The organism is Kitasatospora sp. Xyl93 (genome assembly GCF_055383135.1).
Map to the genome: position 1 here is coordinate 4,584,510 of NZ_AP029185.1, position 55,829 is coordinate 4,640,338.

At 73.9% G+C, this 55,829-nt stretch carries 51 protein-coding genes and 1 pseudogene (2 of these 52 cut by a window edge); 31 read left to right on the forward strand and 21 right to left on the reverse strand.

From position 1 onward, the window contains the following. Positions 1–140, forward strand: the 3' end of a protein-coding gene (locus tag ACZ5GH_RS20600; protein WP_464334966.1) for a hydrogenase maturation protein. 1,573 nt of this gene lie to the left of the window's left edge; the window shows 140 of its 1,713 coding nt (coding positions 1,574–1,713); the start codon falls outside the window, past its left edge; the stop codon is at positions 138–140. Between the two features lie 117 nt (positions 141–257). Here the strand turns inward: ACZ5GH_RS20600 and ACZ5GH_RS20605 are convergent, their stop codons facing one another. Both ACZ5GH_RS20605 and ACZ5GH_RS20610 read right to left on the reverse strand, forming a co-directional pair. Continuing rightward, the gene (locus ACZ5GH_RS20605; RefSeq protein WP_387760406.1) at positions 258–1,133 is read right to left on the reverse strand and encodes an MHYT domain-containing protein; all 876 of its coding nucleotides are present in this window, start codon (positions 1,131–1,133) and stop codon (positions 258–260) included. Between the two features lie 285 nt (positions 1,134–1,418). Next, positions 1,419–1,868, reverse strand: coding sequence for a VOC family protein (locus tag ACZ5GH_RS20610; RefSeq protein ID WP_464334967.1), 450 nt, complete (start codon positions 1,866–1,868; stop codon positions 1,419–1,421). A 125-nt stretch (positions 1,869–1,993) separates the two neighbouring features. On the opposite strand from ACZ5GH_RS20610, the gene ACZ5GH_RS20615 reads away from it, so the two are divergent. Then, a complete protein-coding gene (locus ACZ5GH_RS20615) occupies positions 1,994–2,428 on the forward strand; it encodes a MarR family winged helix-turn-helix transcriptional regulator (protein WP_030235202.1) in 435 nt (144 codons plus the stop codon). 92 nt (positions 2,429–2,520) lie between these two features. Beyond that, positions 2,521–4,065 carry an MFS transporter gene (locus tag ACZ5GH_RS20620; RefSeq protein ID WP_387760404.1) on the forward strand — a complete coding sequence of 515 codons (1,545 nt, stop codon included), beginning with the start codon at positions 2,521–2,523 and terminating at the stop codon, positions 4,063–4,065. 63 nt (positions 4,066–4,128) lie between these two features. Here ACZ5GH_RS20620 and ACZ5GH_RS20625 read toward each other — a convergent pair whose 3' ends face one another. Beyond that, entirely contained in the window at positions 4,129–4,647 is a 519-nt protein-coding gene (locus ACZ5GH_RS20625) for a GNAT family N-acetyltransferase (protein WP_464334968.1), read from the reverse strand. A gap of 46 nt (positions 4,648–4,693) precedes the next feature. Here ACZ5GH_RS20625 and thpR point away from each other — a divergent pair, with 46 nt between their 5' ends. Then, on the forward strand, positions 4,694–5,281 hold the full coding sequence (gene thpR, locus ACZ5GH_RS20630) for an RNA 2',3'-cyclic phosphodiesterase (protein ID WP_387760402.1): 588 nt from the start codon (positions 4,694–4,696) through the stop codon (positions 5,279–5,281). Positions 5,282–5,588: 307 nt separating this feature from the next. Here thpR and serC read toward each other — a convergent pair whose 3' ends face one another. Together serC and ACZ5GH_RS20640 are read right to left on the reverse strand one after the other, a co-directional pair. After that, positions 5,589–6,707 (reverse strand): phosphoserine transaminase, encoded by a 1,119-nt coding sequence (gene serC, locus ACZ5GH_RS20635; RefSeq protein WP_387760401.1) that lies wholly within the window; start codon positions 6,705–6,707, stop codon positions 5,589–5,591. Positions 6,708–6,879: 172 nt separating this feature from the next. Next, a complete protein-coding gene (locus tag ACZ5GH_RS20640; RefSeq protein WP_380447642.1) occupies positions 6,880–7,980 on the reverse strand; it encodes a citrate synthase 2 in 1,101 nt (366 codons plus the stop codon). A gap of 422 nt (positions 7,981–8,402) precedes the next feature. Between ACZ5GH_RS20640 and pdxH the strand changes: the two genes are divergently transcribed. From pdxH to ACZ5GH_RS20685, 9 genes are all read left to right on the forward strand, one after another. After that, complete coding sequence (pdxH, locus tag ACZ5GH_RS20645) at positions 8,403–9,035, forward strand: pyridoxamine 5'-phosphate oxidase (RefSeq protein ID WP_387760452.1); 633 nt, start codon at positions 8,403–8,405, stop codon at positions 9,033–9,035. Between the two features lie 144 nt (positions 9,036–9,179). After that, a complete protein-coding gene (fxsA, locus tag ACZ5GH_RS20650; protein WP_387760400.1) occupies positions 9,180–9,371 on the forward strand; it encodes an FxSxx-COOH cyclophane-containing RiPP peptide in 192 nt (63 codons plus the stop codon). 241 nt (positions 9,372–9,612) lie between these two features. Next, on the forward strand, positions 9,613–11,016 hold the full coding sequence (locus tag ACZ5GH_RS20655; protein ID WP_387760399.1) for a TIR-like protein FxsC: 1,404 nt from the start codon (positions 9,613–9,615) through the stop codon (positions 11,014–11,016). Then, a complete protein-coding gene (gene fxsT / locus ACZ5GH_RS20660; protein WP_464334969.1) occupies positions 11,006–15,019 on the forward strand; it encodes an FxSxx-COOH system tetratricopeptide repeat protein in 4,014 nt (1,337 codons plus the stop codon). The genes ACZ5GH_RS20655 and fxsT (ACZ5GH_RS20660) overlap by 11 nt, the downstream gene beginning before the upstream one ends. Before the next feature lie 45 nt (positions 15,020–15,064). After that, on the forward strand, positions 15,065–16,291 hold the full coding sequence (locus ACZ5GH_RS20665) for an FxsB family cyclophane-forming radical SAM/SPASM peptide maturase (RefSeq protein WP_464334970.1): 1,227 nt from the start codon (positions 15,065–15,067) through the stop codon (positions 16,289–16,291). Positions 16,292–16,686: 395 nt separating this feature from the next. Further along, positions 16,687–17,745 carry an aKG-HExxH-type peptide beta-hydroxylase gene (locus ACZ5GH_RS20670; protein ID WP_464334971.1) on the forward strand — a complete coding sequence of 353 codons (1,059 nt, stop codon included), beginning with the start codon at positions 16,687–16,689 and terminating at the stop codon, positions 17,743–17,745. A 341-nt stretch (positions 17,746–18,086) separates the two neighbouring features. Next, positions 18,087–18,272 carry a hypothetical protein gene (locus tag ACZ5GH_RS20675; RefSeq protein WP_049660424.1) on the forward strand — a complete coding sequence of 62 codons (186 nt, stop codon included), beginning with the start codon at positions 18,087–18,089 and terminating at the stop codon, positions 18,270–18,272. Positions 18,273–18,327: 55 nt separating this feature from the next. Then, the gene (locus ACZ5GH_RS20680; RefSeq protein WP_387759935.1) at positions 18,328–20,733 is read left to right on the forward strand and encodes an FxsB family cyclophane-forming radical SAM/SPASM peptide maturase; all 2,406 of its coding nucleotides are present in this window, start codon (positions 18,328–18,330) and stop codon (positions 20,731–20,733) included. A 146-nt stretch (positions 20,734–20,879) separates the two neighbouring features. Continuing rightward, positions 20,880–21,614, forward strand: a complete 735-nt coding sequence (locus ACZ5GH_RS20685; protein ID WP_387760042.1) for an AAC(3) family N-acetyltransferase — start codon at positions 20,880–20,882, stop codon at positions 21,612–21,614. 307 nt (positions 21,615–21,921) lie between these two features. Here ACZ5GH_RS20685 and ACZ5GH_RS20690 read toward each other — a convergent pair. Continuing rightward, positions 21,922–22,125: pseudogene (locus tag ACZ5GH_RS20690) on the reverse strand (DUF6879 family protein); the annotation flags it as partial. 80 nt (positions 22,126–22,205) lie between these two features. Here ACZ5GH_RS20690 and ACZ5GH_RS20695 point away from each other — a divergent pair. Continuing rightward, positions 22,206–22,709, forward strand: a complete 504-nt coding sequence (locus ACZ5GH_RS20695; RefSeq protein WP_464334972.1) for a GNAT family N-acetyltransferase — start codon at positions 22,206–22,208, stop codon at positions 22,707–22,709. A gap of 41 nt (positions 22,710–22,750) precedes the next feature. On the opposite strand, the gene ACZ5GH_RS20700 is transcribed toward ACZ5GH_RS20695, so the two are convergent. From ACZ5GH_RS20700 to ACZ5GH_RS20710, 3 genes are read right to left on the reverse strand one after another with little or no spacing between them, the layout of a single operon-like run. After that, positions 22,751–22,945 (reverse strand): DUF397 domain-containing protein, encoded by a 195-nt coding sequence (locus ACZ5GH_RS20700; RefSeq protein WP_464334973.1) that lies wholly within the window; start codon positions 22,943–22,945, stop codon positions 22,751–22,753. 48 nt (positions 22,946–22,993) lie between these two features. Then, entirely contained in the window at positions 22,994–23,191 is a 198-nt protein-coding gene (locus ACZ5GH_RS20705; RefSeq protein WP_464334974.1) for a DUF397 domain-containing protein, read from the reverse strand. Positions 23,192–23,193: 2 nt separating this feature from the next. Continuing rightward, positions 23,194–24,063 (reverse strand): helix-turn-helix domain-containing protein, encoded by an 870-nt coding sequence (locus ACZ5GH_RS20710; RefSeq protein WP_387759941.1) that lies wholly within the window; start codon positions 24,061–24,063, stop codon positions 23,194–23,196. A 168-nt stretch (positions 24,064–24,231) separates the two neighbouring features. Between ACZ5GH_RS20710 and ACZ5GH_RS20715 the strand changes: the two genes are divergently transcribed. Together ACZ5GH_RS20715 and ACZ5GH_RS20720 are read left to right on the forward strand one after the other, a co-directional pair. Further along, positions 24,232–24,603: an ATP-binding protein gene (locus tag ACZ5GH_RS20715; RefSeq protein ID WP_464334975.1), complete on the forward strand. Its 372-nt coding sequence runs from the start codon at positions 24,232–24,234 to the stop codon at positions 24,601–24,603. Next, on the forward strand, positions 24,600–24,842 hold the full coding sequence (locus ACZ5GH_RS20720) for a hypothetical protein (RefSeq protein WP_387759944.1): 243 nt from the start codon (positions 24,600–24,602) through the stop codon (positions 24,840–24,842). Before ACZ5GH_RS20715 ends, ACZ5GH_RS20720 begins: the two co-directional genes overlap by 4 nt. Before the next feature lie 48 nt (positions 24,843–24,890). Here ACZ5GH_RS20720 and ACZ5GH_RS20725 read toward each other — a convergent pair whose 3' ends face one another. Continuing rightward, the gene (locus ACZ5GH_RS20725) at positions 24,891–25,049 is read right to left on the reverse strand and encodes a hypothetical protein (RefSeq protein WP_464334976.1); all 159 of its coding nucleotides are present in this window, start codon (positions 25,047–25,049) and stop codon (positions 24,891–24,893) included. 59 nt (positions 25,050–25,108) lie between these two features. Further along, the gene (locus ACZ5GH_RS20730; RefSeq protein ID WP_464334977.1) at positions 25,109–26,581 is read right to left on the reverse strand and encodes an MFS transporter; all 1,473 of its coding nucleotides are present in this window, start codon (positions 26,579–26,581) and stop codon (positions 25,109–25,111) included. Between the two features lie 75 nt (positions 26,582–26,656). Here ACZ5GH_RS20730 and ACZ5GH_RS20735 point away from each other — a divergent pair, with 75 nt between their 5' ends. Beyond that, on the forward strand, positions 26,657–27,052 hold the full coding sequence (locus tag ACZ5GH_RS20735; RefSeq protein ID WP_387759948.1) for a MarR family winged helix-turn-helix transcriptional regulator: 396 nt from the start codon (positions 26,657–26,659) through the stop codon (positions 27,050–27,052). A gap of 107 nt (positions 27,053–27,159) precedes the next feature. On the opposite strand, the gene ACZ5GH_RS20740 is transcribed toward ACZ5GH_RS20735, so the two are convergent. Continuing rightward, entirely contained in the window at positions 27,160–27,354 is a 195-nt protein-coding gene (locus ACZ5GH_RS20740) for a DUF397 domain-containing protein (RefSeq protein ID WP_387759949.1), read from the reverse strand. Between the two features lie 197 nt (positions 27,355–27,551). Here ACZ5GH_RS20740 and ACZ5GH_RS20745 point away from each other — a divergent pair, with 197 nt between their 5' ends. The 3 genes from ACZ5GH_RS20745 (at position 27,552) to ACZ5GH_RS20755 (ending at position 34,141) form a co-directional block, all read left to right on the forward strand. Continuing rightward, complete coding sequence (locus ACZ5GH_RS20745) at positions 27,552–29,087, forward strand: TIR-like protein FxsC (RefSeq protein ID WP_387759951.1); 1,536 nt, start codon at positions 27,552–27,554, stop codon at positions 29,085–29,087. After that, entirely contained in the window at positions 29,084–33,091 is a 4,008-nt protein-coding gene (fxsT, locus tag ACZ5GH_RS20750; RefSeq protein ID WP_387759953.1) for an FxSxx-COOH system tetratricopeptide repeat protein, read from the forward strand. The genes ACZ5GH_RS20745 and fxsT (ACZ5GH_RS20750) overlap by 4 nt, the downstream gene beginning before the upstream one ends. An 81-nt stretch (positions 33,092–33,172) precedes the next feature. Continuing rightward, positions 33,173–34,141 carry a 2-hydroxyacid dehydrogenase gene (locus ACZ5GH_RS20755; RefSeq protein WP_387759955.1) on the forward strand — a complete coding sequence of 323 codons (969 nt, stop codon included), beginning with the start codon at positions 33,173–33,175 and terminating at the stop codon, positions 34,139–34,141. Here the strand turns inward: ACZ5GH_RS20755 and ACZ5GH_RS20760 are convergent. The 3 genes from ACZ5GH_RS20760 to ACZ5GH_RS20770 all read right to left on the reverse strand — a co-directional run bounded on the left by ACZ5GH_RS20760 (position 34,112) and on the right by ACZ5GH_RS20770 (position 36,976). Further along, the gene (locus ACZ5GH_RS20760) at positions 34,112–35,008 is read right to left on the reverse strand and encodes an alpha/beta fold hydrolase (RefSeq protein ID WP_387760043.1); all 897 of its coding nucleotides are present in this window, start codon (positions 35,006–35,008) and stop codon (positions 34,112–34,114) included. The two genes, ACZ5GH_RS20755 and ACZ5GH_RS20760, sit on opposite strands and share 30 nt — an antisense overlap. A 23-nt stretch (positions 35,009–35,031) precedes the next feature. After that, positions 35,032–35,949, reverse strand: coding sequence for a DUF4231 domain-containing protein (locus tag ACZ5GH_RS20765; protein WP_464334978.1), 918 nt, complete (start codon positions 35,947–35,949; stop codon positions 35,032–35,034). Between the two features lie 262 nt (positions 35,950–36,211). Continuing rightward, entirely contained in the window at positions 36,212–36,976 is a 765-nt protein-coding gene (locus tag ACZ5GH_RS20770; protein WP_387759958.1) for an SIS domain-containing protein, read from the reverse strand. Positions 36,977–37,197: 221 nt separating this feature from the next. Between ACZ5GH_RS20770 and ACZ5GH_RS20775 the strand changes: the two genes are divergently transcribed. Continuing rightward, positions 37,198–37,890 (forward strand): metal-dependent transcriptional regulator, encoded by a 693-nt coding sequence (locus ACZ5GH_RS20775; protein ID WP_387759960.1) that lies wholly within the window; start codon positions 37,198–37,200, stop codon positions 37,888–37,890. A 505-nt stretch (positions 37,891–38,395) separates the two neighbouring features. On the opposite strand, the gene ACZ5GH_RS20780 is transcribed toward ACZ5GH_RS20775, so the two are convergent. Continuing rightward, positions 38,396–39,118: a bifunctional DNA primase/polymerase gene (locus ACZ5GH_RS20780; protein ID WP_464334979.1), complete on the reverse strand. Its 723-nt coding sequence runs from the start codon at positions 39,116–39,118 to the stop codon at positions 38,396–38,398. 306 nt (positions 39,119–39,424) lie between these two features. On the opposite strand from ACZ5GH_RS20780, the gene ACZ5GH_RS20785 reads away from it, so the two are divergent. Together ACZ5GH_RS20785 and ACZ5GH_RS20790 are read left to right on the forward strand one after the other, a co-directional pair. After that, a complete protein-coding gene (locus tag ACZ5GH_RS20785) occupies positions 39,425–40,801 on the forward strand; it encodes a tetratricopeptide repeat protein (protein ID WP_355251029.1) in 1,377 nt (458 codons plus the stop codon). Positions 40,802–41,033: 232 nt separating this feature from the next. Further along, on the forward strand, positions 41,034–42,224 hold the full coding sequence (locus ACZ5GH_RS20790) for a hypothetical protein (protein WP_387759963.1): 1,191 nt from the start codon (positions 41,034–41,036) through the stop codon (positions 42,222–42,224). 105 nt (positions 42,225–42,329) lie between these two features. Here the strand turns inward: ACZ5GH_RS20790 and ACZ5GH_RS20795 are convergent, their stop codons facing one another. Then, complete coding sequence (locus ACZ5GH_RS20795; protein WP_464334980.1) at positions 42,330–43,631, reverse strand: ABC transporter substrate-binding protein; 1,302 nt, start codon at positions 43,629–43,631, stop codon at positions 42,330–42,332. A gap of 254 nt (positions 43,632–43,885) precedes the next feature. On the opposite strand from ACZ5GH_RS20795, the gene ACZ5GH_RS20800 reads away from it, so the two are divergent. Both ACZ5GH_RS20800 and purU read left to right on the forward strand, forming a co-directional pair. Continuing rightward, on the forward strand, positions 43,886–44,320 hold the full coding sequence (locus tag ACZ5GH_RS20800; RefSeq protein ID WP_464334981.1) for an SCO4402 family protein: 435 nt from the start codon (positions 43,886–43,888) through the stop codon (positions 44,318–44,320). A gap of 109 nt (positions 44,321–44,429) precedes the next feature. Beyond that, on the forward strand, positions 44,430–45,296 hold the full coding sequence (purU, locus tag ACZ5GH_RS20805; RefSeq protein ID WP_464334982.1) for a formyltetrahydrofolate deformylase: 867 nt from the start codon (positions 44,430–44,432) through the stop codon (positions 45,294–45,296). Positions 45,297–45,306: 10 nt separating this feature from the next. On the opposite strand, the gene ACZ5GH_RS20810 is transcribed toward purU, so the two are convergent. Continuing rightward, positions 45,307–46,524, reverse strand: coding sequence for a zf-HC2 domain-containing protein (locus ACZ5GH_RS20810; protein ID WP_387759970.1), 1,218 nt, complete (start codon positions 46,522–46,524; stop codon positions 45,307–45,309). Beyond that, complete coding sequence (locus ACZ5GH_RS20815; RefSeq protein ID WP_387759972.1) at positions 46,511–47,101, reverse strand: sigma-70 family RNA polymerase sigma factor; 591 nt, start codon at positions 47,099–47,101, stop codon at positions 46,511–46,513. Before ACZ5GH_RS20815 ends, ACZ5GH_RS20810 begins: the two co-directional genes overlap by 14 nt. Before the next feature lie 631 nt (positions 47,102–47,732). On the opposite strand from ACZ5GH_RS20815, the gene ACZ5GH_RS20820 reads away from it, so the two are divergent. Beyond that, the gene (locus tag ACZ5GH_RS20820) at positions 47,733–48,206 is read left to right on the forward strand and encodes an ATP-binding protein (RefSeq protein ID WP_387759973.1); all 474 of its coding nucleotides are present in this window, start codon (positions 47,733–47,735) and stop codon (positions 48,204–48,206) included. 404 nt (positions 48,207–48,610) lie between these two features. On the opposite strand, the gene ACZ5GH_RS20825 is transcribed toward ACZ5GH_RS20820, so the two are convergent. Then, entirely contained in the window at positions 48,611–49,621 is a 1,011-nt protein-coding gene (locus tag ACZ5GH_RS20825) for a GlxA family transcriptional regulator (protein ID WP_387759974.1), read from the reverse strand. A 132-nt stretch (positions 49,622–49,753) separates the two neighbouring features. On the opposite strand from ACZ5GH_RS20825, the gene ACZ5GH_RS20830 reads away from it, so the two are divergent. The 4 genes from ACZ5GH_RS20830 (at position 49,754) to ACZ5GH_RS20845 (ending at position 53,416) form a co-directional block, all read left to right on the forward strand. Beyond that, positions 49,754–51,070, forward strand: a complete 1,317-nt coding sequence (locus ACZ5GH_RS20830; protein WP_464334983.1) for an MFS transporter — start codon at positions 49,754–49,756, stop codon at positions 51,068–51,070. Positions 51,071–51,228: 158 nt separating this feature from the next. Further along, positions 51,229–51,756: an N-acetyltransferase family protein gene (locus ACZ5GH_RS20835; RefSeq protein WP_464334984.1), complete on the forward strand. Its 528-nt coding sequence runs from the start codon at positions 51,229–51,231 to the stop codon at positions 51,754–51,756. Positions 51,757–51,890: 134 nt separating this feature from the next. Then, positions 51,891–52,235: a DUF4229 domain-containing protein gene (locus ACZ5GH_RS20840; protein WP_387759979.1), complete on the forward strand. Its 345-nt coding sequence runs from the start codon at positions 51,891–51,893 to the stop codon at positions 52,233–52,235. Positions 52,236–52,264: 29 nt separating this feature from the next. Next, the gene (locus ACZ5GH_RS20845; protein ID WP_464334985.1) at positions 52,265–53,416 is read left to right on the forward strand and encodes a LacI family DNA-binding transcriptional regulator; all 1,152 of its coding nucleotides are present in this window, start codon (positions 52,265–52,267) and stop codon (positions 53,414–53,416) included. Between the two features lie 253 nt (positions 53,417–53,669). Here the strand turns inward: ACZ5GH_RS20845 and ACZ5GH_RS20850 are convergent, their stop codons facing one another. Next, positions 53,670–54,878 carry an MFS transporter gene (locus tag ACZ5GH_RS20850; RefSeq protein ID WP_387759981.1) on the reverse strand — a complete coding sequence of 403 codons (1,209 nt, stop codon included), beginning with the start codon at positions 54,876–54,878 and terminating at the stop codon, positions 53,670–53,672. Between the two features lie 471 nt (positions 54,879–55,349). Between ACZ5GH_RS20850 and ACZ5GH_RS20855 the strand changes: the two genes are divergently transcribed. Then, positions 55,350–55,829, forward strand: the 5' end (the start) of a protein-coding gene (locus tag ACZ5GH_RS20855; protein ID WP_464334986.1) for a dicarboxylate/amino acid:cation symporter. Its footprint extends 861 nt past the window's final position; 480 of the gene's 1,341 nt are visible here — the first part of the coding sequence; it begins with the start codon at positions 55,350–55,352; its stop codon lies beyond the right edge, outside the window.

A 55,829-nucleotide genomic window follows, 5' to 3' on the forward strand; every position in this document is an offset into this window, starting at 1 on the left:
CGGAGGAACTGCGCCGGATGCACGCCAACTTCTACCGGGCGGGCGAGCCGTACCACGCGCTGCGGCGGGACTTCGTGCACAAGGTCTGCCCGGTGGCCACGCCGGAGCACGTGGCGGGGCTGCTCGGGCGGCCCGAGTAGCCGTACGGCCCAGGCGGTCGTACGGCCCGGGCCGTCGTCAGGGGGAGCGGGCGACGCCCGGCCGGGGTGGGGGGCCCGGCCGGGCGCCCGATCGGGCCCCGCTCCCGACCCGGCGCGTCAGCGCCGGGTCGCCCCGCCCACCGGCCGCCGCCGCTGCTGCGGCGGGACCAGTGGGCTGTCCGGGCCGCCCGGGGTGCGCGCCGCCCGCGCGGCCCCGGGGGCACGCGGGGGCAGCGGGGCGGCCGGACCGGCCAGCAGGGGCTGGGCGTCGGACCGGCTCGGCGAGACGGCGAACGCCAGCGAACCGAAGAACACGTAGCAGCCGAGCCCGACCCCGAGCGGGAAGATGAACTGGAGCGCCATCACCCCGTCCTCGGTGGAGCGCGAGAAGTCCAGGTGGACGGAGAGCGCCGCCATGCCGGTGTAGTGCATCGCGCAGACCGCCACGCCCATCACCGGCGCCGCCGCCAGCACGGCGATGGTGCCCCGGATGTTCAGCGCGGCCCAGAGCGCGGCCGTGGCCGCGACCACGGCGATCACCACCGAGGCCGCCACGGTGAGCCGGTCGTAGCCGAGCCGGCCGGGCAGCACCATCGCGGCCATGCCCAGGTAGTGCATCGCGGCGACCCCGAGACCGGTGGTCAGCCCGCCGACCAGCAGCGCCAGGGCAGGGTGCCGTCGCCAGTACCCGACGGTGAAGAGCCCGACGCCGACCACGGCGACGGCGACCAGCAGGCTGAGCACCGTCAGGCCGGGCCGGTAGCTGATCTCGACGCCGGTCACGGAGAAGCCGAGCATCGCGATGAAGTGCATGGACCAGATCCCGGCCCCGAGCGAGGTCGAGGCGAACAGCAGCCAGACGGCCCGGGTACGGCCCTGGGAGACGAGTGCCCAGCGGGCGCTGCGCAGCGCGACGAAGGCGCCGACGCAGGCGACGAAGTACGAGACCGCCGGGGTCACCCAGCCGTGGTCGGCATGGTGGATCGCACCCAATAGAGCTCCCTGGACGAGGGTTGAGGGCACCAGGGCGTGGGCGGACGCGGCTGGCCGGGGAAGGCGCGCGGCAACGGGCACCGGAACGGGAGCGTGGTCCCGCGGGAAGGAGCCTGTCATGTGGTGCCCCTGACAATCGGGCAGAGTAGCCACTGCCCGGTAGTCGCACAATGTTCGTGTTTTTCGTGAAGTGCCAGGTCAGAAAGGACCTTTACGAGGCCTGCATGATCCCGCCACCAACCCCTGACACCGCCTGCGCACCGCCCCCCAGGGCCCGTTCGGTGCTCACTCCAGGGGGGCTAGTCCGAACGGGTGGCCGGCCGGGTCGATCAGCACCCGCAGCGTGCGGCCGTGCTGGTAGGCGGGCTCGGTGGCGCCGAGCGCGAGGGCCTTCGCGGTGGCCTCGTCCAGGTCGTCGACGTAGAAGTCGAGGTGGAAGTGCTTGCTGCCGTCCGGTTCCGTCCACGGCTCCGGCCGGTACCCGGTCACCCGGCCGAAGCCCAGCGGGCTGCCGCCCTCCGGGTTGTCCAGGATCGCGAAGTGCTCGTCCGCGTGCCTGGTCTCCCACCCCAGCAGCTCGCCGTAGAACGAGGCCAGCGCGACCGGGTCGGCGCAGTCGATGGTGACCATGGCGAGCCGGGCGAAGCCGGTGTCGCCGGGCCCGGTGCGCTCGGACCGCTCGGACGGCCGCGGCCGTTCGGACCGCTCGGACTGCTCGGTGGCGAGGTCGGACATGGCAGGTCGGCCCTTCTGGGAGTCGAGAGCTGGGGCCCAAGACCCAATATGGCACCGGGGTGACCCTCCGGCACGGCGGCGGAATCCCATTTTCCTTAGCGAGAGTAATGACGTAAGCTAAAGAGATGCCCGAGATGTCCGAGCAGGACCTCGCAGCGATCAGTCAGCTGCGATCGTCCACGATGCGCCTCTCCCGACGACTCAAACACCAACGGGTGGAGGAGTCGCTGAGTCCCACCGAGATGGGAGTGCTGGGCACCCTCGCCCGGTGCGGAAAGGCGACGCCGGGTGAGCTCGCCCGGAAGGAGCACGTGCAGCCCCCTTCGATGACCAGGATCGTCGCGATGCTGGAGGAGAAGGGGCTGGTGCGGCGCGAGCCGCACCCCGAGGACCGCCGCCAGGTGGTCGTCAGCAGCACCGAGCAGGCCGAGACGATCCTCGCGGAGAGTCGTCGACGCCGGAACGTCTGGCTCGCCGAGCTCGCCCAGGGGCTCGACGAGGAGGAGTGGGCCGTCCTCAGGGAGGCCGCGCCCGTGCTCTACAAGCTCGCACACCTCTAGGCACACCGAATCCGGCAAGCCGCCGGAAGAACGAGGAGCACCGCATCACCGCAGGACCGACCACCGACACCAGGAGCGCGACGGCCACCGCCATGGCCGTCGCGCCACGAGGGGAGACCACCGTGACACCGCCGGCCGCAGCCAGCGCCGCCGCCATCCGTACCGACGACCCGACCACCGACCCCGCCGCGGCGAGCACCGCGGCCGCCGACGCCCAGGCCCCCGCGGGACTGCCGGGCAACGGCGACGACGACCCCGACGAACGCACCGCGGCGGACTCCGCCGCTCCCGGCCGGACCCACCCGGCCACGTCCCCCACGGGTGCCGAGTTCACCCGGCCCCGGGGGATGTTCTCCTCACTGCGCGTTCGCAACTACCGCTACTACTTCGCCGGCCAGGTGGTGTCCAACACCGGCACCTGGATGCAGCGGATCGCCCAGGACTGGCTGGTGCTGAGCCTCACCGGCAGCCCGCTCGCGGTCGGCATCACCACCGCCATGCAGTTCCTGCCGATGCTGCTGCTCGGCCTGTTCGGCGGCGTGCTCGCGGACCGGATGCCCAAGCGCCGGCTGCTGATCTACACCCAGGGCGCGATGGGCCTGCTGGCCGCCGGCCTCGCGGTGCTGACCGTCGGCGGCGTGGTGACGCCGTACTACGTGTACGTCTTCGCGCTGCTGCTCGGCCTGGTCACGGTCGTGGACAACCCGACCCGGCAGGCCTTCGTCTCCGAGATGGTCGGGCCCAAGGACCTCGCCAACGCCGTCAGCCTGAACGCCGCCAACTTCCAGACCGCCCGGCTGGTCGGCCCCGCCGTCGCGGGCCTGCTGATCGCCGCGGTCGGCAGCGGCTGGGCGTTCGCCGTCAACGCGCTGTCCTTCGCCGCCGTGATCGGCGGGCTGCTCGCGATGCGGGAGGGCGAACTGCGCCCGACCGAGCCGATCGCCCGCGAGAAGGGGCAGCTGCGCGAGGGCCTGCGGTACGTCAGGGAGCGGCCCGAACTGCTCTGGCCGATGGTGCTGGCCGGGTTCATCGGCACCTTCGGCTTCAACTTCCCGACGCTGCTCTCCGGGTTCGCGTACGACACCTTCGAGGTGGGCGCCGGGCAGTACGGCCTGCTGAACACCGCGATGGCGATCGGCTCGCTGACCGGTGCGCTGCTCGCCGCCCGCCGGGGCGCGCCGCGGCTGCGCCGGCTGGTCGGCGCCGCGCTGGCCTTCGGCACGCTGGAGGTGGTCGCCGCGTTCGCGCCCGACTACTGGACCTTCGCGCTGCTGCTGATGCTGATCGGGGTCTTCGGGCTGACCTTCAACACCTCGGTCAACGCCTCGCTGCAGCTGGCCACCGACCCCGAGGTGCGCGGCCGGGTGATGGGCCTGCTGGTGCTGGTCTTCACCGGCGGCACGCCGATCGGCGCCCCGATCGTCGGCTGGGTCACCGCCTCGTACGGGCCCCGGCTCGGCCTGCTGGCCTGTGGGCTGGTGTCCGCGGCGGCGGCCGGCGCGGTCGGCCTGGTGCTGGCCCGCAGCGCGGACCTGCGGGTGCGGTTCGACCTGCACCCGGGCCGCGGCGGCCGGGTGGTGGCCTTCGTGCCGCGCGCCGGCGCGACCGGCAAGGCCGAGCTGGCGCCGGCCTGCTGACGCGGAGTCGGGTTTCCCCGAGGTCCTCGTCGACCTTCGGGGAAACCGGGGTGGGGCCTTCGGTCAGAGGCGGATCTCCAGCACCTGGCCGGGCCAGACGCCGTGCGGCTGGTCGACCTCGAACGCCACGGTCTCGGTGAAGCCGAGCGCCCGGTAGCGGCCGACCAGCTTGCGGTCGGCGCCGCCGTAGCAGTCCACCCGCAGCAGGCCGATGCCGCGCCGGCGGGCCTCCTCGATCGCGTCGGCGATCAGCGCGGCGCCGATGCCGGAGCCCTTGCGCTCGCGGTCGGTGACCAGGTTGCGGACGTACAGCTCGCGCTCGTCCACGGCGGGGATCCACCGGCCGCGGTCCTCGGAGAGCACGCAGCAGCCGACCGTGCGGCCGTCCTCGTCCTCGGCGAGGCGGATCAGGAACGGCTCCTCGGCGTACGAGGAGACCTGGTCGACCCGGGCCTGGTTGGTGCTGAACGGCTGGTCGCCCCACTGGCCGGTGCGGCCCTGGGCGGTCAGCCAGGAGACGGCGCCGTCGAGCAGGGACAGGATGTCGGGGACGTCCGAGGGGCCCCCGTTGCGGATCTTCATGGAAGAACGTTCTACCCCAGACCACCGGGCGCGGGAAGATTGGTCCATGAGGCTGTTCGTGGCGGTACTGCCGCCGGCCGGGGCGTTGCAGGGGCTCTTCGACGCCGTCGGGCCGCTGCGGGAGCTGCCCGGGGCGGAGCGGCTGCGCTGGACCGGCGTCGACGGCTGGCACCTGACCCTGGCCTTCCTGGGCGAGGTGCCGGCCGAGCGGCTGCCGGAGCTGGAGGCGGGCCTGGCCGCCGTCACCGGGGTGCACCCGGTGCACCGGCTGCGGATCGCGGGCGCGGGCCGGTTCGGCGACCGGGTGCTCTGGGCCGGCGTCGAGGGCCAGACCTGGGCGCTGCGCCGGCTGGCCGACGCCGTGACCGAGGCCACCGCCGAGGTCACCGGGGCGACCGACGACTTCGCCTTCCACCCGCACCTCACCCTCGCCCGGGCCGGCTCCTCGCGCGGCCACCGGCGGGCCGTGCAGCGGGTCGCGGCGGCCGAGCTGGACGGCATGGTGGCGGCGCTGGCCGACTACCGGGGCCCGGAGTGGACGGCCGCCGAGCTGCACCTGGTGCGCAGCGGCCTGGGCGGCGGCGCCGCGCACTACGAGACGCTGCGCAGCTGGCCGCTGGCGGACTGGGGCTGAGCTCCGGGGGAGGCCTCGGGGAGGGCCTCGGGGCAGGGCCCGGGAGGAGTCCCGGACGAGCCGGAGGTACGCTCGTTGACCGTGGATCCCAAGACTCGTATGCGCATCGTCTCCGGCACCCTGGTGCTGATGCTGGTCGTCGTGCTGATCAGCTCGCTGGTCGGACGCTAGCCGCGTCGGCCCGCGTCGGCCCGCGGCGACCGCAAGCCGCAGTGTCCGGGGCAGGCCGAAGGGCACCGGCCCCGGAACGGCGAGAGGGCCACCGCCCGTCGGCGGTGGCCCTCGGCCGTGTCCTCGGGGGGCCGGGTCAGAGCTGCTCGACCACGTAGTCGATGCAGTGGGTGAGCGCCTCGACGTCCGCCGGGTCGATCGCCGGGAACATCGCGACGCGCAGCTGGTTGCGGCCCAGCTTGCGGTACGGCTCGGTGTCCACGATGCCGTTGGCACGCAGTGCCTTGGCGACCGCGGCGGCGTCCACCGACTCGTCGAAGTCGATGGTGCCGACCACCTGGGAGCGCTCGGCCGGGTTCGCCACGAAGGGGGTGGCGAAGGAGGACTTCTCGGCCCAGGAGTACAGCCGGGACGAGGAGTCGGCGGTGCGGGCGACCGCCCAGTCCAGGCCGCCGTTGCCGTTCATCCACTCCAGCTGGTCGGCCAGCAGGAAGAGGGTGGCGATCGACGGTGTGTTGTACGTCTGGTCCTTCGACGAGTTGTCGATGGCCGTCGGCAGCGAGAAGAACGGCGGGATGTAGCGCCCGGAGCCGGCGATCTCGGCGGCGCGCTCCAGGGCGGCCGGGGAGAAGGTGGCCAGCCACAGGCCGCCCTCGGAGGCGAAGGACTTCTGCGGGGCGAAGTAGTAGACGTCCGTCTCGGTGATGTCCACCGGCAGACCGCCGGCGCCCGAGGTGGCGTCCACCAGGACCAGCGAGCCCTCGTCCGCGCCGACCGGGCGCTCGATCGGCATCGCGACGCCGGTCGAGGTCTCGTTGTGGGTGAGCCCGTAGACGTCCACGCCGGCCTCGGCGACCGGCAGCGGGTGGGTGCCCGGGGCGGTCTTGATCACGGTCGGCTCGCCGAGCCACGGCGCGGCCTTGACCGAGGAGGCGAACTTCGAGGAGAACTCGCCGAAGTCCAGGTGCTGGGACTTCTCCCGCACCAGGCCGAAGGCGGCGATGTCCCAGAAGGCGGTGGAGCCGCCGTTGCCGAGGACGACCTGGTAGCCGTCCGGCAGCGAGAAGAGGCTGCTCACGCCCTCGCGCACGCGCTTGACCACGTTCTTGACCGGGGCCTGGCGGTGCGAGGTGCCGAGCAGGGAGGTCTGGGTGGCGGCGAGGGCACTCAGGGCCTCGGGGCGCACCTTGGACGGTCCGCAGCCGAAACGGCCGTCTGCGGGCTTGATGTCAGCGGGGATCTGGATCTGAGCCACGCGCGCAGCCTACCGGCCGGGGGTCCCGCGGGGTACGGTCGTCCGCCCGCTGAGACTGTGATCTTGGCTGCTCGCGGGCCGGTCGCGGGCGTGCGACAGCGGGCCCGGCCGGAGCCGGACCCGCTGCTCAGGGGTGCTGACCGGACGCTCGTCCGGTATCCCGCGGGGGCGGTCAGCGGGCGATGGCGTCCCAGCCCTCGATCTCCTCGGGGCGGCGCGGGCCGGGGCCGATGTAGCGCGCGGACGGGCGCACGAGCCGGCCCGTGCGCTTCTGCTCCAGGATGTGCGCCGACCAGCCGGCGGTGCGCGCGCAGGTGAACATCGAGGTGAACATGTGCGCCGGGACCTCGGCGAAGTCCAGCATGATGGCGGCCCAGAACTCGACGTTGGTGGCCAGCACGCGGTCGGGGCGGCGGTTGTGCAGCTCCTCCAGGGCGGCCTTCTCCAGCGCCTCGGCGACCTCGAAGCGCGGCGCGCCGAGCTCCTTGGCGGTGCGGCGCAGCACGCGGGCGCGCGGGTCCTCGGCGCGGTAGACGCGGTGGCCGAAGCCCATCAGGCGCTCGCCCTTGTCCAGGGCGTTCTTGACCCAGGCGGTCGCGTCGCCGGTGCGCTCGATCTCCTCGATCATGCCGAGCACCCGGGACGGCGCGCCGCCGTGCAGCGGGCCGGACATCGCGCCGACCGCGCCGGAGAGGGCGGCCGCGACGTCGGCGCCGGTGGAGGCGATGACCCGGGCGGTGAAGGTGGAGGCGTTCATGCCGTGCTCGGCGGCCGAGGTCCAGTAGGCGTCGACGGCCTTGACGTGCTTCGGGTCCGGCTCGCCGCGCCAGCGGATCATGAACCGCTCGACGACCGTCTCGGCCTTGTCGATCTCGCTCTGCGGGACCATCGGCAGGCCCTGGCCGCGGGCCGACTGGGCGACGTAGGACAGCGCCATCACGGCGGCCCGGGCGAGGTCGTCGCGGGCCTGCTCGGCGTCGATGTCCAGCAGCGGCTTGAGGCCCCAGACCGGGGCGAGCATGGCGAGGGCCGACTGCACGTCGACCCGGATGTCGCCGGAGTGCACGGGGATCGGGAACGGCTCGGCGGCCGGCAGGCCGGGGTTGAACTTGCCGTCCACCAGCAGGCCCCAGACGTGGCCGAAGGAGACGTTGCCCACCAGGTCGTCGATGTCGACACCGCGGTACCGCAGGGCGCCGCCTTCACGGTCGGGTTCGGCGATCTCGCTCTCGAACGCGACGACTCCCTCAAGCCCGGGTACGAAATCGGACATGCGACGGCTCCTTCAGTTCAGTTCCGCGATCGGCGCACCCGCCGTGGTGGGGCGGTGCGCCAGTGACCGAATGGTGTTTGGCACTCGGTGCCAGGGTGACAGGCACGGGGTGCATTGCGCCATACACCACCATGGTGATGTTTCCCGCGGGCCCGCTCGGCCTCCCCGTCGGGGGGTCGGCCGCGCCCCGGAGGCCCGGAACCAAACGGCTCGTTCCGGACAATTCCCCGCATGGCGGGCGGCCAAGCGGTGGCGGGACACCTTATCTCCCACCGAGGTTTGTCCGGAGGAAGCGGTCCCCGTTGCTTGTCGTACGGGATGATGTTGGCGTGCAGACCCCGGATCGCGCCCAGTCGACGCCCCCGAGCCCCGCCTACCGGATCCTGGCCGACGAGGCCCGCCCCGGCCCGGACCTCACCGTGATGCGCAAGCACTACAGCCACGAGGGCCTGGTCGAGGAGCAGCTCGCGCCCGAGCCGATCGGCCAGTTCACCCGCTGGTTCCACGAGGCGGACGACGCCGGGGTGGTGGAACCCAACGCGATGGTGCTCTCCACCGCCGACGCCGAGGGGCGGCCCAGCTCCCGCACCGTCCTGCTCAAGGGCTACGACCTGCGCGGCTTCGTCTTCTTCACCAACTACGGCTCCCGCAAGGGGGCCGAACTGGCCGCCAACCCGTACGCCGGGCTGCTGTTCCCGTGGATCGCGCTGGCCCGTCAGGTGATCGTCCAGGGCCGGGTGGAGAAGGTCGGCCGGGACGAGACCGCCGCCTACTTCCGCACCCGCCCGCACGGCTCCCAGCTGGGCGCCTGGGCCAGCGAGCAGTCCAGCCCGGTCGGCGGCCGGGAGGTCCTCGAACAGCGCTACGCCGAGCTGGAGCGGCGCTACCCGGAGGGCGAGGGCGTGCCCGTCCCGCCGTTCTGGGGCGGCTACCGGGTGGTGCCGCGGAGCGTCGAGTTCTGGCAGGGCCGGGAGAACCGCCTGCACGACCGGCTCCGCTACGTCGCCGACCCGGCCGGCCCGACGGGGTGGCGGGTGGAGCGGCTCTGCCCGTGATCCGTTCGGCCCACGGCCTCCGCGCGGCGTCCGCGCGGAGCTGATGGTCCGTCACGGCCCGGGTGTAGGATGCCCGTCGCGGACCTGGGCCGATGCACTTCCGGCCGGCAGCCCGCTGTGCCGACACGATCGAGTGAGGGACTGATGGGCGTCACCGGTGCGGAAACCGCCGCTGGACTCGGCTCTGACCTGGTCGACGTCGCCGCCCTGCCGCTCGACGAACTCGAAGCCCTGCCCGACACCGTCCTCGGCGACCTGCTGCGCCGGGTGGTCGCGGACGCCCTGACCCCCGGCGCGGAGCCGCTGGCCGCCTTCCAGTCGGCCCTCGACCGGTAGCGCGCCGCCCGGCGCCCGCGCCCCCTCGTCCGGCGCGCTGATCCCCCCGGGCGCCCGTGCCCCCGTGGGCGCGCCCCCGAGCGCCGGAGCGCTCCCGACCGGGGGAGTGCGCCTGACCACCGGCTAAACCCCCGAGGCCGCCGATTCCGCCAACTCGCCAGCGTGGACGGTGGAGTTCACGACATGCTGGGGTATGAAACCAGCGCCGTCGCGGACCGTCGGGCACGGGGGGGAACAGGTGATGGAGCACGAACAACACCGGCCGTACTTCTTCTTCAGCTACGCGCGCCGGGACTTCGAGGCCGAGGACGCCTTCGTCAACCAGTTCTTCAACGACCTGCGGGACGAACTCGGCCGGATGGTCGGCGCCGCCGTGCGCGTCGAGGAACTGGCCTACCGGGACACCGAACAACTGCGCCTGGGCGACGACTGGGCCGAGAAGCTGGCGACGATGCTCGGCCGCAGCCGCACCATGGTCGCGCTCTACTCCCCGGCCTACTTCGCCAGCCTCTACTGCGGCAAGGAGTGGACCGCCTTCCGCGGCCGGGTCCGCCGCCACCACGAGGACACCGGGGAGCTCATCTCGGCGCTCGTCCCGGTGCTCTGGGAGCCCGTCGAGCCGGGCGGCCTGGCCGACGAGGTGAACAAGATCCAGTGGGCCCAGCCGGACATGGGCGAGGCCTACGCCCGGCACGGCCTGCGGGCGCTGCTGCGCACCGCGCAGGCCGGGGCGTACGAGCAGGTCGTCCGGGTGGTCGCGGAGCGGGTCCGGGACGCGGCCGCGCGCCGGCTCGGCGAACTGCCCGAGTTCGACCTCGGCGCCGTGCGCGGCTACTTCCCGCCCCCGGCGGCGCCGCCCGTGGCGTCCGCGCCCGGGATGGTGCGGCTGTTCATCGCGGCCGGGCGCGCCTCGGAGAGCGCCGCCGAGGGCGGCTCCCGCGCGGGCGGCTGGTACGGCGCCAAGCCCTGGCACTGGGCGCCGTACCACCCGCCCACCCAGCCGTCGCTGGCGGCCCGCGCCCAGCAGGTGATCACTGGCGCCGGGCACACCACCACGCTGGAGGAGATCGACGCCGCCCTCGCCGACAAGCTCGACCAGGCCCGCGAGGACAGCCAGGTGAGCATCCTGCTGGTGGACCCGTGGGTGGCCGGCGGCGAGCGCTACCGCAGCGCGCTGCGCGCGTACGACGAGCAGAACCACCCGGTCACCGGCGTGATGGTGCCCGCCGGCAGCGACGACCCGGCCGACGGGCCGGGGCGCGACGCGCTCTGGGCGGGCGTGCGCGACGTGTTCCGGCGCAACTGGCTGCGCCGGAGCGACCTGGAGCACTTGTTCCGGGTCAAAGTGAGCCGGGAGAGCTTCGACAACGAGCTCACCATCATGGTGACGGTCGCCCAGAACAAGCTCATGGACGACAACCTGGATTGGGGGGACGATGGCGGCGACGCCTTCGGCTTCGGCCCCGGCGGCGGCCCGGACACCGGCCCGGCGATGCCCGGGCTGGCCATCCCGGCCGGCCCGCCGGGCCCCCGCCAGGGGGCCGTACGCGTCGACCGGGGCCGCCCGGGATCCACGGACCTGCCGCACCAGAGACGGGGCGAGGACACCGCCCCGCTGAGGGGGGAGAAGCACGATGACCACTGAGCCCGGCGCGGAGCCGGAGCGCGGCGGACCGGGATCGGTCGTCACGTTCTACTCCTTCAAGGGCGGCACCGGCCGCACCATGGCGCTCGCCAACGTCGGCTGGATCCTCGCCAGCCGCGGCCTGCGCGTCCTGGTCGTCGACTGGGACCTGGAGGCGCCCGGCCTCCACCGCTACTACCACCCGCTGCTGGTCGACCCCGAACTGCACTCCACGGACGGCCTGATCGACCTGCTGCGCTCCTACGTCCGCCAGGCGCTGCCCTCCGCCGCCGGGCCGGTCGGCCAGTCCCCGGCCGCCTGGCTGGACGAGCCCGGGCGGCTGGACGACTACGTCTGCGGCCTCGCCCTCGACCTGCCGCCCGGCGGCCGGCTCGACTTCCTGCCCGCCGGCCGGCAGAACGCCGCCTACGCCGCCGCCGTCACCAGCTTCAACTGGCGCAGCTTCTACCACGGCCGGGACATCCGCGGCGGCGAGTTCCTGCGCGAGCTGCGCGACCGCTGGGCCCGGGCGTACGACTACGTCCTCATCGACAGCCGCACCGGCGTCAGCGACACCTCCGGCATCTGCACCGTCCTGATGCCCGACACCGTGGTGGACTGCTTCACCTTCAGCGCCCAGAACATCCGCGGCGGCGTCGACGCCGCCCGCGCCATCGCCGAGGCCGAGGAGCGCGCGATCCGGGTGCTGCCGGTGCCGATGCGGGTCGAGGACGCCGAGCAGGAGCGCCTGGAGGCCGGCCGCGACTACGCCCGCGAGGCCTTCGCCCCCTACCTCGGCCGCTGGCTGGCCGGCGACCGCCGGGCCGGCTACTGGGCCGACGTCGAGGTGCCGTACAAGCCCTTCTACGCCTACGAGGAGGTGCCCGCCACCGTCGCCGACCGGCCGCAGGAGGCCCGCAGCCTGCTCAACGCCTTCGAACGGCTGGCCGGCTGGATCACCGAGGGCCGGGTCCGCACCCTGCGCCCGCTCACCGCCGAGACCCGCCGCCGGCTCTACGGCGCCTACCTGCGCTCCGCCCGCGCGGTGCCGCGCCAGGTGTTCGTCAGCTACGCCCCCGAGGACCGGATGTGGGCCGAGTGGGCCGCCGGGACGCTCACCCGCTTCGGCTACCAGACCTCCCTGCACAGCGCCGCCGAGACCTACGCCGGCTCCCGGCCGCCGGAGGTCGCCGGACCGGTCGACGGCCAGGGCCGGCTGCTCGCGCTGCTCTCGCCCGAGTACACCGCGCTGCCCCGCGCCGCCGAGGTCTGGCAGGGCCTGCAGGGTCGCGAACTGGCCTCCGGTTCACCGGCCCTGGTCTCCTTCCGGCTCCAGGACTCGGACGAACCGGTGCCCCGCCCGTTCGCCGGGCAGCCGGTGCCCGACCTGGTCCGCTCCTCCGCGGTCGGCGCCGAGTCCCAGCTCTACGCCGAGTTCGGCCCGCCGCCCGGCAGCAACCGCCAACCCGACACGGACAGCGGCGAGTTCGTCGCCCCCGCACGGTTCCCCGGCACCGCCCCGCAGGTCCAGGACGCGCCCTCGCGCAACGCCGCCTTCATCGGCCGCGGCAAGCTGCTGGAACTGCTCCGCAACCGCTTCACCGGCGGGCCCACCGCCGTGCTCAGCCAGGTGCTCTACGGCTTCGGCGGCGCCGGCAAGTCCCAGATCGCCGCCGAGTACGCGCACCGCTTCAAGGCCGCGTACGACGTGGTCTGGTGGGTGCCCGCCGAGGAGCCCGCCAACATCCCGCAGAAGCTCGCCGAACTCGCGCCCCGGCTCGGCGTCCCCACCAGCGACGACGTCGCGCACACCGCCGCCGCCGTGCTCGACGCGCTGCGCCGCGGCCAGCCGTACCGCCGCTGGCTGCTCGTCTTCGACAACGCCGGCACCCCCGAGGAGCTCGCCCCCTGGCAGCCGGCCGGCTCCTCCGGCGGGCACGTGCTGATCACCTCCCGCAACCAGGGCTGGGCCCGGCACGCCGGCCTGGTGGAGGTCGACGTCTTCCTCCGCGAGGAGAGCGTCCGGCTGCTGCGCCGCTTCAACGGCGGCCTCTCCTCGGAGGACGCCGACCAGGTCGCGCACCGCCTCGGCGACCTGCCGCTCGCCGTCGGCCAGGCCGCCGTCTGGCTCCAGGAGACGTCGATGCCGATCGCCACCTACCTCGAACTGCTCGACGAAGAGCTCACCGAGATGCTGGAGCGCACCCGGCTGCGCGCCGCCGACTACCCGCACTCGGCCGCCGCGACCTGGCGCATCTCGGTCGAGGAGCTGCGCCGGATGAACGCCCCGGCCGCCCAGATCCTGGAGATCTGCGCCTTCTTCGGCCCGGACGCCATCCCGATGCGGCTGCTCTACAGCCGGGCCGTCACCCGAGCCCTGCGACTGCCCCCGCGCGCGCCCCGCGACAAGCTCGCGATCGGCGAGTTCCTGCGCGCCATCAACCGGTTCGGGCTCGCCCGCACCGACCAGGGCAGCGAGACCATCACCGTGCACCGGCTGGTCCAGGCGGTGCTGCGGGACCAGGTCGAGGAGGAGCGGCGGGCCGAACTGCGCGGCGTCGTCCACGCCGCGCTCGCCACCGCCAACCCCGGCGACCCGGACGTGCCGGTGAACTGGGCCGAGTACGCCGAACTCCTGCCCCACCTCTGGCCGTCCGGGGCGCTCGACAGCGCCGACGAGGACGTCCGGCAGTGGATCATCGACTCGGTCCGCTACCAGTGGAAGCGCAGCCTGCACGAGTCCGGCCGGGAACTGGCGGAACGGACCCTGGAGCACTGGCGCCAGGACGGCTACGGCGGGCCCGGCTTCGACGTCGACAACGACGCCCAGACGCTCATGCTGCGCACCCAGCTGAGCAACATCCGCCGCTCCCAGGGCGCCCTGCAGGAGGCGTACGAGATGGACCGGGACATCCTGGAGCGCTTCACCGCGACCCTGGGCCCGGAGCACTCGCACACCCTCGCCGTCGCCAACAGCCTCGGCGCCGACCTGCGATTCCTCGGCCGCTACGACGAGGCCCGGGCGCTCGACCGCCGCACCCTGGACGCCGCCCGGCGCACCCTGGGGCCGGACCACCCGCGGACCCTGATGATCACCAACAACCTCGCCGTCTCCGACTACCTGGCCGGCGACCGCCGGGCCGCCCTGGAACGGCACCGCAGCAACTACCTCCAGCAGCGCGACGCGCTCGGCGCGCACAGCCTCTACGCGCTCTCCTCGGCCTCCAACTACGCCCGCGACCTGCGCGAGACCGGGCGGCTGCGGGAGGCCCTGGACCTGCTGGAGGAGACCGTCCGGATCTACCAGCAGACCATCGGCGACAGCCACACCGACACCCTGCGCGCCCGCAAGAACCTCGCCGTGGCGCTGCGCCGGGCCGGCCGCTACCACGAGGCGCTGGAGATCGACGAGGACATCTACCAGCGCTACCTGGACATCAACGGCGCCGAGCACCCCGACACCCTGGCCGCCGCCACCAACCTGGCCAGCGACCTCAACGCGCTCGGCGACACCGGGCGGGCGATCCCGCTGGCCGAACGGGCCCTCGCGCGGTACCGCGACTACCTGGGCGAGACCCACCCGGTGACGCTGGCCGGCGCCAACAACCTCTCGGTGTACCTGCGGCTGGCGGGGCGCACGGCGGAGGCGCGCGAGCTGTCCGGCCGTACCCTGGCGCAGTTCCGCACCGTCCTCGGCGCGCACCACCTCTACATCCCGATCGCGATGATGAACCACGCCAACGACCTGTCGCTGGGCGGGGAGCTGCAGGCGGCGCTCGACCTGGAGCTGGAGGCCGCGCCGCTGATGTGCGAGGCCCTCGGGCAGGACCACTACGACTCCATCGGCATCAACTCCAACCTCTCGCTCTCGCTGGCCGCCCTCGGGGAGACCGAGCGGGCCGCGGAGCTGCGGGCGGACTGCATCCGGCGGGCCCGGCTCACCCTGGGGGAGGAGCACCCGACCACGATCGCGGTCCGGGCCGGGACACGGCTGGACTCGGACGTGGAGCCGCCGCACGTGTGACGGCCGGTCGGGTGGTTCGGGTCTCCAGGTCTTAGGCTCACGGGCATGGTGCCGTTCCGGCAGTTCCTGCTGAAGATCCACAGTCGGTGCAACCTGGCCTGCGACTACTGCTACGTGTACGAGGGCGCGGACCAGAGCTGGCGCGGGCGGCCGCGGCGGATGGAGCTCGCGACCGCCCGCCGCACCGCCCGGCGGATCGACGAGCACGCGGCCGAGCACGGGCTGGACGAGGTCTCCGTGGTCCTGCACGGCGGCGAGCCGCTGCTCGTCGGCGCGGCCCATCTGGACGCGCTGCTGGGCGAGTTGTCGGCCGTCCGGCCCCGGGTGCGGTTCACCGTGCAGACCAACGGGCTGCGGCTGCTGGACGAACCGGCGCTGTTCGACGTGCTGCACCGCCACCGGGTCGCGGTCGGGGTCTCGCTGGACGGCGCCCGGGCCGACCACGACCGGCACCGCCGGCTGCCGTCCGGCGTGGGCAGCTGGGCGCGCACCGCCGAGGCGGTGCGGCTGCTCGGCTCGGACCGGCACCGGGAGCTGTTCGCCGGGCTGCTGTGCGTGGTCGACCTGGCGTCGGACCCGGTGGCCACCTACGAGGCGCTGCTGGAGTTCGCACCGCCCCGGCTCGACCTGCTGCTGCCGCACGCGACCTGGTGCGAGCCGCCGCCGGGCGTGCCGTCGCGGGCGGTGCCGGCCGTGCCGCCGTCCGGTGCGGAGCCGGCGTTGTACGGGGAGTGGCTGATCGCCGCCTTCGACCGCTGGTACGGCGCGCCGCGCCGGGAGACCGGGGTGCGGCTGTTCGAGGAGCTGGCGGTGCTGCTGCTCGGCGGGCGGGCGGCCAGCGAGGCGGTGGGGCTGGCGCCCGTCGACCTGGTGGTGGTCGAGGCGGACGGGACGATCGAGCAGGCGGACAGCCTCAAGGTGGCCTACGAGGGCGCCCCGGGGACGGGGCTGGACGTGTGGCGGCACGGCTTCGCGCGGGCGGCCGCGCACCCGGCCTTCCGGGCCCGTCAGCGCGGGCTCGCGGGGCTCGGGCCGGTCTGCGGGGGCTGCCCGTTGGCGCGGGTGTGCGGTGGGGGGTTGTACGCGCACCGGTACGCGGGGGACGGGTTCGGGCATCCGTCGGTGTACTGCGGGGACTTGGACCGGTTGATCCGGCACATTGCGGGGCGGTTGCGGGCGGGGCTTCGGGGGGTTTCTGTTCGGGGTTCGGGCTTTCGGGAGGGTGGGGGGCCGGGGGCGGCTCCGGGGGTGGGTGCTGCGGGGGCTGGATGATTTTCAGACTGCCGGTTCTGGGGGTGGGGGGCTGGGCGGCGTTGGCAGTCTGAAAATCACCCGTCACGCCCCTCTCCGCACCCACCCCCTGCGCCGCCCCCTTCCGCAGCGCGTCCCTCTCGCTGGGGTGGGGGGAGGGGTGCGTGGGTGGGTGGGGGAGGTGGGGGATGCCTGCTGGGGGGTGGAGGTGCGGTGGGTGGGGATGGGTGCTGGGGGTGCTGCTGGGGGTGTGGGGGTGCTGCGGGCGCGCGGGCTTTAGCCCTGCGCGCCCGCTGGGGTGGTGGGGGCGCGGGGGGGCGGTTCGGCCGTTCGGGTCATGGGGCGTCGTCGGGCGGATTGTTCGGGGTGGCGGGGGGAGACTGCGGGGCGGATGGGGCCGGTGCGGAGGAGGAGTGGTGGCGGGTACGGGTGAGGTGGTGGCGGCCTGGGTGCCGGGTGCGCGGGGGGCGGACGGGCTGCCGCGGCACGGTGTGGACCGGGGGACGTTCCGGGCGATCGCGGGGGCGCGCGGTGGGGCGGAGGCGGTCCGGCTGCTGCGGGCCGGGCAGTTGAGCAAGCGGGCGCTGCTGTTGCTGGCGTTGCGGCGGGCGGTTCCGGAGCACGAGGGCTACCGGGAGGCGTACGGCCGGGTGCGGGCGTTGCAGCGGGAGGATCGGGAGCGGTGGGAAGAGGCGTTGCTGCGGCCGGAGTTGGACGCCTGGGCGGCCGACTGCCTGCGCGGTGCGGCGGCGGGGGAGGACGTTCCGCTGGGCGAACTGGGCGAGTTCCTCCGTCCGGGCCCCGGGCCGGTCCTCACGCTGGAGTGCGACGGGCTGCGCTGGGCGCCGTCGGTGGACCACTGCGGGCCGCGCCGGGTGGACTACGGGCGGCCGCCGGCTGGTCCGCTCGACGGTGCCGAACTCGCGCTCTGGAAACGCGGGTTGGCTGAGGCGTGGGACATCCTGGTGCGTCGTCACCGCCGGTACGCCCAGGCGGTCGCGGCCTGCGTGACCACCGTCGTGCCGCTGCGGTCGGCTCCTGGCGGGGAGGCGGTCAGCGCTGCCGCGCGGCGGGCGTACGGCGCGGTGGCGGCCTCGCTTCCGGGCGATCCGGTGCTGCTGGCGCTGGCCCTGGTGCACGAGTTCCTGCACGTCCAACTCGGCGCGCTGCTGGACCTGGTGCCGCTGCACCGGCCCAACGGCCCGGCCGTCCACCACGCCCCCTGGCGGCCGGACCTGCGCCCGGCCGGGGCGCTGCTCCAGGGGGCGTACGCGCACCTGGGAGTGGCGGACTTCTGGCGGGCGGAGGCGGCGGCCGGAGGGAGGGGGGCCGAACGCGCGTACGGGGAGTTCGTCCGGTGGCGGGCGCACACCCTGAGTGCCGGGGAGACGCTCCTGGGCTGCGGTGAACTGACGGTGAGCGGAGTGGAGTTCACCGAGGAGCTGGTGCGGACCGTCCGGGGGCTGGGGGAGTAGGGCGGTTCGGCGGGCCGGGGGAACGAAGCAGGCGCGGCGGGTGTTTCGGCCGGATGGGGCGGTTGTCCGGGGGGTCCGCGGGGCACTCCCGGGGTGTGCCCGGCGGCCGGTCCACATTTTCGCCCCGGCGACACGCTTCGGCGTGCGCCACGGCGAAGTGCGCGACCGCTGAACGGGTGAATTCTGGGGGTGCATCGCGCCGTCGTACGACGTCGGCCGCCTGTGGGGCTCAACTCGGGTCCGCAAGGTGCCGCGCGGAGCCTTCGCGGGCACTACATTGGTCGCAACCGGGTGGGCTTACCCACCCTCGGCAGGTCCTAACCGCGCCTAAGGAAACGAACATGACTCCGGTAACCAGCACCAGGCCGGCCGGCAAGCTCACTGACCCTCAGGAGACGCCGGAACGCCCCTCGCTCGCCGATCTCGCCGCGCTCGGCGCGGAAGAGCTCGCCTCCCGGCTCCAGCGCGCGCTCCCCGGCGCGGACTCCGGCCTCGTGCCGGTCGCTGCCTTCAACTCCTCGATCTGACCGACCCGGAACGCCGAGCGGAACCAGACCGAGCCGAACCGAACAGTCCAGCTCCATGACGACGTCGAATCCGCTGCCGTTGACGCAGTTCGTGGTCAAGATGCACAGCAGGTGCGATCTGGCCTGCGACCACTGCTACGTCTACGAACACGCGGACAGCAGCTGGCGATCCCGGCCGAAGGTCATCGCGGACGGGATCATGGCCAAGGCCGCCGAGCGCATCGGCGAGCACGCGGCCGCCCACCGGCTGCCCGCCGTCCGGGTCGTCCTGCACGGGGGAGAACCCCTGCTCGCCGGCCCGGACCGGTTGCGCCGCGCCGCCGAGGTGCTCCGGGCGGCGCTCCCGCCCGGCTGCGCGCTCGACCTGCGCATCCACACCAACGGCGTGCTGCTGAGCCGCGACTTCTGCGCGCTGTTCGCGGAGCAGGACATCAAGGTCGGCATCTCGCTGGACGGCGACCGGGCCGCCAACGACCGCCACCGGCGCTTCGCCGACGGACGGAGCAGCCACCCCCAGGTGCTGCGGGCGGTCGCCCTGCTGAACGAGCCCGCGCACCGGCACCTGTTCGCCGGGCTGCTGTGCACCATGGACGTCGAGAACGACCCGGCGGCCGTGTACCGGGCGCTGGCCGAACTCCGCCCGCCCGCCGTGGACTTCCTGCTCCCGCACGCCACCTGGGACGAGCCGCCCAAGCGCCCCGCCGCGCTGGGCGCCACCCCCTACGCCGACTGGCTGCTGACCGTCCACCGACTGTGGGAGGCGGACGGCCGGCCCTTCTCGGTCCGGACCTTCGAGTCCGTGCACCGGACCCTGCGGGGGTTCTCCAGCCTCACCGAGTCGCTCGGCCTGGAGCCCTCCGACCTGGCCGTCCTGGAGACGGACGGGACCTTCGAGCAGGCCGACAGCCTGAAGACGGCGTACGACGGCGCACCCGCCACCGGGATGGACGTCTTCGCGCACAGCCTCGACGACCTCGCCCGCCACCCCGGCATCGCCGCCCGCCAGTCCGGCCTGGCCGGGCTCGCCGAGGCCTGCCGCGCCTGCTCCGTGGTCCGCTCCTGCGGTGGCGGGCTGTACGCCCACCGCTATCGGAGCGACGATGGGGGAGGCAGCTTCGACCATCCCTCCGTCTACTGCGGTGATCTCATGACGTTCATCAACGGCGTTGCGGGGAGCGGGAGTCCGGTCGGCGTTCCGGCGCAGGCGGTCGAGGCCGCGCCGCCCGGTGCCGAGCCGCTGCTGCCCGCCGCGCTCACCCCGTCGCAACTCGACGAACTCGCGCGCGGATACGGCGGTGCGGAGACCGTCGCCGCCCTCGGCCGCTCCCAACTCGCCCTCACCCGGGCGCTGCTGGCCGCCGCCTGGGACGCCTCCGGACAGGGGCGGGCCGAGGCGTGGGCCTTGCTGGCGGAACTCGACGCGGCGGCCCCCGCCGCCGTGGACACCGTGCTCGCCCACCCGTACGCCCGTGTCTGGGCGGCCCGCCGGCTCGCCGGGGACCTCGCCGTCGGACTCGGCCCGCTGGCCGCGCTCACCGCGGCGGCCGCGGTACGGGCCGGGCGGGGGGACGCGGTGGCCGTGCCCGTCCGCGGCGGACGGCTGCACCTGCCGACGCTCGGCCGGATCGCCGTACCCGACGGCGAGGCCGTGGTCACCGCACGGGCGGACGGCTTCGAGGTGCGCGCGTCCGACGGCTCGGTGCACACCGTGCCGGACGAACCGCTGCGGCGGATCCGGCTGGCCGACGGCTGGACCGTCGCCCTGGAGGACACCGACCCGCTGCGCGACTGCCACGACCACCCGGTGGCGGAGCGCCTCTCCGCGGGCGAACTGCTCGACTGGACGGGCGCGTTGCGCGAGGCCTGGGAGCTGCTCGGGCGCGACCTGCCCGGGTACGCCGAGGGCATCCGGGCCGGCCTGACGACCGTCACCCCGCTGCGGCCCGGCCCCACCGGCCGGGACGTCAGCTCGGCGGCCCGGCAGGCGTACGGCGCGGTCGGCATCGCCCGGCCGGCCACCGCGCCGACCCTCGCCCTGCTGCTCGCCCACGAGTTCCAGCACGTCAAGCTCGGCGCGGTGCTGGACCTGACCGACCTCTACGACCGCGCCGACCCCACGCTCTACTTCGCCCCCTGGCGGCCCGACCCCCGGCCGCTCGAAGGGCTGCTCCAGGGCACGTACGCCCACCTGGCCGTCACCGAGTACTGGGGCACCCGCACCCTCGCGTACGACGGACTGCCGGGCACGGCCGCCGACCGGGCGCGGGCGCAGTTCGCGCTCTGGCGGCGGTACACCGCCGAGGCCGTGGAGCGGCTGGCGTCGTCCGGATCCCTGACCGGGACCGGCCTGCGCTTCGCCGACGGCATGCGTGCCACCGTGGCACCCTGGCTCGCCCTGCCGCTGCCCGCCGCCGCCGAGCAGGCGGCGGACCGGGTACGGCGGGAACGGGCCGGGGTCTGACCTCCACCCGCCGCCCCGGGACCTCCCCCGCCCGGGGCCCTCAACCCCGGGGAGACGCCATCCTCACCGAATCCCGCGCCGGCGGCGCCGCCGTCCTCTCCGCCGTCGCCTCCCCCGTCCACCCGCTCGTCCGCGACCTCCTCGGCCTGGGGGTCCGCCCGGGCACGGTGCTGCACGTCCAGGCGTCCCTGCGAACCCTCGGACCGGTGCCCGGCGGGGCGGCCGGTGTGGTCGGGGCCCTGCTCGACGTCCTGGGCCCCGACGGCACCCTGGTCGCCTACACCGCCACGCCCGAGAACTCCGCCACGTCACGCATCCACCAGTCCGCCACCGCCGGGCTCTCCCCGGCGGAGCTGGCCGAGTACCAGGCCCGGATGCCCCGCTTCGACCCGGCCACCACCCCGGCCTCGCCCTCCATGGGGGCGCTGTCCGAGGCGGTCCGGTCGTGGCCGGGCGCGCTGCGCAGCCGACACCCGCAGACCTCCTGGGCGGCTGTCGGCCGGCTCGCCCGGGAGGTCACCGCCCACCACCCGCTGACCTCCCACCTCGGCCCGGAGTCGCCGCTCGGGCGGCTCTACGACCTGGACGCCCGGGTGCTGATGCTCGGCGTCCCGATGGGCCGCTTCACCGCCTTCCACCTGGCCGACCTGCGGATGCCCGACGTGGCCGTGCGCGAGTACCGCTGCGTCGGGACGGACGGCTGGACGACCTTCCGGGCCCCCGACCTGGACGACCTCCACTTCGACCGCCTCGGCGCCGAGGTCCTGCGCACCGCCCGCGGCATCACCACCGGCCGCATCGGCGCGGCGGAGTGCCGGCTCGTGCCGGTCCGGGAGGCCGTCGACCTCGCCGAGGGCATCCTGCGCCGCAGCCGCCCCTGAAACCCGCGCGTGGTTCCCGCCTTCCTTCCGACCCCACCGTTTCCCGCCCCCGTCCCCACCCCGCCGCCCCACCCCGCCCGCCGCTCCGGCTCCGCCGGAGCGGCGGGCGCTTCCGTGCGTGGAAAGTCGGCCAGGTCGACTTCCGGCGCACGAAGACCTCCTACCTGAAGTGGGCAGACGCCCCACGGCCGGTGCCCCAGGCCCCTGGGGCACCGGCCGAGAAGCCTTCCCTGCGGGGGAAGTCGGCCCAGCCGACTTCCCCCGTCACGGGTCGTCGCCACGGATTCCCAAGGCCCGGCTCTCTCACGCTTCCGAACCGCTCCCACCACTCGGCGAAGGGCATAGCGTGGCTCAGGGCGAGTTCGCGGTACCCCAACCAGTTCTCGGCAGTCGGCTCCTTGTCGGCGCCGAGGATGAAGAACTCCTCCCCGGCCGTGGCGTTCTTGGTGTAGCCCCAGCCGAGTTCGAACCGGAGGTAGGGGGTCAGCGGCCGCGACAGGATGTCAACGCGGTTGTTCGCGGGCGCTGTGCGGTCGGCAGGGGAAGAAATGCAGAGGAGTCGGCGGCCGGGCGGTGCTACGGTCGGGCGCCATGAGCTGGCTTCCCGATGACTTCGTCCATCCCGTTCTGGTGCCGCTGCTGGGCGGCGCCTATCACCTGCGGCCGGTCCGGGAGGCGGACGCTCCGTTGGACTACCCGGCGGTGATGGGTTCGCGCGAGCGGCTGTTCAGCATCTTCGGGCCGGCTTGGGGGTGGCCCGCCGCCACCATGACCTACGAGGCCAACCAGGCGGACCTGCTGCGGCACGCGAAGGAGATCGCCGCACACCAGTCCTTCAACTACGCGCTGTTCGACGCGGCGGAGACGGCCGTGCTCGGCTGCGTCTACATCGACCCGCCCGAGAGGGCCGGCGCGGACGGCGAGATCTCCTGGTGGGTGGTGGACCGGCTGGTCGGCGGCGAGGTCGAGCAGGCGTTTGACGCACTGGTGCCGCAGTGGATCGCCGCCGACTGGCCGTTCGAGCAGCCGCGCTTCCTCGGCCGCGAGATGTCCTGGGCAGATTGGCTGGCCCTGCCCAAGCACCCCGACGCGTGAGCCGATCCCCGTCCCCCGGGCTATGGCACGGGGGACGGGGATCAGACGGCGAAGTGGTCGAACTCGCCGGCCTTGGCGCCGCGGATCCAGGCGTGGAGTTTGGTGCGGGTGGCGGTGACGATGTGGGTGGGGTCGTCGGACTCGCGGATGCATACCAACTCGCCGGCGGAAGCGATCTCGACACAGTTGGCCTGGTCGCTGCTGAAACTGGACTTCTGCCAGTTGAGCTGCCCCATGCTTGCCTACCTTTGACGAGTGAGCTGACTGGGCCCGGTGCTGCGGGATCAGGCTTCGACGAGGTGGTCGAATTCGCCGGCCTTGGCGCCGCGGATCCAGGCGTGGAGTTTGGTGCGGGTGGTGGTGACGATGTGGGCGGGGTCGTCCGACTCGCGGATATAGATGCGGTCGCCGTCGGAGGCGATCTCTACGCAGTTGGCTTGGTCGCCGCTGAAGCTCGACTTCTGCCAGATGAGCTGCCTCATGGTCACCTTCCTAGGACCTTGTAACGGATGTGCTGGATCAAGCCCATCGAGTCACGATAGGTGGCGGACGGTGCCGGAGCGGAAACTGACAGGGGAGGGAGAGCCAGACCCCTGACCCGGTCGAACTTCTGGTCAAACGCTGCCACGGACTCAGGATCTCCTACGAAGGTGGAGCCATGGGGATGTTCGAGAAGAACCGTGTGCAACCGAGCGTGTGATCCCCGGGCGAGCATGAACGGGGTGTCGGTCGACGTGTAGGTAGTGCAGTCGAACGGGAGGATCTGGATCGTCACGTGGGGCAGCTGGCTCATCTCGATCAGATGCGTCAGCTGGTCGCGCATGACAGTAGGGCCTCCGTACATCATGTGCAGGGCGGCTTCATGGATCACTGCCCGGAGCGGAGGCGCGTTCTCACCTGTCAGGAGCCCTTGGCGCTGTCGACGGAACTCGACCTTCCTGTCGTTGTACCCATGGATGACCTCGCTGTAGGCCTTGGTCTGCAAGAGGCCGGGGATCAGGAGTGTCTCGTAGGTGTCGAGGCCCGTGGCGTTGGCCTCCACCTCGGCCAGATCGAGGGCTGGAGGGATCACGTCGTGCTTGAACTCGGTCCACCAGCCCTTGCCCGAACTCTCGCTCATGGCGATGAGGCCGGCGCGGTACTCGGGATCGGTGACGTTGCAGATGTCGAGCCAAGCACCCAGCCGCTCAAGGTTGAGCCCAAGCCTGCCAGCCTCGGTGTGGCTGATGTTCGGCCCTTTCACACCAAGGGCTTGGCCGATCTCTAGAGCTGAGAGTCCTGCGGCGTCTCGCACACGACGAAGTTCCTCGCCAAGGCGGCGCTGTCGTTCGCTGATCCCAGTCCTGAACCCCATGAGGTGCCCCTTCGCGCGATCGGTGCCTACGCAAAGTGTAGATGCATGAGCGGAGCGTGTTGCAGAGTTGAGGCGTATCCCCCTACAGTTAAATAACGCAGCCGACCGGATGGGTCGTCAGCAGTGCCTGTCTGTACGGCATTCCTCTGCACCGCTGGGAGATTCCCCATGTGTGACCCCCACCTCAACTCCCCCTCCCTCACCGTGTCCCGTGAGGTGTTGCGTGACGCGATGTCGCGCGCCGGGTACCCCGACTCCTCCATCGGGGACGCCGAACTCGCCATGATGGAGCTGGTCGTCAACGCCTGGCGGCACGGGGCGACGCTCTCGCCCGTCGTCACGGTCGTCTACTCCGGCAACACCCTCCGCGTCTCCGTCGCGGACCGCAGCTCAGAACTGCCGAGGTGTCAGAAGTTCGACTTCCAGGCCGAGTCCGGCCGTGGCCTTCAGCTGGTGGAGGGGCTCACCCACCGCTGGGGCGCCGAACCGCAGAAGCTCGGCAAGCGGGTCTGGTGCGAGCTGGACGGCCACGTCGCGTGAACGCCCTCCACCCCATCCATCCCGCCGACCCGGCCATCCACCACCTCACCAGCCGCGAACTCGCCGGCCTCATCGTGGAACTGCGCGCGGAGAGCCGCGAGTTCGGCCTCCTGTGGCCGTCCGCCAGGCCGGGCGAGACCGTGATGAACGGCCGGGTCCTGGTCTCCCTCGGCAATGTCCCGGCGAGCACGGTGATCAACCTGCTCGCGCTCCTGCGCGAGTTCAAGCGCCACCGCTGACCGGCGCACGCGGGCCCCGTTCGCCGAACGGGGCCCGCGCCCGTGTGCTCAGTCCCTGGAGCCGGCGGTGAGGAGGTCGAGCCGCGCGAGCAGGGCATCCGCGAGCGGGGCATCCGCGAGCGGGGAGCTCGCGTCGGCGGTCGGCCAGCGGCCCCGGGCCGTGATGGACGTGTCGAGTACGAGGTCTGCGACGGCGTTCGGGGCCAACTCCGCGCGCAGGAAGTCGGCCCGGCCGACTTCCTGCGCAGGGTCCCGGCGGGCAGGGCTCAGGTTTCCCGCCCGGGAGCGCGGGTGAGTCGGTGCAGGCCCAGGGCGATGGCGACGGCGAGGGCGGCGCAGACCGCCACGGCGAGGAAGCCGTGGCCGACGCCGGTGGTCAGCGCGTCGGGGGTGGCCGCGCCGTAGCCGTCCAGGGAGGCGGCCAGGACGGTGCCGATCACCGCGATGCCGAGGGCGGCGCCGCTCTCGTTGAAGGTGTTCAGCAGCCCGGAGCCGACGCCGGACTCCTCGGGGCGGACGTGGGCGGTGCCGATCCCGTACAGGGGGACGAAGCAGGTGGGCAGGCCGGCCCCGATGACGGCCAGCGCGACGACGGCGACGGCCGTGGTGGACGGCCCGGTGGCCAGGACGGCGGCACCGGCGATCTGGGTGAGCGCGCCGACCAGGTAGGTCAGGCCCGGGCCGACGGCGCCGATGAGCCGGGGCACGACGGAGGCGAAGAACAGCGCGGCCAGGCCCATCGGCAGCATGGCGAGGCCGGTGGCGAAGGCGCTCATGCCGTGGGCGCCCTGGAAGTAGTTGCTGGCCAGGTAGGAGCTGCCCATCATCACGATCGCGGCGAGCAGCAGCCCGAGGCTGCTGAGCCAGTACGTCGGGACGCGCAGGAGGTGCAGCGGGAGCAGCGGGTCGGACGTGCCCAGCTCGGCCCGGGCGACGCCGGTGAGCAGGGCCGCGGACAGGCCGAGGCCGGCCCACGCGGGGGCGGAGGTCAGGCCGTCCTGCAGCCGGATCAGGCCGAAGGACAGGCAGGCCAGGCCGGCCGTGGCGAGCAGGGCGGTGGGCAGCCGCAGCGGGCGCCGGCCCTCGGAGCGCCGGGCCGGCAGGCTGCGCAGAGCGGTGAGCGCGGAGGCGAGGCTGATCGGGATGTTGATCAGGAAGGCCCAGCGCCAGCTGACGGCGGAGACGACCAGCCCTCCGAGGACGGCGCCGAGGATGGCGCCGATCACGCCGAGGCCGCTCCAGGTGGCGAGGGCGGCCTTCCGCTGCTCCTCGTTCCGGTACACCGTCACCACGATCGACAGGGCGGCGGCGGAGAGCACCGCGGCTCCCAGGCCCTGGAGCGCGCGGCCGGCGATCAGCCGGCCCTGGTCGCCGGCGAGGCCGCACAGGACGGAGGCGGCGGCGAAGGTGGCCAGGCCGCCCAGGAAGGCCCGGCGCCGCCCGACGACGTCGGCGACCCGGCCGCCGAGGAGCAGCAGGCTGCCGTACACCAGGACGTAGGCACTGACCGTCCACTGGAGGGCGGTCCGGTCGGCGGGGAGCGCGGAGCCGATCGAGGGCAGCGCCACGTTCACGACCGTGGAGTCCAGCATGACCATCAGCTGGGCCACGCCGACGGCGGCCATCGGCAGCCAGGAGGTCCTGGCGGGTTCCGGTTCGCGGTCCGGCGGCCTCCGTCCGGGGCCTCGGGTGCGGTCGTTCTGCGGTTCGGCGGCCATGAGTGAGGTCGCGTCAGTCATCGGTGCTCCTTTCCGAGGCGACAAGATACATGCGCATGAATCGACATGCCAGGGGGTCGGATCTAGACTCGGAGCGTGGCGAACACTCCCCTGACCGATCGGTGGCTGTCCCTGGTGCGCGTCTGCGCGCAGCTGAACCAGCGGATCGAGCACGCGTTGTCCGACGAGTTCGGTCTCTGCGTGAGCGCGTACGAGATCATGGAGGTGCTCTGGGCGGAGCGGGAGTGGGTCCGCCCCGGAGAGGTCGCCTCCCGCACCTCGCGCAGCCAGCCGCAGGTCTCCCGGCTGGTGACGCAGCTGGTGGAGGCGGGGTACGTGGACCGCAGGCCCTCGCCCGGCGACGGCCGGGGCCACCAGATCCAGCTCACCGACGCGGGGCGGGAGGTCTTCCGGCGGGCGGCCGCCGTCGTCGACGGGCGGCTGCGGCGGATCGCGGACGAGAGCGCCAACGCGCGGGTGTGGCTGGCCTGAGGGCAGCCGGCCGGGCGAAACGGCGTCCCGCCCCGCCCGGGCGAAACGGCGTCCCGCCCCGCCCGGGCGAGACCGTGTCCCGCCCCAGCCCGGCGGGGCCGGCCGGGTCAGGCCACGAAGTGGTCGAACTCGCCGGCCTTGGCGCCCCGCACCCAGGCGTTGAACTTGACGCGCGTGGTGGTGACGATGTTGGTGGGGTCGTCGGACACCCGGATGTAGACGTGATCGCCCTCGGAGGCGATCTCGATCCAGTCGTCCTTGTCGCTGCTGGTGCTGGACCTCTGCCAGTCGAGGTGGTCCACAGGTGCCCTCCTGGTGGTGCGCGGCGGCCGGAACGAGGGTACTGCTCCCAGTGCACGGGTCGCGGCATCGTTTCGGTCATGTCAATTCGTGCGAGACGTTGTGCTATTCCATTGGGGTGTCAGTCGTTCCTACACTGAAGCCCCGCCGCACGGGGGCTGCGGGAGGCAGGTTGCCGACGGGCCCGGGGGAGGCGCGTGTGACTGACCGGGGCTGGGACGAGGACGACGCCCGGCCGTACTTCTTCCTCTCCTACGCGCACACCCCGAAGGCCGGTGCGCGGGGCGCGGGCGACCCGAACCACTGGGTCAGGCAGTTGTACCGGGACCTCTGCGAGGCGGTGCTCCAGCTCACCACCGTCCCGGACGGGGTCGCGGTCGGCTTCATGGACGAGTCCATGCACCAGGGCGAGCTGTGGGCCGACCGACTCTCCGAGGAACTGGCGACGTGCCGGGTCTTCGTGCCGCTCTACTCCCCGAGGTACTTCAACAGCGTTCCGTGCGGCCAGGAATGGCACGCCTTCACCCGCCGGCCGGTCTACCCGGCGAACCTCGACTCCGAGCGCACCAGCGGCATCGTCCCGGTGCTGTGGGCGCCGATGAGCCGCTACCGGCTGCCCGACGTGGCCAGCGAACTCCAGTTCAACCACGCGAGCTTCGGTCCCGAGTACGCCACCGAGGGCCTGTACGCGCTGATGAAGCTCAGCTACTTCCGCTCCTCCTACGAGTTGGCCGTGCACCGGCTGGCGGCCCGGATCGTGCAGGTCGCCGAGGAGACGGTGATCCCGGTCGGGCGGCGGCTGGAGTTCAACACGCTCCCGAGCGCGTTCAACGTCACCGCCCCGACCAAGCAGTTGCGGATCTCCGTACTCGCCTACCACCAGCACGAACTGCCCGCCGACCGCAGCCCCGACTACTACGGCGAGCGGCGCACCGACTGGCACCCGTACCAGCCGGTCGGTTCGCCGATCGCGCAGCACGCTGTCCGGCTGGCACGGCAGTTGGGGTTCCAGCCGACCGTGCACGAGTTCGACGACGAGGTCGAGTCGATCATCGGCGGCAACGCCGAGGCGCCCGGCCTGCTGCTGCTCGACCGCTGGGCGCTGCGCGACCCGCGCCGGCGCGAGCTGGTCCGGCGCTTCGACCGTTCGGACGCCACCTGGGTGAGCATCCTGGAGCCGTTCAACAGGGACGACCCGGAGTGCGCCGAATGCGCGGACGAGCTGGGCGAGCTGAGCGACGAGGCGCTGCGGATCAGCCGGCGGGCCAGCCGGCCGAGCTTCCTCGGCGCGACCGGCCCGACCGGGCTGCACACCCTGGAGGACTTCGACGACGCCCTGCCCCGGGCGGCGATGAAGGCCAAGTACGCGTTCGAGGGCCGCACCAGGGCCGAACCGGAGGAACCGCCGTCGCCCCGGCCGAGCCTGCGGGAGGCGTTCCGCCGCGGGGGAGGCGGGTACGGACCGGACGGAGCCCCGGTGGACCCCTTCGAGGAGGACGAGGAGCGCGGCGACGGCGGCGGCCCCCACCGGGAGCAGGACCGGCCCCGAGCGCAGGATCCGTACCGGGAGCAGGGGCCGCCCCGGGGCCAGAGCCCGCCCCGCGAGCACGACCCGCACCGAGAGCAGAGCCCGCACCGAGCGCAGGACCCGTACCGCGAGCACGACCCGCACCGCGACGACGGCGATGAACCCGATGACGGGATGGCGCCCTTGGGAGGACGAGGACCGCGATGACTGACAACCGCACCAGGAACCTCCGACTCGGCGGGCTCACCTCCGCCGACCTGGCCGCCCAGCGGGAGGCCGAGCGGCAGGCGGCGGAACAGCACCGCAACGGCCGGATCATCACCTTCTACTCGTACAAGGGCGGCACCGGCCGCACCATGGCGCTGGCCAACACCGCCTGGATCCTGGCCGCCAACGGCTTCCGGGTGCTCACCGTGGACTGGGACCTGGAGGCGCCCGGCCTCGCCAAGTTCTTCCACCCGTTCCTCGACCCGGCGTCGCTGGCCGGCACCACCGGCATGATGGACCTGATCGCCGAGTACCGCGAGGAGGCGCTGCGCCCGGTCGAGCACGCCGAGGGCTGGCACCTGGACTTCGCCCGGGTGCACCCGCACGCGCTCTCGCTCACCTGGCCGTACTTCCCGGCCGGCGGCAGCCTGGACTTCCTCTCCGCGGGCCAGTTCAACCGCGACTACTCCGAGGCCGTCACCCACCTCGACTGGGACATCTTCTACGACCGCTTCGACGGCGGGCAGTTCTTCGACGCCCTCAAGGCCGACATGGCCAAGCGCTACGACTACGTGCTGATCGACTCCCGCACCGGCCTGTCCGACATCGCCGAGATCTGCACCGTCCAGATGCCCGACGACCTGGTGGTCTGCTTCACCCTCAGCGACCAGTCCATCGACGGCGCCTCCCGGATCGCCCAGCACATCCACGACCGCTACCGCGAGCGCGGCATCCGCATCCTGCCCGTCCCGATGCGCATCGACGAGGGCGAGAAGGAGAAGGCGGACGCCGGCCGCGCCCTCGCCAGGGTCCGCTTCGACGGGCTGCCGGCCGGCCTGAACGGCGAGGAACTCGCCCAGTACTGGGGCTCGGTGGAGATCCCGTACCGGCCGTTCTACGCCTACGAGGAGATCCTCGCCACCTTCGGCGACCAGACCGGCACGCCCACCTCGATGCTGGCCGCCTGCGAGCGGCTCACCTCCGTGATCACCGAGGGCCGGGCGGCCGGCCTGCCGGCGATGGACGAGGAGGTGCGGCTGCGCTACGTGGACGCGTTCACCCGCCGCCGCCCGTCCGTGCCCGCCGACCTCTACCTCTCCTACGTCCCCGAGGACCGGATGTGGGCGGACTGGATCGAGTCCGTCCTGACCAGGGCCGGCTTCCGGGTGCTGCCGCGCGACCTCAGCGCCGGCACCGACCCGCGCGAGGAGACCGAGCGCGGCATCGACTCCGCGTACCGGACGGTCGCCGTGCTCTCGCCCGCCTACCAGCGCTCCCCGCAGGCCCGGGCGCTGTGGGAGTCGGTGGTCAGCTCCGACCCCTCCGGCACCCGGCGCCAGCTGCTGCCGGTCCGGGTCGGCGACGTGCGGCTCACCGCGCCGTTCAGCAACCGCAACCCGGTCGACCTGGTCGGCCGCGACGAGACCCAGTCGATCCAGAGCCTGCTGCGCGCGCTCGGCCGCGGCGACGCGCCGCTCGACGACGCGCCCAGCGGCGGCCCGCGGTTCCCCGGCAGCAAGCCCTCGGTGTGGGACGTCCCGCCGCGCAACCCCTCCTTCACCGGCCGCGCCGCCGTCCTGGAGCAGCTGCGCAACCAGCTGCGCGGCGGCATGGCGGCCGTGCTGCCCACCCCGCAGACCCTGTACGGGCTCGGCGGCGTCGGCAAGACCCAGGTGGCGCTGGAGTACGCCCACCGCTTCATGTCCGACTACGACCTGGTCTGGTGGATCGACGCCGAGCAGACCGAGCTGGTCGCCCCGGCGCTCGCCGAACTCGCCCGCCGGCTGGGCCTGCGGGTCGGCGACTCGGTGACCGAGGCCGCCGAGGCGGCGCGCGAGGCGCTGCGGCGCGGCGTGCCCACCTCGCGCTGGCTGCTGATCTTCGACAACGCCGACGAGCCCGCCGAGATCCGCCGGTTCTTCCCCGGCGGCTCCGGCCACATCCTGGTCACCTCCCGCAACCAGGCCTGGACCGGGCACGCCGAGGCGCTGGAGGTCGACGTCTTCACCCGCGGCGAGAGCGTCGAGCACCTGTGCCGGCGCGCCCGCAGCCTCTCCCGCCCGGACGCCGACCGGGTCGCCGAAGCCGTCGGCGACCTGCCGCTGGCCGTCGAGGTGGCCGCCGCCTGGCTGGACACCACCGGCACCCCGGTGGAGACCTACGTCTCCCAGCTGCACGCGGAGGCCGCCCGCGCGCTGGCCGTCGGCCGCCCGGCCGACTACCCGACCCCGGTCGCCGCGACCTGGAACGTGTCGATCGGACGGCTGCGCCAGCAGTCCCCGGCGGCCGTCCGGCTGCTCCAGCTGTGCGCGTTCTTCGCGCCCGAGCCGATCTCGATGAACCTCTTCTACAGCGACCAGATGATCCGGGCGCTGGTGAGGTTCGACGCCGACCTCAGCGACAAGTTCATGCTGGGCAAGGTGATCCAGGCGATCGGCCGGTACGCGCTGGCGAAGGTCGACGCCGGCAGCAACAGCTTCCAGGTGCACCGGCTGGTCCAGGCGGTGATCCGGGCCGGGATGACCGACGAGGAGCAGGAGATCGCCGTCCACGAGGTGCACCGCATCCTCACCGGCGCCCGGCCCGTCCTCGGCGACACCGACGACCCGGCCAACTGGCCCGCCTTCGACGAGATCTGGCCGCACCTGTCGCCGTCCAAGGCGCACAACTGCGACGAGGCGGACACCCGCCAGCTGCTCATCGACCGGGTCCGTTACCTGTGGAAGCGCGGCGAACTCGACCGCGCCCGCGACCTCGGCCACGCCCTGGACGTGGAGTGGACCGGCAAGCTCGGCGAGGACGACCGGCAGACCCTGCTGTTGCGGTTCCAGCTCGCCAACGTGCTGCGCTCCCAGGGCAACTACGGCGAGGCGCTGGCCCTGGACGAGGACACCCTGGAGCGCCAGCGGGCGCTGCTCGGCGAGCACCACCCGTACACCCTGATGACGGCCGGCTCGCTCGGCGCCGACCGCCGGGCGCTCGGCCGGTTCCAGGCCGCCCTCGACCTCGACCGCGAAATCCTCGACCAGTTCCGCGAGTTGTTCGGTGACGACAACCCGCGCACGCTCTCCATGGCGAACAACCTGGCGATCGACTACCGGCTGGTCGGCGACAGCGAGGCGGCCCGCGAACTCGACCAGGAGACCCTCGACCGGCGCACCGCCGTACTCGGCCCCAAGCACCCCTACACCCTGTCCACCAAGTCCAACCTGGCCCGCGACCTGCGCGAACTCGGCGACTACCGCGGCTCGGTGGACCTCCTCCAGGAGGTCACCTCCGACCTCGGCGACGTGCTCGACCCGGACCTGCCGGAGAACCTGCGCAACGCCAAGTCGCTGGCCGTCTCGCTGCGCCGGATCGGCCAGCTCGCCGAGGCCCGCCGGATCACCAAGGAGACCTACGAGCGCTACCTGGAGCGCTACGGCGCCGACGCCCCCGACGCGCTCGCCTGCGCGCTCAACCTGGCCGCCGACCACAGCGCCTCCGGCGACAAGGAGGCCGCCCGGGACCTCTGCTCCACCGTCTTCGAGGGCCACCGGCGGCTGTTCGGCGACGAGCACCCGTTCACCCTGGCCTGCGCCAACAACCTCGGCATCTACCTGCGGGGCAGCGGCGACGTCCAGGGCGCCATCGAGCGCGGCCGGCTCACCGTCGAGGGGCTGACCCGCTCGGTCGGGCCGGAGCACCCGTACACCCTCAACGCGATGATCAACCTGGCCAACGCCTACGGCGACGACGGGCAGACCGACCGCGCCGAGCGGCTCGGCCGGGCCGCGTACCAGGGGCTGTGCGACCGCTACAGCGCCCAGCACCCGGACGCGGTGGCCTGCGAGGCCAACCTGGCGATCACCCTGCGGGCGGCCGGCCGGCACACCCAGGCCGCCGAGCTGCGGGCGCGGGCGATCTCCGAGCTGATCCGGCAGTTCGGCGAGGAGCACCCCAACACGGTCTCGGCGCGCGGCTGGAAGCGGATCAACCGCGACCTGGAGCCGCAGCCGGTCTGACCGGGAGCCGTCCGGGACCGGGGGCGGGGTACGCTGCCGAACCATGAGTGAGCGCAGCGAGCGAACCACCGAGGGGTGCGCATGAGCGAGCGGACCCCGCCCCCGGTCCTGGTCACCCGGCGCCTCGCCCCCGGCGTCGTCGAACGGCTCACCGCGCACCACGAGGCCACCTGCCACGACTCCGACCGGGCGATGGACCGGGCCGACCTATTGGACGCCGTCCGCGGCCGGCGGGCCGTGATCACCACCCTGGACGACCGGGTGGACGCCGAGTTCCTCGACGCGGCCGGCCCGCGGCTGGCCGTCGTCGCCAACCACGCCGTCGGGTACCACAACGTGGACGTGGCCGCCTGCGCCGACCGCGGCGTGCTGGTCACCAACACCCCCGGCGTGCTCACCACCGCCACCGCCGACATGGCCTGGGCGCTGCTGCTGGCCGCCACCCGCCGGCTCGGCGAGGGCGAGCGCCTGCTGCGCTCCGGCGCGCCCTGGACCTGGGCGCCGAACTTCCTGCTCGGCCTGGAGCTGGCCGGCACCCCGCTGGGGGTGCTCGGCATGGGCCGGATCGGGCAGGCGGTGGCCCGCCGGGCCCGCGCCTTCGACATGCCGGTCAGCTACCACAACCGCGCCGAACTGCCGCCCGAGCAGGCCGAGGGCGCCGACTGGAAGCCGCTGGAGGAGCTGCTCGCCACCTCCACCGTGCTGGTCGTCACCTGCCCGTTCACCGCCGCGACCCGGCACCTGCTGGACGCCCGCCGGCTCGCCCTGCTGCCGCGCGGCGCGGTGGTGGTCAGCATGACCGCCGGCGTGGTGGACGAGGAGGCGCTGGCCGCCGCGCTGGAGTCCGGCGCGCTGTTCGCCGCCGCCGTGGACAACTTCGAGCACGAGCCGGCCGTCCCGTCCGCGCTGCTCGCCCAGGAGCGCGCGGTGCTCGCCCCGCACCTGGGCAGCGCCACCGTCCGCACCCGGCAGGCGATGGGCGGCCTGGCGGTGGACAACGTGCTGGCGGTGCTCGGCGGCTCAGCGCCCCTGACGCCGGTACGGGCGTGACCCCGGATCGCCCCACCCCGCCGTCCAGGCCAGCGCGGTGGTCATCACCCGGAACGCGCCGAAGTGCGCGGCGCCGGGCTCCAGGAACAGTTCGGCGTCCGGGATGTGGTCGGCCAGCCAGCGGGAGTGGTCGACCGGGGAGAACTGGTCGTCCGCGCCGTGCCAGAGCCAGGTCGGCACCCGGATCGACCCGACGTCGAACCCCCAGTCGGCGGTGAACGCCATCATGTCGTCGATCCAGCCGTCCGCGCCGTGCCGGAACGCCTCGCGGTAGTTGCTCTGGAGCATCCGCCGCAGCCCGCTGTCGGCCACCACCTCCCGGTCGGCGGCGGAGAGTTCGGTGCGCAGCCCGTTCAGCAGCCGGGCCGGGTCGTCCTTGATCTGCCGGGAGCGGAACTCCATCGAGTCGGTGATCCGGCCGTGCCCGCGTTCGGCCTCCTTGTAGGCGCGGACGTTGGACGGGGTCATCCCCGCGTACCAGTCCAGGCCGGCCGCGTCGCGCGGCGCGAGCCCGACCAGCACCGCCACCCGGCTGACCCGCTCCGGCAGCAGCGCCGCGCAGGCCAGCGCGTGCGGGCCGCCGCCGGAGCGGCCGAGCACCGCGAAGCTGTCCAGCCCGAACTCGTCCGCGATGGTCCGCACGTCCGCGGCCGCCGCGCTGACCCGGCGGCCGAACAGCCGGGTGGAGTCGCCGTAGCCGGGCCGGTCGTACGAGATCAGCCGGACGCCCAGCCGGTACAGCACGGTGCTGCGCGGGTGCGGGCCGACCCGGCTGCCGGGCATGCCGTGCAGCAGGAACACCGGACGGCCGCGCGGGTCGCCGAGCGACTCGACGGCGAGCGCGCGGTGGTCCGCCGTCTTGACCATCCGTAACGACACCTGCGGCCTCCTCAGTGATCCGGGTCGGTTGCGTGCTCCCGGTCGGTGGTGGTGCGCACCTCCCGGCGGGCCTGCCAGGTGGTGTGCTCGCGGGAGATCGCGTCCTCGGCGTCCCGGGCCAGGCGGGCCCAGACCTCCTCGGCCTCCATCGAATCCAGGTCCAGTCGGGCGAGTTGGCGCTGGATCTGCGCCAGCTCCTCGGCTGCCAGGGCGTACGCGGCGGCCAGCGGCCGGTACTGGCGCAGCTGCGCCCAGGCGGCGACCGAGGCGGCCACCGCCGAGACCGTGCCGAGCGCGTCGTAGCCGAACGCGCCGAGCGCCCGCAGCAGGGCGAGCACCAGGCCGAGCGCGGGCAGCAGCACGCCCAGCACCCCGGCCCAGTACCCGGCGCGGGCGCAGTAGCGGGCCTTGGCGAGGTACCAGTCGTGCTGCAGCTGGATCCGCTCGGCCAGGTACACCTCGCGGCGCACCGCCAGTGGCTGCCCGCGCAGGTCGCGCATGGCCGGGGTGATCCCCACCCCGGCCTCCGGGACGGCCACCGGGCTGTCCCGGAACGCGCCGAGCACCCGGGCGAGCTGGAAGCGGTACAGGCCCTCGGCGTCCGGCAGGGGGCGCGGCGGGGGCTGGTAGGCGTCGGCCCGGACGGCGTACTTCCAGGCCAGCGTCTTCACCGACTCGGCGGCGGCCCGGCCCTCGTACCAGAGGCCCTGCGGGTTCTGCCGGCCGGCCACCAGCGCCAGCGCGACCGCGCCGAGGTAGGCCACCGCCGCCGGCCAGGCCCAGGGCTCGCCGTCGGCCGAACCGGTCGCCGCGGCGACCACCAGCAGGACCAGCTCCCAGGCGCAGAGCAGCACCGAGCGTCGCTGCCCGCGCAGCGAGGCCGCGTCGGCGGCCCAGAAGAACTCCGGCAGCAGGTCCCGCTCACGCACCCACCCGGTCCGTCCCGCAACAGACGCCATGTTCGGCCCCCACCAGTCGCTCCGGTCGCACCCTTTCCTGCCCCGGGCGGCTCGCCGGTACGCCTGGTGGCGCCCGGGGTGGCCGGATGTGGCCGGGAAGGCCCGGTGGTTGTCCGGTACTCCCCGTGTTCGGCCCGGCACCCAGCGTGCGGGGAGGTGGCGGGGGGCGCGCGGGGGGCGGCGGGTGTGCGCGGGCGACCGGGCCGGTGCGGGGCGGTGGGCCGGGTGCGGGTCAGTAGGTGTAGAAGACCCGGTCGGCGTTCTCGGCCATCTGCTTGGCGTTCCACTCGGTGCCGCCCGGGACGTTGCCGGAGCGGAACAGCGGCGGCGCGGGGCACTCCCCGGCGGCCGCCCGGTCGGCGAGCCGGCCGACCGCCGAGGCGACCACGGCCTGCATCAGCGCGCTGGTCACGACGGTGGAGACCGGGCCGAAGGTGGTCTCGGCGCCGGGGTGGGTCAGCTCGCCGTCGCCGACCGCGATCTTGCTGTCCAACACCACGTCGCAGTGGTCCTTCAGGTAGGTGCCGGTCGGGTGCGCCGAGGGCACCTCGTCCGGGTACGCCAGCGAGGTCACCCCGACCACCTTGAGGCCGCGGTCCCGGGCGTACCGGGCCAGCTCGACCGGCATCACCTGGCGGCCGGAGAGCGAGATCACGAACAGCAGGTCCCCGGTGGTCGCCGGGGTCAGGTCCAGGGTGGCGGTGGCCAGCCCGGAGACCCGTTCCAGCGCGCTGGACAGCGGCGCGGGCATCACCGTCACCCCGACCGCCCCGGGGACGTTCAGCAGGTTCATCGGGACCAGCCCGCCGGCCCGGTAGACCACGTCCTGGGCCGCCAGCGCGGAGTGCCCGGCGCCGAAGGCGAAGACCCGGCGGCCCTCCGCCATCGCCTCCGCCAGCAGCGCGGCGGCGGCCTCGATGGTGTCGGCCTCCTCCTCGCGGACCCGCTGGAGGTGGGAGATCGCGGCGTCGAAGTACCGGCCGACCAGGTCGTTCATCTGCTGCCTTCGCTCTCTGCCGGTGGGGGATTCCGGCCGGGTGGGGTGGTCCGGGTGGTCCAGACCGCCGGGGGAGAAAGCTCCGGCGAGCACGGTCGCGCTCCGGCGGCATCGTTGTCAACAGGAACAAAACGGCTCTCCGGAGCCCCGGGGCGGGCCCGGTTGTCGGTCCGGTACGTCAGAATTGGCGGTGAGGACACCGAAGAACGGAGCCAGCGGCGATGTCTGGGCTGATCGACACCACTGAGATGTACCTTCGCACCATCCTGGAGCTGGAGGAGGAGGGCATCGTCCCGATGCGTGCCCGGATCGCGGAGCGGCTCGAACAGAGCGGCCCCACGGTCAGCCAGACGGTCGGCCGGATGGAGCGCGACGGGCTGCTCCAGGTCGCCGGGGACCGCCACCTCGAACTGACCGAGGAGGGCCGCCGGCTCGCGGTGCGCGTCATGCGCAAGCACCGCATCGCCGAGTGCCTGCTCGTCGACGTGATCGGCCTGGAGTGGGAGCAGGTGCACGAGGAGGCCTGCCGCTGGGAGCACGTGATGAGCGAGACGGTCGAGCGCAAGGTGCTCGCCATGCTCGGCCACCCCACCCAGTCCCCGTACGGCAACCCGATCCCGGGCCTGGACGAGCTGGGCGACACCAAGGCCGAGGGGGAGGGCTTCGACGCCGGGCTCGTCGCGCTGGACACCGTCAGGCCGGGTGAGGCCGGGGCCGACGTGGTGGTCCGCCGGATCGGCGAGCCGATCCAGACCGACAGCGCGCTGATGAGCACCCTGCGCCGGGCCGGTGTCCGGCCGGGCTCCACGGTCAAGGTGAGCGCCGGCGTCGGCGGCGTGCTGGTCGGCACCGGCGACAACGCGGCGGAGCTGGGCAAGGACATCGCCCAGCACGTCTTCGTCGCCCAGGCCTGAGCCCGTGTTCCGGCCCGGGCCCGGGCGTTACGGCCCGGCCCCCGGCCCCCGGCCCCGGGCGTTACGGCCCGGGCCTGAGCCCGCGTCCCGTCGGCGGGGCGGAGCCGGGACAGCGAAGGGGCCCGCTGCTCCCCGTGCAGCGGGCCCCTTCGTCCTCCCCGTTCCCTCCCGTCCCTCCCTGCTCCCTCCCGTTCCCCTCCGTCCCTCCCGCTCCCCTCCACCGCCGCCGCCCGGCTTCCCCGTCCGAGCGCCCCTCCCGGCGTCCCCACACACCGCAATTCCTCCCCTCGGCCGATCATGGCAATCCTTGAGTGCTGTCACTCGTCCGAGGGGCTTCTACGGTTGACCAGCGGGTACACGGAAGCCTTATCCGGACATGCGTATGACGGGCCCCGTCCCCGGTGGGGGACAAGGCCCGTCACTCGCGCGCGTTGTGTCGCGCGGTGCGCGCCCTCACCCGATCGGCAGAGGGCGGCCGTCTGGGGCCGGACGGAACCGGCCGGGTTCAGCCCACCGGCGCCGGCCGGGCGGCCCGGGCGGCCCGGGCGGCGCGGGCCGAGGGCGCCTCGCGGCCGCAGGCGTACGCGAGCGGACTGATCAGTTCGGCGGCGTCCGGCAGCCAGCGGTTGAGCGCGGTGGGGGAGCGGGCCCACTGGGCGTACCCCAGCGAGCCGATCCGGGACGGCGGTGCGACCGTCCAGTCGCCCTCGCCGCGGGCGACCAGGTCCAGTCGGCCGGGCGGCCAGCCGAGTCGGCGGAGCAGCTCCGGGAGCCTGGCCGCGATCCCGGGCAGCACCAGGAAGTGCAGCCGCCGCCCGATCCGCCCGGGCGCGGCGGGCTGGACGACGACCGGGCCGAGCTGGAGGTCCATCCGCTCCATCCGGGCGAGCGCCAGGCAGCCGGCCGTCTCCGGGACGTCCAGCACGTCGAACGAGCGCCCGGTGGGCAGCAGGACCGAGGCCTGCGGCTGCGCCGTCCACCAGGCCCGGACCGCGCCGGGCCCGGCGCTCGCCCGCCGCGCCCAGTCGGTGTCCAGCGGGTGCGCGCCCGGCAGCGTGCAGCGCCGGTCGCCGCAGGAGCAGCGGACGCCGCCGTCGCCGTCGTCGATCAGCCAGGCGCCCGGGGCCACCTCCCAGTGGCAGGCCTCGGCGTAGCCGACGGCTTCGACGAGCAAGGCGGGTACGTCGGCCGTCTCGTTCCGGCCCGAGGCGTCGGGGATGTCTTCCACGGGCTGCTCAACTACCGTGTGTGAGGCTGGTTACGGCCCGATGGCGCCCGGTTGGGTGCATCCCGGCAATGTCACCCGTTCCGGTTAGTCGACCGATTTGGTGGGGTCGAGGGCGGGCGCAGCGGGGGCGCACGGGAGCATTTCCCAGGGCGCAAGGGGGGTGCGGTTCGTCACCGTGGGTATCCCGCTGGCGTTGCTGATCGCTAACCTTGTGTCAGATTCCTTGGACGGTCGGACAGTCGGCAACAGATCAGCAGAATCGTCGCCCGCCGGCCGGGACCGGAGGGTGTGGGGAGGCGAAGCCCAATGGCCGCGAGACCACTCGTCGCACGACAGCCCAACGAGCGTCTGCAGCAACTGATCCAGGAGGCCAGCTGTTCCAACGCCGGCCTGGCCCGGAGGGTCAACCTCTGCGGCGCCGAGCACGGGCTGGACCTTCGGTACGACAAGACCTCCGTCGCCCGCTGGCTGCGCGGGCAGCAGCCGCGCGGGCAGGCGCCGGCCGTGATCGCCGAGGCCCTCGGCCGCAAGCTCGGCCGCAGCGTGTCGGTCGAGGAGATCGGCATGGCGGACGGCAAGAACCTGAGCTCCGGCATCGGGCTCCAGTTCGCGCCGACCATCGGTGCCGCCCTGGAGCAGGTCTGCGAGCTGTGGCGCAGCGACGTCGGCCGGCGGGACTTCCTGACCGGGGCGACGGTGGCCGCCTCCGCGCTGGTGGAGCCCAGCCGGGACTGGCTGATCACCCCGCCGGACCCGGTGGTGGCGCGGGCCGGCGGCCCCCGGGTCGGCCCGACCGACGTGGCCGCGATCAGGGCGACCACCGCGATGCTGGTCGACCTGGACCACCGCTTCGGCAGCGGCCATGTGCGCCCGGTGGTGGTGCACTACCTCAACTCGGTGGTCTCCGGCCTGCTCGGCGGCGCCTACCGGGAGGAGACTGGACGCCAACTCTTCGCCGCGGTGGCCCGGTTGACCGAACTGGCCGGCTACATGGCGGTGGACACCGGGCAGCCCGGGCTCGCCCAGCGCTACTACATCCAGGCGCTGCGGCTGGCCCAGGCCGCCGACGACCGCGGCTACGGCGGCTACGTGCTGGCCGCCTCGATGAGCCACCTCGCGGCCACCCTCGGAAACCCGCGGGAGATCGCCCAACTCGCCCGCGCCGCCCAGGAGGGCGCCCGCTCGGTCGCCACCCCGACGGCGATGGCGATGTTCTACGCCGCCGAGGCCCGCGGCCACGCCCTGCTCGGTGACGCCCGCTCCTGCGAGACGGTGTCGGCCAGGGCGCTGGAGATGATGGAGAAGCGCCGCCCGGAGGACGACCCGGACTGGATCGCCCACTTCGACGACGCCTACCTCGCGGACGAGCTGGCCCACTGCCACCGGGACCTGGAACAGGCCGGCCAGGCCGAGCACTACGCCCGCCGGGCACTCGACCTGCACCCGCCGACCAGGGTCCGGCGCCGCGCCGTGGACCTCGTCCTGCTGGCCACCGCCCAGCTCCAGCAGCGGGACCTGGAACGCGCCTGCGAGACGGGCGCCCAGGCGGTCCGGCTGCTGAGCGGGCTGCGCTCCAACCGGGGCGTGGAGTACCTGGACGAGTTCCGGCGCAGGCTGGAGCCGTACCGGGAGCAGCGGGTGGTCCGCGAGTTCCACGCCCGGGCGGATGCGGAGGCGGCCTGAGACCCGGGCCGACCGAGCCCGGGACGGCTTGATCCCGGGACGGACGGCGGGGCGGCGGAGGCGGGCCGCGGATCGTCTGTGCAGGGAGCGTGACGGATGTCCCGCCCACGTGGTCACCCGGTGAGGCGAACCGGTAGCGTGGGCGCGACGTCCAAGGAACTGTGATGCTCCCAAGAACCGACGAGATGTGGTCCGCCGTCAGTGCGCGGTCCTGCACAGGTGAGGAATCGCGTTGAGTCAGCGCCGCTCGTACCCGAACTCCGGTGACTTCAACCTGGACGACCTGTTCCGCCCCGAGCCCGGCCAGCCGCAGGGGCAGCCGTCGGGGCAGCCGGGCCAGCCGCAGGGCCACTCGGCCGTGCCGCCGGTGGGTCAGCCGTCCGGGCAGCCGGAGTACCTCGGCGAGGGCGCGCACGTGCTGCCGACCCAGGCCATGCCCGCGCAGCCGATGCCCGGCCAGGCTCCCTGGGGCGCCCCGCAGCCCGGGTACGGCGCCCCGCAGGCCGATCCGGCCCCGGAGACCCAGCACCTGCCGCCCTACCCGGTCGGCGACCCGCGGGCGGGCGGCTACCCGGCGGCGCAGGCCCAGCCCGGCTACCCGCAGCCGCAGCCCGCGCCGGGCTACCAGGGCTATCCGCCGGCCGCGCAGCCGCAGCCGCAGCCGGCCTATCCGGCGCAGGACTACCGCCAGGGCTACGCCCCGGAGCAGGGCCAGGGCTACGGTCAGGGCTTCGACCAGGGGTACGACGCGACCCAGGGGGACGGCTCGGGGCGCGGCGGACGCCCTTCCAACAAGCTGATCATCGGCGGCGTGGTGGCGGGCTGCGCGGCGGCGGGCATCCTGGTCGCCGTCCTGATGAGCGGCGGCGACGCGCCCAAGGACGACAAGAAGGCCCCGGTGGCCGCCACCTCCGCCGCGACCGCCGCCACCCCCGGGACGCCGAGCGCGAGCGGCTCAGGTGCGGCCGTCGACCCGGAGGTCAAGGCCCAGGCGCAGCCGCTCTCGGACCTGCTGGGCACCGCGAGCGACAGCCGCAGCTCGGTGGTCTCCGCGGTCGCCTCGGTGCAGAAGTGCGACAAGCTGCCCGAGTCGCAGCAGGCGCTGACCGCCGCGGCCGGCAAGCGGCGCGAGCTGCAGAGCAAGCTCGGCCAGCTGAAGACCGACAAGCTGCCCGGCGGCCAGCAGCTGGTCGACCAGCTCAACGCGGCCTGGACGGCCTCGGCCCTGGCCGACGACGAGTACGCCGCCTGGGCGCAGGACGCCCAGGGCGCCTGCGACGCCAAGAAGCAGGACAACCAGCACTACAAGAACGCCGTCCAGGCGAGCGGCACCGCGACCACCGCGAAGAAGCAGGCCGCCACCCTCTGGAACGCGATCGCCGGCCAGACCGGACTGCCCAACCGGAGCGACGGCGACCTGTGAGCGACGGCGGGCCGTGAACGGCGCCGTCCCGTGGACGGTGACGGCCCCTGAGCGGTGCGGGGGCGGCCCGGAAGGACCGCCCCCGCACCGCTCACGGGCTCCGGGTCAGGCCGGCGGGCGGCCCCCGGTGAGCGCCCAGCGGACGTCGACGAAGCCCGGCTGCTGCAGGGTCATCCGGCCGTTCTTGACCACCTGGTAGGTGACCCAGGTGTTCACCAGCCGCGGCGACCCGCTGCTGGGCAGCATGTTGGTGGTGCCCCAGTTCAGCGGCGGGGTGATCCCGACGTCGATGCCCTCGCCGCTGTCCAGCAGCGAGGAGACCGCCTTCGGGGTGACCGGCTTGCCGGCCTCCGCGAGCTTCTGCACCGCCGTCCGGAACACCTCGTACGCGACCCAGGTGGTCTGCACGCCCGGGTCGGAGACGTCGATCGGGTGCCCGCCGGTGGTGTCGGTGCGCACCACCGCCCGCAGCCCGTCCCAGATCTTCGCCGACTCCGGCGGGTACCAGCTGGTGACGTAGGCGCCGCCGAGCGGGCCGGTGTCGCCGCCGGTGGAGTCCACCACCGACTGCTGGACGCTGCCGATCACCGAGGCGATCCGGGTGTTCTTCGGGTTCAGCCGCCGGTAGGAGTCCAGCAGGTTGCCGGTCGGCTCGGCGGCCAGGGCGCTGGTGACGCAGTTGCCCGGCTCGTCCTTGCCGATCGCCTTGCGGGCCACCGGGGTGTAGTCGGAGGACTGCTCGGGCGCCTTGACGTCCGTCAGCCTGATCCCGGCCGGCCGCAGCGCGGTGCCCAGGTAGCCGAGCAGGTTGTCGCCGGCCGGGGTGTCCGGGCGGACCAGGGCGACGGACTTGCAGCCGGCGTCCACCAGCTGGCGGCCGTTGCCCGAGATCAGGGCCGGCATGCCGCCGTCCACCGGGTAGGACAGCGGGCTGGTGAACTCCGGCTGGGAGAGTCCGTAGCCGCCGATCAGCGGGATGCCGGCGCGCTCCAGCACCGGCATGAACGCCTCGCCCCACTGGCTGTAGGAGCCGATCACGGCGACCACCTTGGCGTCCACCGCCTGCTGGGCGCAGGCGCGGGCACCGTCCGCGGTGTTGTGCTCGTTGCAGGTGATCACCCGCAGTCGGTGGCCGTTCAGGCCGCCCTTGGTGTTGACGTCCTGGCCGATGGCGGAGGCGAGCGCGGTCATGCCCGGGCGGTCGGCGGATCCCGTCCCGGCCGGGGCCCAGGTCATCACGGTCAGATCGTTGCCGCTGGTGGAGGCATCGGCCGGTCCGCCGCACGCGGAGGCCGAGAAGAGGGTGGGGAGCAGGGCCGCGGTGGTCACGGCGGCTGCGATCGGGCGTCGGCGGCGGCGTCGCACGATCTGGGGACGGGCCTGGAACGAGTCCCTTCGGCTGGTCATCGTTAATCCCTCTCTGGGCGCACTCCGGCGCACCGGGACCAGCCAAGCCCCGGCGCCACAAGCCGAGAGGGCCGAAATGCGAACGGACGGCAAACGGCCGCCGAAATCCGGGGCGGTACGCGTGTAGATCGCGAGTGGAGCACGAACAGACGGGGAACGTACGATCGTTCACCATGTCCGCCAGCACAGATTCTTCGCACCGGTACGCCCGAAACACTTCTCGTCCGGGCCACCGCTCCAGCACGATGGGCGGCATGCCGCTCAACGACCTGCCCTGGTGGCGCTGGCGAGCCCGACTGCGCTCGGCGCTGCACATGCTGTCCGACCCCGGTTTCCAGCAGGAGACCTGGCTGACCGGGAGAGAGGGGTACGGCGACGTGACCGACGCCGTCTACCGGCTGGTCGAGGACACCTGGCTGGACCGCTGGTCGGCCGAGAAGTACGTCGGGACGATCCTCCGCGACTCCGCCGAGGCCGCGCTGGTGGACGTCGCGGTGCTGCGGGCCGTGCAGATGCTGCACGAGGTCGGTGCGGACGCGCCGGCCTCCGCCTACCTCGGCCACCCCGGCTGGCCGGAGACCGTCCGGGCCGCCCGGGAGGCGCACGTCGCACTGGCCGTGGGAGACGGGGACGACCCGGACGCGGCGCCGAAGTCGCTGGACGTGCTGCGCATCCTCACCCGGGTCTGACCCGCCGGGCACCCCCGTCCCGCAGTACGGGCAGCGGGGCGGCGGGTGTCCGGGATGTGACACGCTGGACCATCCACGCACGTCACGACCTCAGAACGGAACACCCCCAGTGGAACAGCAGCCGGCCAGCGCCCAGTACGTCCTCACGCTGTCCTGCCCCGACAAGCAGGGCATCGTCCACGCTGTCTCCAGCTACCTCTTCATGACCGGCTGCAACATCATCGACAGCCAGCAGTTCGGGGACGCCGACAGCGGGCTCTTCTTCATGCGGGTGCACTTCTCCGCCCCCGAGCCGGTCACCGCCGACAAGCTGCGGGCCAGCTTCGCGGCGATCGGCGCCTCCTTCGGGATGGACTGGCAGATCCACCCGACCGAGGAGCGGATGCGGATCGTCCTCATGGTCAGCAGGTTCGGGCACTGCCTGAACGACCTGCTCTACCGCACCCGGATCGGCGCCCTGCCGGTGGAGATCGCCGCGGTGGTCTCCAACCACACCGACCTGCGGGACCTGACCGAGAGCTACGGCGTCCCCTTCCACCACATCCCGGTCACCAAGGACACCAAGACCGAGGCCGAGCGGCAGCTGCTCGACCTGGTCGCCAAGGAGAACGTGGAACTGGTCGTGCTGGCCCGCTACATGCAGGTGCTCTCCGACCAGCTGTGCACCGAGCTGTCCGGCCGCGTGATCAACATCCACCACTCCTTCCTGCCGAGCTTCAAGGGCGCCAAGCCGTACCACCAGGCGCACGCGCGCGGCGTGAAGCTGATCGGCGCCACCGCGCACTACGTCACCGCCGACCTGGACGAGGGCCCGATCATCGAGCAGGAGGTGGCCCGGGTCACCCACGACGTCAGCCCCGACCAGCTGGTCGCGCTCGGCCGGGACGTCGAGTGCCAGGCTCTGGCCCGCGCGGTGAAGTGGCACAGCGAGCACCGGGTGCTGCTGGACGGGACCCGTACGGTCGTCTTCGCCTAGTAGGCGCCGGCTACGGCCGGGAGAGCAGCGGGAGCGCGTGCAGCACCTCGCGGACCGCGGCGCGGTCGCCGTGCTCGCCGACCGGCAGCCGGTCCGGGTCGCGGTGGGCGGCGGCCAGCTGGCACAGCTCCAGGCCGTCCAGCACCATCGAGGCCACCGGCTCGCCGCCGCCGTTCCCTCCGGGTGAGCCGTCGGCGGCGCCGGGACGGTCGTCGCCGTCCAGGCTGACCAGCCATTCGCCGCCCGCCGGGCCGTCGACCATCAGTCGCACCCGCCGGGCCGTCCGGGTCCCGCCCTCCGGTGCGCCCGGCGCCCGGGCGTGCTCGGGCCGGGCGGCGCGCAGCCCGGCCAGCGCCCGGGGCAGCAGCCGGACCACCAGCTCCACCATCTGCCGCAGGTGCTGCGGCGCCGGCGGATCGTACGGGTAGGCGACCGCCCGGGCCACGTCCTCGCCGTGCACGAAGCACTCGAAGGCGCGGTCCACGAAGGCGTCGCGCAGCGGCAGCACCGCGAAGCCGTAGTCGACCGGGGTGTTGCCCTGCGGCGCGAGCGCGGCGCTGCGCACCAGGTCGTGGGCCTGCCGCCGCCAGCGGGAGCGCACCGACTGCGGGGCCAGGCCGTCCTGGTCGGCGATCAGCCGGGCGGTGCGCGCGCTGATCGCGGTGTACGGGCCGCCCTGCGGCGGGACCCGCGGCACGGCCGGTCCGGCCGCCGGCTCCTGCGGCGGCACCCGCCGCCCGGCCGGTGCGGCGGGCGGGCCGGGGGCGGCCGGCACCGGGTCGGGCAGGCCGAGCGCCATCGCCAGGAAGCCGTCCACCGCGGTCAGATGGCCCAGCACCTCGGCCGGGCGCAGCCGCTCGGTGCCGCCGTGCCACGGCAGTTCGGCCACCTCCTGCCACTCCTCCGGGCCGAGGTCGCGCAGCAGCGCGTCGAGCTTGGCGGTCTCCGCCGTGTACGGCACGCCCCAGGCGGGGACGGGCAGTTCGGCCGGGCGGCGGGCCAGGCACCAGTCGAGCACCTGCTGGCGCAGCGGGCCGGGCTGGTCCAGCGGCTCGTCCAGGGAGAGCCAGCCGGCCGCCTCGCGCAGCCGGGCCGCCTCCTCGGCGCACTCCCGGCAGCCGCGCAGGTGCTGCTCCAACTCGGCGGCCTCGCGGGCCGGACAGGCACCGAGGGCCCACGCGCCGAGCAGCGAGCGCAGGGCGTCGTGCCGCTCCTCAGTGCTGCTCACGTCTCCCCGTTCCCGTTCCCGGCCCGTGCCCGCCGGTTCCGTCCTGGCGGGCGCGTTCGTCGGCCAGTTCGGTGGCCAGCAGCTCCAGACCGAGCCGCATCCGCTGCTTGGCGGCCTGTTCGCTGATGCCGAGCAGCCGGGCCGTCTCGCGGTAGGTGCGGCCGTCGTAGTAGGTCACCGCGATGGTCTCACGCAGGGGTCGGGGCAGGGAGTCGACCACGTACTGCATCCGCGCGGCGGTGGCCACGGCGCGGATCTCGGCCTCCGCGCCGGGCGCGGGCTCGGCGGCCCGGCGCGCCCGCAGCCGTTCGACCGCGCGGTGGTGGGTCAGCGCGCCGAGCCAGGAGCGCAGGGTGCCGCGGGCGGGGTCGAAGTCCTCGGGGTGCTCCCAGACATGGGCGAAGATCTCCCGGGTGAGCTGGGTGGCGGCGGCCTGGTCGGCCAGTATCCGCCCGGCCAGGCCGTGCACCATCGGCGCGAGCTGGTCGTAGAGTTCGCCGAGCGCCGTCTCCTCGCCGCGGGCGAGGCGGCGTTGCAACTGCTCGTCCCAGCGCGGGGTCCGCTCCGGGGTGGCCATCGGGAACCACCCTCCTGACCGGGTTCGCTGGCGTACCCAACGGTATCTTGCGGCCGGGCGGCGCCGGGGGCGATTCCGGCAAGAACGGAACCGTTCCCCACGGTTCGCCGTCCTCGTGGACGTGCCGCCCGGCGCGGAGCTCCCGGCCCGCTCCGGCGGGCCCGGATCGGGCCGCCGTCCGTCGTCCGCCCTTGGTGTCCGCCGCCCACGGGGCCGCTGTTCGAGCGCCGATGGACATATGTCGCACGGGTGGTTCGCGAGTGGCGGCCGGGGTGGGCGGGGCGCGCGGCGGTAGGTTCCCGACTGCGGGACCGGCCGGGCGGCCCGGGCCGGACGATCACCGGTGCGAGGCTCGCGAGAGTGAGCGGGACAGTATGCACTGCCCTGTCGCCCGATCGCCGGAATATGCCCGAAGCGCTTGCTGCTGTCCGTCCCCCCGCCCATCCTGAGGCGTGTTCGTGTCGCGGCCGGTGACCGACCGACGAGCCGGCGCGGACGAGTGGGCGCGGGCGGGCGGGTCGGGCGGGCGCCCGGGTACGGCTCGGGCGGCGCCGGGCGACGGGCCGGGGCCCGCCGGCCGGACCGGCCCGATCGGGACTAAGGCCGAACTGCGAGTGCAGGTGGTGGAGCGGTGCAGGTTCTTCAGGTACAGCTGGCGGTGGAGGCCGACCCCGCCGAGGTCGGGCGGGCCCGCCGGTGGGTGCGCTCGCGGCTGCTGAACCACGGGGTGGACCCGGACGCGCCGATGGCCGAGACGGTGGTGCTGGTGGTCTCGGAGCTGGTGACCAACGCGGTGGTGCACACCGGCTGTCCGGCCGTGCTGCGGCTCTGCCTGCCGGTGGCCGGGGACCCGCCGCAGGACGGGCCGGCCGCCCCGCTGCGGGTGGAGGTGGCCGACGCGAGCCGGGTCGCCCCGGCCCCGCGGCACGCGGGCGCGGACGAGGACGCGACCAACGGGCGCGGCCTGGAGCTGGTCGAGCTGCTCTGCGAGCGCTGGGGCTGGTACCCGGACGGCTCGGGCAAGCGGGTCTGGTGCGAGATCGGCAGCGACGCCCGCCCGGCCGATCCGCTGGCGGACGTGGACTGGGCGGCTTTGGCGCAATAGCGGCTTTCGCGGCGGCCGTCGGACCGTGCAGATCTCCGGCGCCGATCACCGGCCGAAAGGTGACGCAACCATTCCGAATTTCGGACTACCCATTGACGTGACGTATCCGACTGATCACGCTTGGGTGCGGCGCTCCGTTGCGAGGGGACGCCGAGGGGACGTCCGTCCACCGCCGCGGTGCTGCTGTCCAGGGGATTCGTGCCAGCAGGGGGGATCGCGGACGGTCGGTCGCGGGCCGCTCCTTGGCGAGTGCGGAGGGTGTGGCGCGGGATCAGGGCTCGCGCGCCGCGATTGGATGGCGGCCTGCCGTGCCGTGCTCGGGGCGCGCGCGGCCTGCCGCCATCCAATGCGCCGCCCGGCAGCGGCGAGATCCGGCCACCGGCTGCCCGATGCCCGGGGCGCGCTCAGGAAGCGCGCCGGACACGGCTTTCGGGGAGCGCGCGGCCCTCGGGGAGCGTGCGGAAGGTGCGCCGGTAGGCGCTCGGCGCGACGTCGAGCCGGCCGCGCAGCTGCAGCCGCAGCGAGGCGGCGGTGCCGAAACCGGACTCCCGGGCGACCTGGTCGATCGTCAGGTCGGTCCGCTCCAGCAACTGGCGGGCCCGCTCGGTGCGCTGGGTGGTGATCCACTGGCCGGGGCTGGCGCCGGTCTCCTCGCGGAAGCGCCGGGTGAAGGTCCGTACGCTCATCCCCGCCCGGTCGGCGAGCTGCCGCAGCGCCAGCGGCCGGTCCAGGTGCTCCAGGGCCCAGGCGCGCACCGCGGCGGTGCCGCTGTCGTCGGCGTCCACCGGGCTCGGGGCCTCCACGTACTGCTTCTGGCCGCCCTCGCGCCACGGCGGCACCAGGCAGTTGCGGGCCACCGCGTTGGCCACCGCGCTGCCGTGGTCGCGGCGCACCACGTGCAGGCACAGGTCCACCCCGGCGGCCACGCCGCCGGAGGTGAGGACGTCGCCGTCGTCGGTGTAGAGGACGTCGGGGTCCAGCCGCACCCGGGGGAACAGCCGGGCGAAGCGCTCGGTGTAGCGCCAGTGGGTGGTGGCCGGGCGGCCGTCCAGCAGCCCGGCGGCGGCCAGGATGAAGGAGCCGGTGCAGATCGACATCAGCCGGGTGCCGGGCCGGATCCGGGCCAACGCGGCGGCCAGCTCCGGGGTGAAGCAGGCGTCGGCGACGGCCGGGCTGGAGTCGGAGGAGGCCGGGATCAGCACCGTGTCGGCCCGCTCCAGGAGTTCGGACCCGTGGTCGACCATGATCCGGAAGTCGGCGCTGGTGGTGACCGGCCGTCCGTCCAGGGTGCAGGTGGCCACCTCGTACAGCGGCTGCCCGGCCGGGTCCTTGGCGCCGCCGAAGATGCGGGCGGGGATGCCGAGTTCGAAGGCGATCACGCCCTCCAGGGCGAGTACCGCGACCAGGTGTGCCATGCCGTCCCTCGGGGTGCGGGTGGATTCGGGGGTGGGGTCGGGCCAGCGTACCGCCGCTCCTGGCCCGATTCTTGCGAAAGCTGTCATTCAGGCCACTCGTCCCGCTCCGGCCGGCCCGGAACACTCGTCCGCGTGACCGAACGCAGCGCCCTCGCCCCCACGTCCCGCTCCGCACCGCCCGCCCCGGCCAAGCGCCCCCGGGTGCACTACGCCTGGGTGGTGGCCGCCGTCTCCCTGCTCGTCCTGCTCGGCTCGGCCGGCTTCCGCTCCACGCCGAGCCTGATGATGGACGCCCTGCACAACGAGTTCGGCTGGTCGCTCGGGACGATCTCCAGCGCCACCTCCGTCAACCTGACGCTCTACGGCCTGACCGCCCCCTTCGCCGCCGCCCTGATGGACCGTTTCGGCGTGCGGCTGGTGGTGGTCTGCGCGCTGCTGACCATCTCGGTCGGCGCCGGGCTGACCATGCTGATGCGCGAGCCCTGGCAACTGGTGCTCTGCTGGGGCGTGCTGGTCGGCCTCGGCAGCGGCTCGATGGCCGGCGCCTTCGCCACCACCATCACCGGCCGCTGGTTCCAGGCCCGCCAGGGTCTGGTCACCGGGGTGCTGACCGCCGCCGGAGCGGCGGGCAACCTGGTCTTCCTCCCGGTCGGCGCCTGGCTGGTCGAGCAGCACGGCTGGCGCTCGGCGGTGGTCGTGGTCTCGCTCGCGGCCAGCGCCGTCGCCGTCCCGGTCCTGCTGCTGATGCGCGAGCGGCCCGCCGACCTGGGCCTGCTCCCGTACGGCGCGACCGAGGCCCCGCCCGCGCCGGCCGCCAACGGCCGCGCCCTGGCCCGCTCGCTGCGGGTGCTGCGGACCGCCGCCCGCAGCCGGGCGTTCTGGCTGCTGGCCGGCTCCTTCGCGATCTGCGGCGCCACCACCGCCGGCCTGGTCGGCACCCACTTCATCCCGGCCGCGCACGACCACGGCATGCCGGTCACCACCGCCGCGAGCCTGCTCGCCCTGATCGGCGTGTTCGACGTGCTGGGCACCGTCTTCAGCGGCTGGCTCACCGACCGGGTCGACTCCCGGCTGCTGCTGACCGTCTACTACGGGCTGCGCGGCCTGTCCCTGCTCCTGCTGCCGCAGCTGCTGGCCGGCTCGCTCCAGCCGCCGATCCTCGCCTTCGTGATCTTCTACGGGCTGGACTGGGTGGCCACCGTGCCGCCGACCGTCGCGCTCTGCCGCCGGCACTTCGGCGAGGACGCCCCGATCGTCTTCGGCTGGGTGCTCGCCGCCCACCAGATCGGCGCGGCCGTCGTCGCCGGACTGGCCGGCCTGGCCCGGGACGCGCTCGGCAACTACGACCTCACCTGGTACGGCGCCGGCGCGCTGTGCGCGGTCGCGGTCGGGCTCTGCCTGGCGCTGCGCACCGGGCGGCCCGACGGGGCGGTGCCGGCCCTGTCGTGAGGGTCGGCGCTCCGCAGGTGGGGGCGGTGGCGGGCCTCCCGGGCCTGCCGGTCCGCCCGGTCCGCTCGGGCCTTCCGGGCCTCCCGGTCCGCCCGGGCCCTCTGGGCCACCGAAGCCTTCCGGTAGGACCGTCGTACCGGAGGTCTAGGCTCCGCTCCATGGCGCTCACCTTCACCCTGGACCCCAAGCTCGACCCCGACCTGCGGACGGACATCGTCCGGCTGTGGGCCGACGTCACCAACGCCGGCGGGGCGGTCGGCTTCCTGGCGCCGGTCACCGAGGAGGAGGTCTGGAACACCGCCGACCACCAGTTCGCCGGGGTCGAGCCGGACGGTCCGGACCGGCTGCTGGTCGCGCACGAGAGCGCGACGGGCCGGCTGGTCGGGGTGCTGTTCTTCGAGTCGATGCGGTTCGGCCCGATGGAGCACTGGCGGATGCTCAAGCGGGTCATGGTGCACCCCGACTTCCAGCGCCGCGGCCACGGCGCCCGACTGCTGGCCGAGGCCGAGCGGGTGGCCCGGGGGTGGGGCCTGGAGTCGCTGCGGCTCACCGCGCGCGGCGGCCTGGGACTGGAGCGGTTCTACGCCCGCAGCGGCTACCGGGAGGTCGGCCGGGTGCCAGCCGCGATCCGGGTCGCCCCCGGGGACGACCGGGACGACATCACCATGTGGCTCGATCTGCGCTGACAGCCGCCCGGGCGGGTCGGTCGGGTCGGCCGGGCGGGTCGGCCGGGCCGGATCGGGTGACCCGTGCCCCTCCCGGCCTGTCAGGCATGCTTGACTGGAGGACCCGCCCCAGCGCAAGAAGAAGGATGTGTCGAGTGACCAGCAACGGCCCGGAGAAGTCGCACGCCACGCTCCGCTACACCTCCATGCGGGTCAGCATCTTCCTCGGCTGCCTGCTGGTGGCCCTGCTGCTCGGGCACTTCCAGATCATCCCGGTCAGTGGTGAGGCCGGCATGATCTTCCTGTTCCTGCTGGCCGCGGTCGCCTCCGCGCCGCTCAGCTACGCGCTGCTGAGCAAGCAGCGCGACGCGATGTCCGCGCAGATCAGCGGCAAGGTCTCCGGGATGCGCAGCCGTACGGCGGAGCGGATCGCCGCGCAGAACGCCGAGGAGGACGCCGCCGACGACGCCGCCCGCGCGGCCACCGCCGGCCAGGGCTGATCCCGGCCCCGCCCACGAGCGCAGCCGCCGTGTCCGCCACCCGGGACTCCGTGCCGTCCGAGCCGTCGCCGGAGCCGTCGTCCGAGCAGCCGCCCGCCGAGGGGGCGCCCGCCGAGCAGCCGCCCGTCGAGGGGGCTTCCGGCACCTGGCCGGCCCCCGTCCGCCGGCCCACCGGGCGGGACGTGGCCCGGCTCGCCGGGGTCTCCCAGGCCACCGTCTCCCTGGTGTTCTCCGGCGCCGAGGCCGGCCGACGGGTCTCCGAGGCCACCCGCGGGAGGGTCCGGGAGGCCGCCCGCAGCCTCGGCTACCGCCCGCAGGCGGCCGGCCGGCAGCTGCGGCTCGGCCGCAGCGGGATGATCCTGCTGGCCGTGCCGAACCTCCAGGGGCCGTTCTTCGGCAGGGTGCTGGAAGGTGTCCACGAGGAGGCCGGCCGCAACGGCCTGGCCGTGGTGGTCAGTTCCGGCTGGGGCAGCGCCACCCTCGCCGAGGCCGCCACCGCCGGCCGCTTCGACGGCCTGCTGATCTGCTCCCCGGACGACAGCCAGCTCGGCGAACTGCCCGCCGACACCCCCGCCGTCTTCCTGGACGCCGACCCCGGCACCGACCGGACGCGTCCGACCGTCGAGCTCGACGTGGCCGGCGGGATGCGCGCCGCGGTCGAGCACCTGGCCGCGCTCGGCCACCGCCGGATCGGTCGGCTGCGCTCCAGCCACGCCGCGTACACCTTCCGGGTCCGGCAGGCCGCCTTCGAGCAGGCGGTCCGCGAACTCGACCTGGACGTCGTGGAGCTGGGCGTGAGCCTGAACGACGGGCACCGGGCCGCCCGGACCGTGGCGGGCCGGCTGCTGGAGCGGGCGGACCGGCCGCGCGCGGTCGTCTGCGACGACGACGTGGTCGCCTCCGGGGTCTACCAGGCCGCCGCCGAGCTGGGGTTGCGGGTGCCGGAGGACCTGTCGGTGGTCGGCATGGACAACGTCGCGGTGGCCGCGCTGCTCGCCCCGCCGCTGACCACCGTCGACCTGCCCGGCGAGGAGCTGGGCCGGGCGGGCGCGGCCGCGTTGGCGGCCCTGCTGCGCGGGGAGCGGGTGGCGCCGGTCGCGCCGCTGGCCACCTCGCTGGTGCTGCGCTCCTCCACGGCTCCGGCCAGTACGGCTTCGGCCGCTACGACTTCGACGCGCTGACCACGGCGCGTCGGCTCCGGGTGCGCGGAACGGCTCCGCCCGCACCGCCCCCGACTCCACCGGCAGCCCGCTGCGGCGGGCCCGGCCCGCTGCCGGTCGTGCCCGGTGCCGTCGCCCCGGGCTTCGGCGTGCTGTTCGCGGTGGCCTCCCGGCGTCGTCGGGGCCGCCGCAGGTGAACACCCGCAGGCAGGTGGACGAGGGGACCGCGCCCGTCGGCCAGACCACCGGCGGGCGCGGTCGTTCACGGGGTGGGTCAGCCCACCGGGACGGGCTGCGCGGCCGGGGCGAGCGGCACCGGGTGGAACCAGCGCCGGGCGCCGAACAGCAGCAGCCCGCCGAGCGCGATCCCGCCCGCCGCGCACAGCGCCACCGGGCGCAGCGAGTCCTCGGCGAGCTTGCCGGAGACGGCGTAGCCGAGCGAGTTGCCGGTGGCGAACAGCGTCACCAGCCAGGCGAAGGCCTCGGTGACGGTGCCGGTCGGCGCCAGTTCGGCGACCAGCACGAACGCGGCCGCCAGCAGCGGGGCCAGCATGATCCCGGAGAGGAAGGCCAGCGCGGCCATCGGGTAGGGACCGGGCAGGGCGAGCAGCGGCAGGTAGGAGGCGGCCATCGCGAGGGCCATCATCCAGGTCCGGGTGGCCGTGGTCCGCCGCCACTTGACCGCGCCGTAGGCGAGGGCGCCGAGCAGGCCGCCGAGCGCCGCCAGCGCCAGCAGGGTGCCTCCGCCGCCGGGCAGGGAGCCGACGTGCTGCTCGGCGTAGGCGATGAACAGCACGTTCTGGGCGCCGACCGCCCAGCCGGCCCCGGCCAGTCCGACCAGGAGCAGCACCAGCCCGGGGGAGCGCAGCGGTCCGAGCAGTCCGGCGGACTGCTCCCGTGCCGGGGCGCGCCAGGCCCGGGCGGGCCCGGCGGTGGCCACGACCAGCGCGCCCACGAGTCCGAGCCCGGCGGCCACCCAGAGCGCGGCGACCGGGCTGAACAGCCCGGAGATGGCGGCGACGGCCAGCGGCCCGGCCACGTACAGGATCTGCTGGGACGCGGAGTCGAAGGCGTACGCGGTGTCGAGCTGCTCCTCCTCGACCACGTCCGGCCAGAGCGAGCGCAGGCAGGGCTCCAGCGGGGGCATGGCGAGACCGGCGATCGCGGCGCCGACCGGTGCGGCGATCGCGGAACCGGGGGCGAGGGCGAGCAGCGCGTACCCGCCGCCGGCCACCACGGCGGAGGCGAGCAGGACGCGGGGCTGTCCGGTGCGGTCCACGATCCGGCCGAGCACCGGGCCGCCGACGGCGGCGGCGATCGCGTAGGCGGAGGTGGCCAGGCCGACCCGGCCGTACGTCACCCCGGCGTCGCGCAGGGCGAGGGCGATGACGAGGGCGGTCATGCCGGCGGGCAGCCGGCCGAGCAGGGTGCCGAGCAGCAGACGGGTGACGTGCGGGGCACGGAGCAGGGCGAGGTAGCCCATCGGGATCCTCTCCGGGTGGGCAGGCGGGGGCGGGGACGCCGTCAAAGTTATACGTATAACCGCTCGGCGGTCAATCGGACCGCCCGGTTGGGCTGATGGGGCGTCAGCTTCGTTCGTGTCCGGAGTGCGGGTTCACGGCAGGCCCCGGATGGGGAGGGGCTCCCTGTGACCTCAAACAAGTACTTTGAACATCTCAAACCTTTGCTGCTAACGTATCGGCCATGACAGCCTCAGACACACTGCGGATGAACGGCCCGGGCCAGCTGCCCCGCGCCGCCCGCCCGTGTGCTCTGGCCGGTGCTGTGGACAGCCCGCGCCGTTGTCGCGCCGTGCGCCTTACTGCCCTGAGCTGTACCGCGGCGGCACGCCCCTGACCGGGGGCCCGACGTTTCCCGTCCGGCCCCGCGCCGTGCCGCCCGCCCCACCCCACACCTCACCGTCAGCAACGCCCTCCCCCGGAGACGCTCCCCCATGTCCACAGCGCCCGAGGCGACCTCGTCGCCGTCCGTGCTCGCCCGCATCCGCAAGACGCCCTTCTGGGTGCAGATCGTCGCCGGCCTCGTGCTCGGCGTCGGCCTCGGCTACCTGGCCCGCACCGCCGAGATCTCCTGGTTGGCCACCACCCTGGAGACCATCGGCAAGATCTTCGTCCAGCTGCTCAAGCTGGCCGTCCCGCCGCTGGTGTTCACCGCGATCGTGGTGAGCGTCGCCAACCTGCGCAACGTGACCAACGCGGCCCGCCTGGCCACCCGCACGCTGCTCTGGTTCATGATCACCTCGCTGATCGCGGTCGGCATCGGCCTGGGCCTGGGCCTGCTGACCAACCCGGGCGAGGGCACCGACCTGAAGACCGAGGGCCTCAAGGCGCTCGACTCCAAGGGCACCTGGATCGACTTCCTGACCGGGATCTTCCCGACCAACATCGTCGACTCCTTCGCCAAGGTGAACGTG

Excerpts from the sequence above, each read along its gene's own strand:
- ACZ5GH_RS20610 (WP_464334967.1), bottom strand. The coding sequence starts at position 1,868 with ATGTCCGACCTCGCCACCGAGCAGTCCGAGCGGTCCGAACGGCCGCGG.
- ACZ5GH_RS20615 (WP_030235202.1), top strand. The coding sequence starts at position 1,994 with ATGCCCGAGATGTCCGAGCAGGACCTCGCAGCGATCAGTCAGCTGCGA.
- ACZ5GH_RS20620 (WP_387760404.1), top strand. The coding sequence starts at position 2,521 with ATGGCCGTCGCGCCACGAGGGGAGACCACCGTGACACCGCCGGCCGCA.
- ACZ5GH_RS20625 (WP_464334968.1), bottom strand. The coding sequence starts at position 4,647 with ATGAAGATCCGCAACGGGGGCCCCTCGGACGTCCCCGACATCCTGTCC.
- thpR (WP_387760402.1), top strand. The coding sequence starts at position 4,694 with ATGAGGCTGTTCGTGGCGGTACTGCCGCCGGCCGGGGCGTTGCAGGGG.
- ACZ5GH_RS20640 (WP_380447642.1), bottom strand. The coding sequence starts at position 7,980 with ATGTCCGATTTCGTACCCGGGCTTGAGGGAGTCGTCGCGTTCGAGAGC.
- pdxH (WP_387760452.1), top strand. The coding sequence starts at position 8,403 with ATGCGCAAGCACTACAGCCACGAGGGCCTGGTCGAGGAGCAGCTCGCG.
- fxsA (WP_387760400.1), top strand. The coding sequence starts at position 9,180 with ATGGGCGTCACCGGTGCGGAAACCGCCGCTGGACTCGGCTCTGACCTG.
- ACZ5GH_RS20655 (WP_387760399.1), top strand. The coding sequence starts at position 9,613 with ATGGAGCACGAACAACACCGGCCGTACTTCTTCTTCAGCTACGCGCGC.
- fxsT (WP_464334969.1), top strand. The coding sequence starts at position 11,006 with ATGACCACTGAGCCCGGCGCGGAGCCGGAGCGCGGCGGACCGGGATCG.
- ACZ5GH_RS20665 (WP_464334970.1), top strand. The coding sequence starts at position 15,065 with ATGGTGCCGTTCCGGCAGTTCCTGCTGAAGATCCACAGTCGGTGCAAC.
- ACZ5GH_RS20675 (WP_049660424.1), top strand. The coding sequence starts at position 18,087 with ATGACTCCGGTAACCAGCACCAGGCCGGCCGGCAAGCTCACTGACCCT.
- ACZ5GH_RS20680 (WP_387759935.1), top strand. The coding sequence starts at position 18,328 with ATGACGACGTCGAATCCGCTGCCGTTGACGCAGTTCGTGGTCAAGATG.
- ACZ5GH_RS20695 (WP_464334972.1), top strand. The coding sequence starts at position 22,206 with ATGAGCTGGCTTCCCGATGACTTCGTCCATCCCGTTCTGGTGCCGCTG.
- ACZ5GH_RS20700 (WP_464334973.1), bottom strand. The coding sequence starts at position 22,945 with ATGGGGCAGCTCAACTGGCAGAAGTCCAGTTTCAGCAGCGACCAGGCC.
- ACZ5GH_RS20705 (WP_464334974.1), bottom strand. The coding sequence starts at position 23,191 with ATGAGGCAGCTCATCTGGCAGAAGTCGAGCTTCAGCGGCGACCAAGCC.
- ACZ5GH_RS20710 (WP_387759941.1), bottom strand. The coding sequence starts at position 24,063 with ATGGGGTTCAGGACTGGGATCAGCGAACGACAGCGCCGCCTTGGCGAG.
- ACZ5GH_RS20715 (WP_464334975.1), top strand. The coding sequence starts at position 24,232 with ATGTGTGACCCCCACCTCAACTCCCCCTCCCTCACCGTGTCCCGTGAG.
- ACZ5GH_RS20730 (WP_464334977.1), bottom strand. The coding sequence starts at position 26,581 with ATGACTGACGCGACCTCACTCATGGCCGCCGAACCGCAGAACGACCGC.
- fxsT (WP_387759953.1), top strand. The coding sequence starts at position 29,084 with ATGACTGACAACCGCACCAGGAACCTCCGACTCGGCGGGCTCACCTCC.
- ACZ5GH_RS20755 (WP_387759955.1), top strand. The coding sequence starts at position 33,173 with ATGAGCGAGCGGACCCCGCCCCCGGTCCTGGTCACCCGGCGCCTCGCC.
- ACZ5GH_RS20760 (WP_387760043.1), bottom strand. The coding sequence starts at position 35,008 with ATGGTCAAGACGGCGGACCACCGCGCGCTCGCCGTCGAGTCGCTCGGC.
- ACZ5GH_RS20770 (WP_387759958.1), bottom strand. The coding sequence starts at position 36,976 with ATGAACGACCTGGTCGGCCGGTACTTCGACGCCGCGATCTCCCACCTC.
- ACZ5GH_RS20775 (WP_387759960.1), top strand. The coding sequence starts at position 37,198 with ATGTCTGGGCTGATCGACACCACTGAGATGTACCTTCGCACCATCCTG.
- ACZ5GH_RS20785 (WP_355251029.1), top strand. The coding sequence starts at position 39,425 with ATGGCCGCGAGACCACTCGTCGCACGACAGCCCAACGAGCGTCTGCAG.
- ACZ5GH_RS20795 (WP_464334980.1), bottom strand. The coding sequence starts at position 43,631 with ATGACCAGCCGAAGGGACTCGTTCCAGGCCCGTCCCCAGATCGTGCGA.
- ACZ5GH_RS20800 (WP_464334981.1), top strand. The coding sequence starts at position 43,886 with ATGCCGCTCAACGACCTGCCCTGGTGGCGCTGGCGAGCCCGACTGCGC.
- ACZ5GH_RS20815 (WP_387759972.1), bottom strand. The coding sequence starts at position 47,101 with ATGGCCACCCCGGAGCGGACCCCGCGCTGGGACGAGCAGTTGCAACGC.
- ACZ5GH_RS20825 (WP_387759974.1), bottom strand. The coding sequence starts at position 49,621 with ATGGCACACCTGGTCGCGGTACTCGCCCTGGAGGGCGTGATCGCCTTC.
- ACZ5GH_RS20835 (WP_464334984.1), top strand. The coding sequence starts at position 51,229 with ATGGCGCTCACCTTCACCCTGGACCCCAAGCTCGACCCCGACCTGCGG.
- ACZ5GH_RS20850 (WP_387759981.1), bottom strand. The coding sequence starts at position 54,878 with ATGGGCTACCTCGCCCTGCTCCGTGCCCCGCACGTCACCCGTCTGCTG.